Origin of the sequence: Fusicatenibacter saccharivorans (assembly GCF_027667425.1) — a bacterium.
GTDB classification, from domain to species: Bacteria; Bacillota; Clostridia; order Lachnospirales; family Lachnospiraceae; genus Fusicatenibacter; species Fusicatenibacter saccharivorans.
This window is the reverse complement of record NZ_JAQEGR010000006.1, coordinates 115,344-173,014: the sequence shown is the minus strand read 5'-3', so window position 1 is coordinate 173,014 and position 57,671 is coordinate 115,344. Positions and strand designations below refer to the sequence as shown.

Below are 57,671 nucleotides of genomic sequence, written 5' to 3'. Positions count from 1 at the left end.
CGATGTAGCTGTACTCTCCCGTCAGCACATCGTTGGACGGATCTCCGTTGCAGAAGCGGTCCACAAAAATCTGATACATGACAGCGCCCTTCGCCCAGTCCGGCGTATGGAAACCTGGAATAATACCAAACGAATACATCTCCTGAAGCTCTCTTGTCACGCCGAGCTTGTTGTAATAACAGACAACACGGCCTGCCTGAATCTCAAAGAAATAGCGGATCGGCTCATTTCCGACCGGAATCTCGATCTCGTAATAATCAAAACCGTTCCGGACCAAACCGACCTGCATCTGTGCACGGATGGAACCGCTGATGAAATAAACCGCATCTACATTATTTTTCAGGGTACGGAACCGGATCTTCACCGTGTCGCCCGGGTTCGGCTCAAACGGAATCTGATACTGCGGGGATTCATCGCTGTAGAGCGCATGCTTGTTGAACATCGCCCGCATCTGTGACATATACTGCTGCATTCTTGTTTTATCCATGAACTAACGCCTCTGTCTTTCTCAATCATTCATTCCTTATATTTTACCCCACACCGCCATGTAATACAACCTTTTTCTGAACACATGTAACGATTGTGTTTATTGGATTTTTATATAGTAAAAGAGCCAGCGGGGTACGCTGGCTCTTTTGGAGAAGGTATTTCTCTTATGGGGTGTAGCAAAAACTATATAATGTATTGGGGGGTTTTTACAGTTATTATAGTACCATACGTCCCTCGAAAAGTCTGCACAAATCGCGATTTTTTTTCATTTGATTCTTATTCAAAATAACGATGAATTTTTCCGGCGTTTCGGATTTTCTGTTTTAATTTGCACAAACGCCCGTAAAATCGCAGAAAAAAACCTGCAAAAAATTTTTTTTGTTTTCTGCAGGTTTTCTATTGCAAATAAAAAGATATCAGATTTCTCCAGAAACTTCCGGTGCTGTTCCTGTCATCTGTGCTTCCTGCTCAAAAATGGCTTCGAATTCAGCACGGCTCAGCTTCTCTTTTTCCATCAGCTGCTTTGCACACTCATGCAGCACATAGGAATGCTCCAGAATAATCTGTTTCGCCTGATCGTGGCATTTCTCGATCATCTGGCGGACTTCCTCGTCGATGGCTGCGGCTACATTCTCGCTGTAGCTCTTCGTATGGCCCCAGTCACGACCGATAAATACCTCGTCCGAGTCGGAATCGTATGCAACAAGACCGAGGTTCTCAGACATACCGTACTTCGTAATCATGGAACGGGCGGTTGCCGTCGCCTGTTTGATATCCTGGGACGCACCCGTTGTGATATCGTCGAAGATCAGCTCCTCTGCCACACGGCCGCCGAGGCATACGGTGATGTACTGCATCATTTTGCCTCTCGTCTGGAACATATCGTCATTCTCCGGCTGCGGCATCGTGTAGCCCGCTGCGCCAGGACCTGTCGGGATAATGGAGATCGTATAGACCGCCTCCATATCCGGCAGCATATGGAACAGGATCGCATGGCCTGTCTCATGGTATGCGGTGATCCGTTTTTCTTTATCCGAAATGACTTTACTGCGCTTCTCCGCACCGATGCCCACTTTGATGAAAGCAGACTTGATATCGGCCTGGCGCACAAATCTTCTGCGGTCCTTTGCCGCCATGATTGCTGCCTCGTTCAGCAGGTTCTCCAGCTCTGCGCCGGTGAAGCCTGCGGTCGTCTGCGCGATCTGTTTCAGATCCACATCCTCGGCCAGCGGTTTGTTCTTTGCATGGACTTTCAGGATTTCCTCACGGCCCATGACATCCGGCGGTCCTACAACCACGCGGCGGTCAAAACGGCCCGGACGGAGAATCGCCGGATCCAGGATATCGACACGGTTCGTCGCTGCCATCACGATGATGCCCTCATTGACGCCGAAACCATCCATCTCAACGAGAAGCTGGTTTAATGTCTGCTCTCTCTCATCGTGGCCGCCGCCCATGCCGGTGCCTCTTCGTCTTGCCACGGCGTCGATCTCATCGATGAAGATGATGCACGGCGCATGTTTTTTTCCTTCCTCAAACAGGTCGCGGACACGGGAAGCGCCGACGCCGACGAACATTTCCACGAAATCGGATCCGGAAATGCTGAAGAACGGCACGCCTGCCTCTCCTGCAACAGCTTTCGCCAGAAGGGTTTTACCGGTTCCAGGAGGGCCCACAAGAAGAACTCCTTTCGGGATTCTCGCACCGACCTGTGTATATTTCTCCGGTGCTTTCAGGAAATCGACCACCTCAACAAGGTCTTCTTTTTCCTCTTTTAAGCCCGCAACATCGCGGAACAGGACTTTTTTGTCTTTGTCGGTGGACATATGGGCGTTGCTTTTTCCAAAATTCATCATTTTGTTTCCGCCGCCTCCACCGCCGCCCATGGAGCGGTTCATCATCGACATGCCGAAAAGAAGGATCATACCGAGCAGCAGGGCCGGCAGGACAGACGTCATGAAAATGCTGTCTCTCTGGACATTCTGTACGGTGTACGTTACATCAGCATCCTCCAGAAGGCTGATAGCTGCGTTTACGTCGGTCACATTGACCGTATAACTGTCACCGCCCTGCTCCCGTACCACAACGGAGCCGGTCGGCACTTCTTTGTTCTGGACAATCTGCGCGGATGTCACTTTGCCGTCTTTTACGGCGGTTTCAAATTTCTGCTGACTTGGGCTGCTGCCTGCGCTGATTTTTCCGGTGATATAGAACATGGCAAGCACGATAATCACCATAAACGCCGCGTAGAGTCCAAATCCACTGCGCTGTCTGTTCATATTTTCTTTTTACTCCTCGTCTTCGTGAAACTCCACTACTCCGATGTATGGAAGATTCCGATATTTCTGTGCGTAATCCAGACCGTAGCCTACGACGAACTCGTCCGGGATATCAAAGCAGGTATAATCTACTTTGACATCGCGCACTCTGCGCTCCGGCTTGTCGAGCAGAGTACACAGGTGTACGGATTTCGGATTTCTCTTTTTCAGGATGTCGATCAGATAGTAAAGCGTTCTTCCGGAATCGATGATATCCTCCACAATCAGAACGTCTTTTCCTTCCAGCGGCTGATCCAGGTCTTTTACAATACGGACAACTCCGCTGGACTTGGTGTCATCGCCGTAACTTGATACGGACATAAAGTCAAGGCTTACCGGCACTGTGATGCGTTTTGCCAGCTCGCACATAAAGAATACGCCGCCTTTTAAAACGCAGATCAGGTGCACTTCCTTTCCTGCGTAATCGCGGTTGATCTGGTCTGCTACTTCTTTAATTCGTCTGTCTACTTCTTCTTCGCTTAATAATACTCTGATTGTCTCTTTCATCTGTTTTCCTCCTTACCAACGCCAATCTGTATCTGCAGAACTGCTTTCGTGTCTTCCCCGACACGGCCGCTCTCTCCTCTGCGATACCCCACGACCCACCAGATCTCCGGTCCGTCGGCGAGCAGCAGAATGGAATCCCGCTCCTCTTTCGGTATCTTGGCATCAATCATATAATCTTTTAGTTTCTTTTTCCCGCCTTTTGCGGTTACTCTCAGATAATCTCCGCTTCTTCTCGTGCGGAGGACAAGACCGTCTTTTATTTTATCACAGTCAAAGCATTTCGTATACTTTTTTTCTTCAATTCTTTCGGGAAAAATCGATGTTTTTTTCACAATCGTGACTGGATTTTCTGCAAATGCGAGACTTTTTTCCTCTTCCCACCCGGCCGGAACCGGAATTGGAACTTCTTCGCCGCTTTTCCTTTTCCGTTCTTCTTTTAAATGCACTCCCTGCTTTTCCAGGCGGAGCGTCTCGTATCCGCGCACGGCGGTGATTCCATACGGCAGGCAGACACTTTTTCCGACCTGCTTTTCAAAAAGTTCCCGCACAGATTCCAGATGCTCCCTGGTAAGATCCTTCCGTTTTCCCGCCAGCTGTTCCAGAACGCGCCGGATCACGTAGCGCTGCAGAAGAGGCGCTTCGCTGCTCACCGCATCACGCAGCACAACCGCATTTTTCTCTGCGGATGCATACCGCTCCATCAGCTGATCCGTCTGCTGCTCCAGATATTCCTCCGTTTCCAGCAGGTCCAGCGATGTCTGTGCCATATGCGCGGCGGCACGCGGATTGACCTCTTCGGTCAGATACGGCAGCACATGGTGGCGGATTCCGTTCCTCGTGTAGGCATCCTCTGCATTCGTGCTGTCCTCACACCAGGAACACTTACGGCTTTCCAGTTCCTGCCGGATCTCTTTTCGTCCGACGCAGAGAAGCGGACGGATCACATTCCCCCGCACGGGGCGTAAGGAGGCAAGTCCGGCCAGCGACGTTCCCCGTGCCAGGTGATGCAGCATCGTCTCCGCAACGTCATCCTGGTGATGGGCGAGCGCAATTTTCACTGCCCTCTGCTCCTTTGCGCACGCTGCAAAAACTTCCTGCCGCGCCGCGCGTCCCGCCTCCTCCGTCGAGAGATGCTTTTCTTTTGCGATCTTCTCCACGGGACAGGAATAGAGATAGAACGGAACATCATATTCCCGGCACAGATTTTCTGCAAATGCCGCATCCCGCCCGGCTTCCGCGCCGCGCAGATTATGGTTGACGTGGACAGCCAGCAGCGAAAAGCCAAGCGGCTCCTGCAGTTCCCGCAGCAGATGAAACAGGCAGACGGAATCCGCGCCGCCGGAAAGGCCGAGCAGCACGCGTTCGCCTGCCGTTACCATATGATACTGTTCCATAAAGGCTCTTACTTTCTCTCGCATCCTTCGTTTTTACTCCTATTTTTTCCAGATTCTGGCGACCAGAACCGTCATATCATCCCGTGCGCGGCAGCCGCCGAGGCGCAGCACGCGTTCCAAAAGCTCCCGGGCAAATTCCCGCGGCTCGCTGTTTTTCACTTCGAGAAGAAGCTGCTTCATCTGCTCCGTCCTGTCCCCGGGCAGCGCGTCCAGCACTCCGTCCGTCATCATCACAAGGTAATCACCGTCGTACAGCTTTTTCGTTGTGGTATCAAAATCCGTCTGGGAAACGAGACCTGCGGCAAGACTGGTCGACTCCACAACCTCCACCCACGTATCCCGCCTAAGGAACGTCGGCGATGCACCTCCTTTCAAAAAGCTGCAGACGCCTGTGTAGAGATTAATCGAAGCAACATCAAACGTGGAAAACATCCCTTCCTTTGGCTGCAGCAGAAGCATCGAATTGATCATCCGTGCCGCCATGATCCGCGGGAATCCGGCGCGCAGGAACTGTTCAAACAGCTCCACCACCGTCTCGCTCTCCCTGTTTGCCTCGATCCCGGAACCCATGCCGTCCGACAGGCAGAGGACAAACTGGCCGTTTTCGCAGAGCACACTGTAATTGTCCCCGGAGATACTCTCCTGCTCCTTGGTGATGCGTCCCACACCGTAGAGAACCTGGAATTTCACATCCTCCTGAAACAGCACCGTCTGGTATTCTCCGCTTAAGACCTGTGCCCCGTCGCGTACCGCAACCATCGGGATTCCGCACAGGGAACCGATCAGTTCCGCCGTCTGGCGAAGCGTGATCCGGCAGTGACGGCCCGCTTTGACCGTCATATAGATCTGTAAATGCTCTTTCGGCCGCTCCTGGAGCCAGATTTTCTGGACGAAAGCCCCGTTTTTCTTCATCTGGCGGCAGATTTTTTCCGAGAGCTCGTCCGGCAGACTATTGAGGCTGTACAGATCACACGCGGCGCGGTCCATAATCCCGGCGACTTCACTTAACTGTTCTGCCACCACGCGGCGGCTCTCCGCCACACGCCCCGACCAGAGCGCCGTCTGGCGTTCCTGCTGGTAGCGGTTCCAGAACATTTCCAGAAAGCGGGAGCCGTTCAGGCAGGAGGCGTTCCATTCGCCTTTTGCACGGCTGATCTCGTCCTCATCCCCGTCGGCGATTGTCTGAAGAAGTTCCTGGCACCGCTCGCGCGTCAGGTTTCCGTACTGCTCCCAGCACCACGACGCCTTCGCACAGCGGCTACAGACTTCCTGCTGTTCTTTTTCCAGAATCTTGTCCACCCGGCCCGTCTCCGGCATCACACTTTTTGACGGCATCTGGTAAAAGCTCTCTGCCAGAACGCGGAACGAATCGGCGTAGTGCTCCATCTGCAGTTTCTGCGGATGATTGTCATAGACGGCCGCTTCCCGGCGGCTTCTTCTGGCTTCCAAAAAAATTTTAGCCATGTCCCCTGCTGACAGCAATGCGCCGATCAGGAACATGGCAATGATCCACTCCGGCATGTTCCGCTCCTCCTCTCTTTGTTCTGGACTTCAAAGGGGACTGCGAAATCATGCCCTTTCTTTATCTGTTTTGTTTATTTCGACTGGGATTCTTTAAATAAAATCTCATTATCCTTTACCATGCCAAGTTTTTCTCTTGCCGTTTTTTCTATGTACTCATCGGTCTGCATGTATTCTTTCAAGGCGGTAATATCATCGGTGCGCTGCTTCTCCTCTTCAATCTGGCTGTCCAGACTGGAAAGACGGGATGCATTTGCATTGACCTTCTGCTGAAGGCTGATTCCCTTTACGGTAAGGACTGCAACCAGGCAGCACAGGACTACGGTAATTGAGAACTCTGTTGTACGGCTCTTCTTTCTGACTTTTTTCTTTCGGCCAGAATTCTTTTCTTCCCTTTCTTTCATTCTTTTCTTTACCCTTGCTTTCTATTTTCCAACCGTCTGCAGCCAAACTATCTGTTGTTTTTCGTCCGCAGACTTGTTTCTTTTGTTCTTACATGTGTAGTTACATCTTACCGTTCTTCCCATGAAATTTCAACCTTTTTCTCCGTTTTTTCATACTTTTTACCAGCCATTTTCCTGGAAAAGCGAGGATTCGCCCTGCTTTTTTGATTCCCTTTGCCAGAAGTTCCGGAAGAAAGCGTCCAAACGATGCGTGGTACAATGCAGCGCCCCCAAGGATGCCGCCAAACAGATACCCGCGGAGAATGCCGCTGTTCTCTCCGTAAATCCGTACAAACAGATACAGCGCTGCCGCAATCCAGTAGCAGAGGTCCTCTGCAGATACCGCCGCATGGCTGTGGCGGATCAGTTTCCGCGCTGTCTTGATCAGATCATACCAGAACCCCAGGACTGCCCCCTGCCAGATGGAACAGGCGAACAGAATCAGCTCCCGGGTGACATACGCACTCATTTTTACCGGAACAGCCGCGCAAGCGCAGACCCCTTCTTCTGCAGCGGCCCATGTTCCGTATAGACCAGGCTGTCGATGCTGCCTTCGATATCCGCCTCTCCCTTTTCCAGCTCCAGGCGGCCCACATGCAGCTCTTTTCCGCGGATGGTAAGAACACCGCAGACGGTCACGAGCAGAACTTCGTTCTCATCAAAGCTTTTCACATCCTGCACGCCGCCAAGAGAAAGTGTTTTCCGCTGTTCCAGCAAAAGGCGGTGCGCCTGTTCGTTCATCTCCCCCATACAAAAAACCTCCATACAATGGTCTATACACCCATTATATGAAGGTTTTCTCTTTTTATTCGCTGCACATGAATCCTGCCGCACTTCTTATAAGTAGCGGTAAAGCTCCTGTGCTTCTTCTTTTTTCACGGTTTCCTGCACATTCAGCACTTCTACCCTGACGGATTTACTTCCGAACTGAATTTCCAGTACATCTCCTGCCTTGACCTGTGCGGATGCTTTTGCCGGTCTGTCGTTGACGAGGACACGGCCTGCATCACAGGCTTCATTGGCTACGGTACGCCGCTTGATCAGTCTTGATACTTTTAAAAATTTATCTAAGCGCATAGATTTTTACTTAGTTCATCATGTCCTTTAAAGCTTTTCCTGCTTTGAATTTCGGAGTTTTGGAAGCTTTGATTTCCATGGTCTCGCCAGTCTGCGGATTTCTTCCTTCTCTTGCTGCTCTTTCGGATACTTCGAAGGTACCAAAGCCTACCAGCTGAACTTTCTCACCTTTCTTTAATTCTTCAGATACTACATCGATAAATGCTTTTAAAGCAGCCTCTGCATCTTTTTTGGATAAATTTGTCTGCTCAGCCATAGCTGCAACTAATTCTGTTTTGTTCATGAGTTTTACTCCTCCTGTATCTTACATTTGTTTTTTACATGGTACGCGGGCCCGCTGATACACACGACCTGCCCTGCCGGCTGTTTTTCTTCCGGATGATCAGTCTGTTACGTTGACCGGCTTTTTCGCGTAGCTGTATATATTTATATACTAATGCGTCTCTCTTGTCAAGAAAAAAGTCCCCCATACCAGCGGTTTTATGGCGATTTCTGCCCAAAACAGACTCTTTTCCACCGCACGGTTAAAAGAAGGATCCCTTAACAAACCGCAGCCAGTCTGCCTGCTGCGCATTGAGTGTTTTTAGTTTCTCCGTATTCCGCCCGGATATCCACGATTTTCTGCTTCCGTAGTAGCGGTTTGCCAGTTTCCAGTATTTCCACGGATAGGAAAGATAGAGGCGGAGTGTCTCGATTTCCCCCTCATCGAGCGGCCGTCTGGCGCTGTAGGCGTTTAAGATCCGTTCTGCCGCGCGCTCGCTCCAGCCGTGTTTTTCCAGAATTTTCCGCATAAAATAGCCAAGATCTGCCACCTGGAGATCGAAGTTCCACTTGTCGAAATTGACCGCCGTTTCGCCTCTGCCGTTTTCCAGCAGAATATTGTGCTGGCTGAATTCCCCGTGGCAGACGGCGCCTTCTTCGTCCGCCCGCTGCCGCAGTTTTTCATAGGAAGAAGCTTTCATTTCCGCGGCCGCCCGCTCTCCCTGTTCCAGATACGGACCGGCGCTTGCCAGCAGCAGTTTTTCGAACTCATTTTTCTTCTTTTTTGTCTGCAAATACTTTCGGATCTTTCGAATTTCCACATTGTGGCGGATGCACTCCTCCACGATGGATTCCCTCCGGTATTCCATTTTCACCGGCAGATGAGCTGCCGTATGTAGCCGCGCCAGCGCGTCCGAGGCGCGGATAAGATCCTCACTGTTTCCCGTCTCACATTCCCGGCCCGGGTACCAGTTCCGCACAATGTACGTTCCTCCGTCGTCCCCGCGCGTTGCAAGCGCTCCCTCTTCGTTCCGCAGAATCTGATCGCACCGCAGGAGCCCCGACTCCGTGATGCGGCACTGTAGAAGATACCGCTGCTCCAGTTTTTCCGCCGCCGTCCCGAACTCGCTGATCAGCTTATCCCCCTGTTCGGTGTGGCACAATAAAGCGCCCCGCACCCGCATTGTGCCGGAAGCCGTAAGACCGTAATGGGACAGCACACTCAATCCATAATCATACAAGAGCCTGACTCCTTTCCCTGTTGTGATCGTTTTTGGGGTCACGATTCAATGTATGCGTATCCGCCCTGTGCCATGCATACTGGTTTCTGTTTTTTCTTTCATCCCAAAAGCTATGTTGAAAGTGTTTTCTTTTTCTCTTATTTTATTGTTTTTAATTTCACCGCATGGTAAAATATTCCAAACTTGACAGGATGAAAAACACCTGTTATGGGGTTCTCTAAAATCATTTTATTTTAAGGAGGGTTTTTATGATTTTCTTACCACAGCCATCTTCCCTTTCCTACGGAGAGGGCACCTTTACAATTCACTATGACAGCCGCATTTTTCTCGATTCCGAGAGCCCGGCTGAGCTTTTTTCTGCAGCACAGCTTCTGCAGCAGGAGATTGAGACACAGACGGGATTCCGTCCTGCCATCTGCCGCCGTCATCAGCCGGTGGGATCACACTTGATCTATCTGACTGCCTCTCCGGAATTATCCCGTGAGGCTTATACCCTCGCTGTCACACCGGAAAACATCACGATCTGCGGATCTCTGGAAAGCGGCGTTCTCTACGGCGTGCAGACACTCCGTCAGATGATCCGCCAGGCAGGTGCTGTTCTTCCAACCGTCCTGATCTCCGACAAACCGGCCATGGAAAACCGCGGCTTCTACCACGATGCGACCCGCGGACGTGTTCCGACGCTTTCCTATCTGAAACAGCTTGCCGACACCTTGAGCTTCTATAAAATCAATCAGCTTCAGCTCTACATCGAGCACAGCTATCTCTTCGACGATCTGACCGAGATGTGGCGCGACGATACGCCGCTCACTGCAGAGGACATCCTCGAGCTGGACCGCTACTGCAAGGGACTTGGCATTGATCTCGTTCCGTCACTTGCAAGCTTCGGCCATCTGTACAAGCTGCTCTGCACGAAATCGTATGCACATCTGTGCGAACTGGAAGGCTCTGCTTCGGCTCCGTTCTCCTTCTATGACCGCCAGGCGCACCATACGCTCGATATCACAAACCCGGAGAGCCTCTCCCTTGCCAAACACATTCTTTCCGAATATATGCAGCTCTTCTCCTCGAAGTATTTCAATCTCTGCGCGGATGAAACGTTTGACCTCGGAAAAGGGGCTTCCCGCGCACTCGCCGAGGAAAAGGGAACCACCGTCATCTACACCGAGTTTGTGACAGAGCTTGCCAACTATATCACTGAATCCGGCCGCACGCCGATGTTCTGGAGTGATGTCATCAGCCAGGAGCCGGAAGTTTATCATCTCCTGCCGAAGAACCTGATCTGCCTCCACTGGGATTATGCGTCAAATGTTTCATCGGAGCGTCTGACCCGCCTTGCCAATTCCGGTGCCGAGCATCTGTATGTGTGCCCGGGCGTACAGGGATGGAACCAGCTCATCAACAAGTATCATGAGGCGTATGAAAACATTTCCAGAATGGCGCGCTACGGCCACGAATGCCATGCGATGGGACTTCTGAACACTGACTGGGGCGATTACGGCCACATCAATCACCCGGACTTCTCCCGCATCGGCATGATCTACGGCGCGGCGTTCTCCTGGAATGCAGACATTCTGCCGGAGGAGGAAATCAACCGCCAGATTTCCGTGCTGGAATTTGGTGATGCTTCCGGAAAACTCGTTTCCGTGCTCGATCTTCTCTGCCATCAGGATGCGTATCCGTGGCGCACTGCCGTTATGGTACAGGAAGCACTCGAACTGCATCAGGACAAAGAAGAGGCTGCCGAACTGCTCCGCTCCTGCGCGGAAGGCGATGCGGATGCAGCAAATGCTTCAATCGACGCGCTCTGCGCCGTTCTGTACGAGAAAGCCGGCACCGTCCGCCCGGAGAACCGTCCGATGATCTATGCGTACCTGCTCGCCGCAGACGGCCTGAAAGTGCTGAACCGCCTGCTGCCGTTCCTGCGCGCTTCCCTTCTTTCCGAGGGCACTCTGCCGGAGAAAGAAGACTGTTTTGCACTCGCCGGAGATCTCGAACGGTGGCTGCACAGCTATAAAGAGCTGTGGCGCACCGTCTCCAAGGAGAGCGAACTGTACCGCATTGCCCATGTGTTCTGCTGGTATGCGGATCTGCTGCGTGATCTGAACGCATAAAACCAGTAAAAAACAAAAGAGAGCCGGGGACGGATTGTTCTGTCCCCGGCTCTCTTTTGTTTGCCGTTTTGGCTTTACAGCAGTGTTTTTACGTACTCTGTCAGGTATTCTTTTGTATTCTTCGCCGGATCTTTCATCACTTCTTCCAGCGCCGCGTTCAGGCATTCGCCGATTTTCGGGCCTTTTGGGACACCGAGTTCCATCAGATCTTTGCCGGAAACGGCCAGCATTTTCAACGTAAAGCAGTCGCCGTTATCGAGAATTTCTCTGACGCACTCCCTTACCTTTCCGATCCGTTCCAGGGTTTTCTCCCGCTGGTACAGGCTTTTGGCCATCGTATCGGCTTCCTGCACGATCATCAGTTTTTCAAACAGCTCCGGGCCGAGTTTGTTCAGAATAAGGCGGATCACCGGTTTCTCCGGAGCCATGCGGCAGTCATGCCAGCGGATCAATGCTGCGACCTGGCGGATGGTTTCGTTGTCGAATTTCAGACGGCGCAGAATCGCTTTCGCCATTTTCTCCCCCGCCGGTGCGTGGCCTTTAAAATGATCGATGCCGGCCTCATCCGTTGTGCGGCACGCCGGTTTTGCAATGTCGTGGAGCAGCATCGTCCAGCGCAGAATCGGATCTGCCGGAACGTGCTGCAGAGCGGCAATCGTGTGCTCACCGACATTATAGCAGTGGTGCGGATTGTTCTGCGGCGTTTTCATCAGTTCATCAAACTCCGGCAGCACAATTTTTGTAATACCCGCCTCATAGACGGCCTCCATGTACTCCGGCCGCTTCGAGATCAGCAGTTTATTCAGTTCCACACGGATCCGCTCGGCGCTGATTTTTTCAAGCGTCGGCGCGAGTGCTATGATGGCATCCAGTGTTGCCGGATCGAGTTTGAAGCCGAGCTGTGCGGAAAAGCGGAGGGCACGCAGGATCCGCAGTGCATCCTCACTGAACCGCTCGGTCGGATTTCCGACACAGCGGATGACTTTGCGCTGTAAATCCCTGATTCCATCGAACAGATCCACAAGCCCCTCTTCGTTGTTGTATGCCATCGCATTGATCGTAAAATCACGGCGGCGCAGATCCTCGGCGAGGCTGGAGGTAAAGACCACTTCTTTCGGATGGCGGCCGTCCTCATACTCTCCGTCGATGCGGTACGTCGTGACCTCGTGCGCGCCGCTTCCGGCCAGAACTGTTACCGTTCCGTGCTCCAGTCCCGTATCCACGGTGCGGTCAAAAATTTCTTTTACCTGCTGTGGGGAAGCAGAGGTTGTAATATCCCAGTCGTCCGGCTCCCGCGCAAGAATCGTATCGCGCACACAGCCTCCGACCGCGTACGCCTCGAAGCCTTTCGCATGCAGGGAATCGATTACCATATTTACGCTTGGCGGCATTTTTATCTTCAAATTTGTTATCTCCTTTTTCTAAATCTGCTTTTCCAGTATAGCAGTTTCCTTTTTTTCCCGCAAGTGTGGTTGCGGTTGTATTTTGGGAATTGCATGTGTATAATAGAGGTTAATAAAATTCGAAAGGGGATTTACATTTTTATGAAACTGGATCGTTACCGAAAATATGTCCGGACCGGCGTTACTGCCTTTCTGGTACTTGCAGCGTCCATGATTTTTTACTACCTGCTCTTCCACCAGACTTCTGTGCGGACCGCCTTTCACAATGTCCTCGACATTCTCTCCCCCCTGATTGCAGCCCTGATTCTCGCCTATGTGATCAGCCCGATCATTAACTTCATAGAACAGCGGATCATCGCCAGACTCTTTGCCCGGCACGGAAAAACACAGTCGGTACGCTGCAAAAAGCTTGTACGGGCGCTTTTGATTCTTCTGACGTACGTCGCCATGCTTTTCGCGCTGTACGGACTCATTGCGACCCTGATCCCGGAGCTGTTCTCAAGTATCACAAACATTGTCTCCAACTTCTCCAACTACGCAAACAACATTCAGGATTTTGCCACAAAAGTGCTGGCGAATTACCCGGAGATGCAGCAGACGGCAGACCAGTACATCTCCATGTTCTCCGCAAAGCTTTCCAACTGGCTGACCAATGACCTGATGCCGATGCTCCGTACGTTCCTTCTGAACCTCTCCGGACAGCTCGTCAACATGGTTACGTTTTTCAAAAATATTCTGCTTGGCGCGATCGTTGCGATCTACATGCTGTACAACAAGGAAAGCTACATTGCCAAGCTGAAAAAAGCAGTCTACGCGCTGCTCGGTCTGGATCACGGAAATGCCGTGATCCGCGACTGCCAGTATGTGAACCAGGAATTCAGCGGATTCCTCGTTGGAAAAGTCATCGATTCGATCATCATCGGTGCCATCTGCTATCTTGTGACGAGCCTGATCGGCACCCCGTACGCACTGCTGGTCAGCGTAATCATCGGTGTGACGAATATCATTCCGTTTTTCGGCCCGTTCCTCGGCGCCGTTCCGTGTCTTCTGCTGATCCTTCTGATCGACCCTCTGCAGGCACTGTATTTCCTGATTTTCGTCGTTCTCCTGCAGCAGTTTGACGGAAACTTCTTAGGACCGAAAATCCTCGGCGAGACGACCGGCGTGTCCAGCTTCCTTATCATCATCTCGATTCTGATCGGCGGCGGCTTCTGGGGTGTCTTTGGCATGATCATCGCCGTTCCGGTCTGTGCCATTATCTGCACGGTCTGCCGCAACTTCGCCAACCGTCGTCTTGAAAAACATCACCTGCCGGATGACGATGCGTTTTACTTCCACATGGACCACATTGATCCGGAAACGAGACAGGCGATCCCATATCAGAAAAAGAAGATCGACGAGGCCGAAGTCTTCCACTTCCCGGGCTACCGGCTGCGCAAAGCGCTGACAAAGCTGGCCACGGAAGAGTCTCCGGTTGATGCGCCGTATACACCGGCAAAGCCTTCGACCGAAGAGAAAAACTCAGATTCTTCCGATTCCGATCAAAAATAAATCGTATCTTACAAAAATGCCTTCTGTGCAGACTGTTTCCATTCTGCACAGAAGGCATTTTTTTATTTTTGCTTTTTATTTCTCGATTACAACCGTGCTGAGTGTCTCTGCTGGAAGATCGACACGCATGATATGTCCGTTGACACGCAGGAAGCAGCCGGAATCCTCTTTTGTGCGGTTCAGCAGGATCACAACGTAGCTTCCGTCTGGATTGACTGCGGCCGTTACATCCAGGTTTGCTCCGTATTTGCTCCAGCCGATGCGTTTTGCACCCGGAGCAATATATTTGGAAATATGGCCGATGTAGTGGTACATGATCGGTTTGCGGTAATGGAAATCATCATCCACAATCAGACCTGAGGTGAATCCCATCGGTACGTGGCGCGGGCCGCCGTCTTTGTCTACGAGGAAGTTCCAGTCGATCCAGCGGTTCATGCCGGCGTTCAGGTTTCCGATCATATCGTGTGCATAATCTGCGGCGTCAAGGTAATCGACGTACTCTGGTGTCTGGAAGTTCACCGGTCCGAAACCACCGCCGCCAAAACCTATTCTGCCCGGCATGTGAAGGGCACAGCACTCGGAAAGCATGAAGGTTTTGTCCGGGTATTTCTGTTTCATCAGCTCAACAGCCTCGAAGTGGTCGCCGGAATACCAGTGGAATGCGATACCGGCTACCATGTCCATGGTCTCCTCGTCAAGGACGGTCAGAACGTGCTCGATCATACGCTCTTTGTTGTGATCCCAGATGAAGATGCCGATCTTGTCCGTCAGGCCTGCTTTTTTCATCTCCGGATACAGATAATCTTTCAGGTAGGTTTTGGACTCTTCCGGTGTCCATACGCAGCTGTCCCAGGTGGTAGCCGCTACGGTCTCGTTCTGCAGGCTCAGCATCGTCACCGGGATTCCCTCATCGAGGTATGCCTGCAGATATTTTACGACGTATTTTGCCCAGCTTCCGTAATACTCCGGTTTCAGGCTGCCGCCGTGGTTTCTCTGCGGAATCTCTTCCGGAACCGGCATTCCCATTGCACCGTAAACAGCAGCATCATTCTTTGCGATCTTCGGTGCAGTTTTCCACTGATACGGCGGAGACCACGGGCTCATCAGAACACTGATCGGCTCTGCGGAGATTTCGATGGCTTTTTTCAGCATCGGAAGGACATATTTGCGGTCGCGGTCGATCGAGAAGGTTGCCAGATCCGGGTCTGCGATCGGGTCTGCGACTGCCTGATACTCCTCAAGGGAATAGTCACAGCTGTCGATCGGCACGCGGACAAATCTTGCATGAAGGCCGTCCGGTCCGAAAATATCCTGTAATGCCTGATTCTGTGTTTCCTCATCCATACGGGACAGCAGGTATGCGCTGCTCTCGGTCATGGCGCCGCCGAAGCCCTCGATGGTCTGGAACGCAAAGTCCGGATACAGGTTGATGACGTTCGACTCAATCATTTTTACGCTCTTGGACTCGTCTTCCGGTGCCAGCGCTTTTTCCCAGGTTTTTGCTTCCCCTTTTACATGGTACGTTGTAATCTGTTTTGCTTTCATTTTCCACACTCCATTTTTCACATGTTTTGCGGCATTTACTGAAAATCCGCTGTTTCATGCTTCCACTATACCATGCTCTCTTCTTCTTGTTTAGTGCCTTTTTCGGCAGAAAATTAGGGCATTTCCGCTTTTCTGATTCTTACCCACTGGCCCATCGGGCGGTCTCCTTTTTCCTTTTCATACCGCTTCTGCATTTCCTTCATGCTGCAGCCGTACCGCTCCTTAAACAGACGCGACACCGACTTGTAGTTTTCGCAGCCGTGTTTCGGCAGAAGTTCCATGATCCGCGCCTCGGGATGCTGCAGGTCGCGGCAGATCCGGTCGAGCCGGATTTCATACAGATACTGGTAGACCGTCAGACCGAGGTACCGTTTCAGAAGCTTCGACAGATAATTCGGCGTATAACCAAAGTGCTCCGCGACCTGCGCCACCGTCAGCTTTTTGGCGTAATGCTCCTCAATATACCGCATGACCTCGCGGATCTGCTGTACGGCCTTCTGATTCTGCGGAATGTGTTCTTTTCCGATCCGCACCGCATAGTCCACCAGTAAGCGGTACAGCGCTTCAAGAAGAAGGCTGTCGAATTTTAACTGATACCCTTCTTTCTGCGCACCGTACACCTCGTCCATCTCCCGGAGAACTGCTTTGAATTCTGCGAGTTTTTGTTTTTCCGCCTCACTGGCCGGTCTTTCATCCACAACAAAGTAAAGCTGATCGTAATGCTCCATGTACTGCAGCAGCATCTCGTACGGAACCTGCAGGACGATGGCCTGATTCGGATAGGCTGTCACGGCGTGGATCGTGCCGGAGTTGATGACGAGAAGTTCATCTGCCCCGATCTGCCGCTCGCCGCCGTCACCGAAACGCACTTTCAGACGGCCTTCCAGAAGATAAATGATCTCCAGATCGTTGTGCCAGTGCGGCGGGTTGCTGTAGCCGCCGTCGTCGATGCTGTGGAAAAAGCGGATGCCGATATCGCCGTTTGCCGTAATCCATTCGAAATTGCTCTCCATGGTGCCCTCCCGTTTCTTGTCTTTTCGTGTATACAGACGAAGCGCGTCTGAACTTTCTGTTCGTTCAGGCGCGCTCCTTCTATTATCTTTTCTGCTACAGGGACATGGTAATTTCCCGCCCTGTGCGGTGGTATTTCTGAAAAGTGACTCCGGACGCCTTCATCATCCGTTTCGATGCGATCACGGACGGGGTGTCCGCGTACTTGTCGCAGTCGTAGATCACCGTTTTGATTCCCGCCTGGATAATCGCCTTGCAGCACTCGTTGCATGGGAACAATGTCACATACAGCTTGGCTCCCTCGAGGCTTCCGCCGCGGTAATTCAGGATGGCGTTCAGTTCACTGTGCGTTGTGTAAAGATACTTGTTTTCCAGCGGATTTTCACTTGTCTTTCCCCACGGGAACTCGTCGTCCGAGCAGCCTCTCGGGAAACCGTTGTATCCCATGGACAGAATCTTGTTGTCCTCGCTCACAATGCAGGCTCCCACCTGTGTGTGCGGATCCTTCGAGCGCATACCGGCAAGCTGGGCAACTGCCATGAAATATTCATCCCAGGAAATATAATCCTCTCGTTTATCGCTCATACCCATTTCCCCTGTGTTTTCTTAACGTACTTTGCTTCCGCTCTTATTTCGTACCGAAGATACGGTCTCCGGCATCGCCGAGGCCTGGTACAATGTAGCCGTGCTCGTTCAGATGGTCATCCAGTGCTCCGACGAAAACATCGACATCCGGGTGAATCTCATGCATTTTCTCGATTCCTTCCGGAGATGCGATGATGCACATGAAGTGGATCTTCTTTGCGCCTTTTTCTTTCAGCATGGTGATGGCTGCCGTTGCAGAACCGCCGGTTGCCAGCATCGGGTCGGTTACAAATACTTCACGGCTTGCGATGTCTGACGGAAGTTTGCAGTAATACTCAACCGGTGCCAGGGTTTCCGGATCACGGTACAGACCGATGTGTCCGATTTTTGCTGCCGGAATCATAGCCAGCATACCTTCTACCATACCAAGACCGGCACGGAGGATCGGCACAACTGCCATTTTCTTTCCTTCGAGCTCTTTTACGGTTGTTTTGCAGATCGGGGTTTCAATTTCAACGTCTGTGAGCGGCAGCTCTCTGGTTGCCTCGTAGCACATCAGCATTGCAATCTCGCTGATCATCTCGCGGAACTCCTTGGAGCTTGTGTCTTTCTTTCTGATAATACCGATTTTGTGCTGGATCAGCGGGTGATCCATGATGACTGTTCTTGCCATTTTCCCTTCTCCTTTGTTTTGTTTAAAATTTATTCATTTTCTCCTTCATGCTCAATCAAATGAATCCGGCGTTCGTGACGCTCTTCTCCGGAAAATGGAGTGTTCAGGAAGGTTTCTACGATTTTGATTGCAAGGCCAGGGCCTACAACGCGTCCTCCCATCGCCAGTACGTTGGCATCGTTGTGCAGGCGGGTTGCCTCTGCGCAGAAGCAGTCGGTGCAGAGTGCTGCACGGATTCCTTCCATTTTGTTTGCCGTGATAGAAATGCCGATTCCGGTTCCGCAGATCAGGATTCCCTTATCACACGTTCCGTTCTGGATCGCATGGCCTACTTTTCTGGCGTAAACCGGATAATCAACTGCCTCGTTGCTGTAGCATCCGAAGTCCTGATATTCCAGTCCCTGTTTGTCCAGATATGCTTTTACCTCCTGCATCAGCTCATATCCGCCGTGGTCGCATCCTAAAGCTATCATTGTTCTTCCTCCTCTTTCAGCCGCGCAAGAACACCTTCAATCAGGAATTCCAGCGCTTCATAACATTTTCCGTATTCGGTAAGCGGTTCCCCGTAAAGGGCGGGGATGTCTCCTGCCAGCCGCAGAAATCCGGCGATCGTCTGCAGATGGGGCGCATCCGGGAAGTCCTCACGGATCTTTTCCCTCTGACTGTCCTCCATCACAAGAAGCAGCGTGTCGTCGTTGATGTCCTCCGCGGTAAGCGGTGTGGTGGTGTGGTCTTTGGCCGAAAGCCCGTTGCGCGCAAGCACTGCCTCTACCTTCTGGTTGACCGGCTGCGGAAACAGAACGACAAGCCCGCGGGAACCAATTTCCATCGGCCACGGAAGCTCTTTGCTCTGCAGAATCGCCTTCGCCATCGGTGCGCGCGCGGTATCGTCCGCGTCCACAAATAAAATCCTGCTGTAATGTTTCACTGTTATACCTCTGCTACTTTGTGGCCTGCGGCTTTTAACAGGCGGTTCATGATCGCCTGCCCCATACGCGGGGTGTCGAAAGCCTCGGAATAAATCACTTCCACGCCGTCCTCATCGAAGTCGCGCAGAATCGCAAACAGGTGATGCGCGATCGTCTCATCTTCGGCGCGCAGCCCGATGCTCTTGATATCTCCTGTGGTGTACTGCTCCCGCGTCTCATCGGTGCAGATTACGCCCACTTTCTTTCCTGCCTTTTCCTGTTCTGCGGCAAGGCGGTTGATTTCCGGAATCACCCGTTCCATCTCGCCCTGGATAATCGTAAGGTCTGCCTTCGGCGCATAATGTTTGTAGCGCATGCCCGGTGCCTTCGGACGCACATGGCTGTCCTCCGCAAGGATTCCCGGATCGACACGCACGGTTCCAAGCACTTTTTCCAGCATCTCTTTGTTGTAATAGCCCGGGCGGAGAATCGTCGGAATCTCCTCTGTAAAATCGACGATGGTGGATTCGAGGCCGATCTCGGCGTCTCCTCCGTCGATGATACAGTCAATTTTGTCCCCCAGGTCCTCGATCACATGCTCGGCTTTCGTCGGGCTCGGCCGGCCTGATGTATTGGCGCTCGGCGCTGCGATGAAGCCGCCTCCGGCTAAGATCAGTGCGTTTGCCACTTTGTTGCTCGGGTAGCGCACGGCTACGGAGGTAAGGCCTCCCGTCGTCTCGAGCGGAACGGCATTTGTTTTCTCAAAAATCATCGTCAGCGGTCCCGGCCAGCATGCAGCTGCCAGTTTGCGTGCACTCTCCGGCACGTTTGCCGCTACGGTTTCGAGGTCCTCCATTCTTCCGATGTGGACGATCAGCGGGTTGTCCGACGGACGGCCCTTTGCCGCATAAATTTTCTCGGAAGCTTTGGCATCCAGCGCATTTCCGCCAAGACCATATACGGTCTCGGTCGGGAATGCCGCCAGACCGCCGTTTTTCAGAATCTCTCCTGCTTTTTCGATCGCGCTCTGATCTATGTTATCTTCTGTCATCCTGGCAATCCATGCCCTCATATGTTTCTTCCTTCTTTCCATCTGTTCCAGCGCACAGTGTTTCCATCTGCGCACACTGTTTTGATTATACCATTTTCCGGCGCAGTTGAAAACCCTTGATTTAAAGAAGCTCTTTTAACTGAGCCGTGCGGTACGCCTCGATCAGTTCCTTTAATTCACGGATGCGCTGCCGGATCTGCCGTCCCTGATCCGTATCGCCGACTAACTGGCGCTTCATGTTGTACCGCACCGCCACCTGGCGGGAGACAATATCCTTCTCCTCCTGGATTGCTTTTTCTGTCGATTCAAACGGCTCGTGCGCGGTGAGGCTGAGGCCGTACGAGTTGTAAATCAGCGTGTAACCCGCGATGCCGGTTTCTTTGTGGTACGCCCTGCAGAAGCCGCCGTCGATGATCAGCACCTTGCCGCCGCATTTGACCGGGCTTTCACCAGCACTCTGGTGTACCGGGACGTGGCCGTTGATAATATGTACATTTTCACCGGCAAGCCCGAACTCCTGTAAGATCCGGTCCGCCGTCTCCTCTTTCTCGATCAGGCGGTAATACGCGTTTTTCACCTCGGTCCAGGTCTCTTTTTCTGCGAGGAAATACCGCTCAAATGTTGTCATCTTGTCGCGGCCGTACAGCGGGGAATTCGGCGCAGTCCACAGATACCACAGCGTATTGCGGCCCTGCTCCCGTTTTTTCGGATCGCGGCTTACAAATGCGCGGCGCACGTTGTGCTCGAGGATATCGTACAGTGCTTTTCCCTTGTATTTCTTTCCGTCGACCTGTACCTCTTTTAAGGTGCCGTCCTCATTCATCGGCATGCAGCCGTGGTACAGCAGATTTCCATTGTAGACGCGGTAGAGGCTTCCTTTTTTGAGCAGGAAATCGACGTGCGCCTGCAGTTTTTCGCTGTTTCGGAAGGCGAAGATCAGCTTATCGAGCACTTCTGCCTCTTTTTCTGTCAGCTCGTCCGGATGCGCCGGGTCGATCGTCGGAAAGCTCTTGTCGCGCAGAGCATATGTTTTCTCCCCAATCGTCACCGTTCCGTTCTGGTAATCGATCTTTTCCAGCAGACGGCGGTTTTCCATGCCGTACTCCGGGTTCTCACGGATCAGACGGTTCTCGAGCTTTAACTGCATTACGGTGATGGCCTTGTGCATGCGGCGCTCCAGCATCTGCTGGGAATTTCCGCTGTCCTCGCCGCCTTTTGCGGCAAAGCATTCGCACGGATCATCGCCGTACGTCTCGAGAGCAAAGGTGGCAAGCGGAAGCATATTGATGCCGTAGCCGTCCTCCAGCACATCGAGATTGCCGTAGTGGAGGCAGATGCGGATCGTGCTGGCCACGCACGCCGGCTGGCCGGTCGCAGCGCCCATCCAGAGCACATCGTGGTTGCCCCACTGGATATCGAGGGAATGGTAATTCATCAGGCAGTCCATGATTTTATACGGCTCCGGACCGCGGTCAAAGATGTCGCCGATGATGTGGAGATGATCAACAACGAGCCGCTGAATCAGCTCTGCCACGGCAATGATGAAGTTCTCGGCGCTTCCGATTTCGAGGATAGTCTGGATGATCGCCTCGTAGTATGCTTCTTTGTCGAGCACCTCCGGCTTTTCGGTGATCAGCTCCTCGATGATATAGCCATAATCCGCCGGCAGGGCTTTCCGCACTTTGGCACGGGTGTATTTGGAAGAAACGATTTTGCAGACGTCGATCAGGCGGTACAGCATGACCTTGTACCAGTCATCGATGTCCTCCTGCTGCTTTTTCTCCATCTCCAGGCGCTCTCTCGGGTAATAGATAAGGGTTGCAAGCGCACGTTTTTCCGAAATGCCGAGCGTGTGGCCGAAGACATCGTCAATCTTCTTTCGCACGGCACCGGAACCGTTGCGGAGTACATGAGAAAAGGCTTCGTATTCGCCATGAATATCCGAAAGGAAATGCTCCGTGCCTTTGGGAAGGTTGATAACGGACTGCAGATTGATGATTTCGGTCGCTGCTTTTTCGATGGTCGGGTACAATTCTGCGAGATATTCCAGATAATTTTTTTCGTTTTCCATGAGGACCTCCTGCCTGGGTTGTTTTTTCTTATTTTATAACGAACTCCCCTTCGGCACAACCCTTTTTCTTCTTTCGATACACCGGGTGCGTCCCCTCATGGAAGATATAATAGCTCACATAGTCCGTAAGAAAAATCCCAACCGCCGAGAGCAGATACCAGATCCCGAAAAAACACGGGCAGATTAATCCTTCGCAGATGGAAAACGGCAGCGTACCATAGTCCCACATGCGGTAATGCAGCACCCTCAGGGAAAACATCCCCGAATACAGTTCAATGGCCGTAATCAGGACGGCGGATACCATCATCTGAAACGCCAGCGGAAAGCGGCGCAGCCCGGCGTCTTCCAGCATTCCGATTCCTGCAAGGGACATTCCTCCGGCAATGCCCATCAGGCGGAAGCTGTAACCCCGGTAGGTGACTTCGATGGCAATATAAATACAGTAGCCCAAAAGAAAAAACAGCAGATACTTCTTCGCTTTCATTCGTTTTTCTCCCATTCTAATTGAGAATCTTTTCTCTTATTCCCAGTATCTCTGTCTTTTCTCTTTTTATCCGCTTGCATTTTTTCTTTTCCATGTTACAATACTTTCATGTTTCGAAAGAAGTTTCGAATAGAAAGGACAGAAAAAAGAATGGCATTTAACCCAATAAAGTTAATGGAATTAAAAAATCTGAGAAACCGTTTCGCCCAAAACCACCCGAAGTTCGTAAAATTCATGAGCGATCTCGCATCCTCGCAGATCGAGGAGGGAACGATTCTCGAAGTCACGGTGAAAAAACCGGACGGCCGAACGATGGTTTCCAATATCAAGGTGACTGCTTCGGATCTTGAAATGCTGCAGGCAATCAAACAGATGTAACATATTTTTCGTGGCAAAAAGCCGCTTTCGACGAGCGGCAGGCTTTTGGACACACGATATTCCTCGAGATACTGCGTCACCGTCTTTCCCGTCATTTTCCGGAAGCGGCGGCAGCAGACCTCGCGGGACAGATGCACCTGCTCACCAAGCTTTTCGAGCGAAATCACGGATTCTTACCATTACTCCGATGCATTCCTGACGATCGAAGCGCCGTTCTACTTCCTGCTCGGCCTTCTCGCCGTCTACCGCACCTCGATTCAGAGTATGCAGAACGGACGCACACCGTTTGCCTGGTTCGGTGCGGTTGCACTGCTGATTCCAGTCTACTATCGGATGATGATGAAGCCTGTAAAAACAGTGTAATCAAAATTGGTCCACCGGATATTGATATGCCTGGCAACGCAAAACCCGGAATCCTTTCGCTCCTCTTCTGAGGTCTTGAAAAGATTCCGGGTTTTTTATTTTGCTGTTTTCTCTTCCCAGATTGTCTCCAGATTTTTTCCATCAATCCAGATACAGCGGTACACCCGCTTCATCTGCTCATCCAGTTCCGCTTCCCGGTCCGTCTTTACAATCACATGGCCGATCCGGTCAGTTCCATCTGCCATGGCAGAAACTTCATGCCCCTCCGGATAATCCAGGACAAGCTCCAGCCCTTCCTGACGCAGACGTTCGACCTGATCCCGGTCGATTTGTGTGATGGTTCCGCTTACCGGACTCAGCAGCAGTTTTGCCATGCACGGGCAGCTTTCCGTCTGCTGAAAATCCGTTTCTTCCCCGAGGGCGCTTTTGATCATCTGCTCATAAAAATCAAATCCGTAATACGTTGAAATCAGTTCCGGAATGCAGGTTGCCCCGGTTCTTCCGCCCATTTCAATGATCCAGACCTTCTCTCCGTCCACAAAGACATCCGCATTGACGGAGCACTGATCGGCACCGGATGCGGTGACGGCCAGCTGCATCTGGCGGGCAATTTCTTCCCGCAGTGCCCCGCTGCATCCATACGGAAATGCGTGGCCGACCGGAACGGTCGTGTGTGCACCGCGGTATACAAATTTCGTGTGCGGTGCCAGAAAGACCAGTTTGTGGTTCTGCACAAATCCATCCACGCCGATTTCCGTTCCGCGGAGGAATTTTTCAACCAGCACATAATCTCTTGCCGAACCGTTTCTCGCATTTTCATACGCTTCTTCGATCTGTCCGGAATGCTCCACCACGGTAATTCCGCGGCTTCCTGAACTGTCCACCCGTTTTACGACAACCGGGTATCCAAGCTGTTCTGCGGCTTTTTGTGCCTCCTCTGCGCTTCTTACCCGCATCCCGTCTGCCGCGGAAACGCCGCCCTGCCGGAATGCGTCTTTCATCTTTGCCTTATCGGTCAGAATTTCCGCCGCCTCATACGGAATGCCGGACAGATGCATCTTTTCACAGACATAGCCGATTGTGCTGACGGCCACATCGGTTCCCGATGTACAGATTCCGTCGATCTGTTCTTTTTCCGCCGCCGCAAGAATCGCTTCTTTATCCCGCGTATTCAGTTCATAAATTTTATCTGCAAGTGCAAAACCCGGATAATCGCCGGGAATACTCACTACGATCGTGTAAAGACCCATTCTGCGTGCAGTCCGGATCAGCGGCACCTGGTAAATACCGGCACCTAAAATCATGATTTTTTTCACTTTTTTTCTTCCTCATCAGATACGTTAATGGTTTCCCGCACAATATACTGCGGCGTGCGGTTCAGAATCAGAATCATCTTTCCGAGGTATTCTCCGATGATGCCGAGCACCATCAGAATCAATCCGGAAAAAACAACGATGGCGCAGATCGTCGAAGACCAGCCAACCATCACGGTCGGATTGATGAGCTTTCGGATGGCAATCATGATGGCTGCCAGAAAACCGCCGGCTGCAGAAACTCCGCCGAGAACGGACGATATGCGAAGCGGAATTACAGAATAGTTCCAGTAGGCAAGCCACAATTTGATCAATTTCTTTAACGTATAGTTGGAAGTTCCCACTGCACGTTTGAAATGCTCCACCTCTACATTTCCGATTTTGTGTGTCGTGCGGTAGAAAATGCCGTCAATATAGGGATTGAAGCTGTCGTATTTTACCACCTCGTCCTTGATCTGGCGGGTAATCATCCAGAAATTGCTGGAAACGATGTCTTTTGGCCGTCCGAGAAGAATCCGGGAGGAAACTTCGTTCAGTTTGCTGGTGACATTTTTCAGGAACGAATTTTTCCGTTTCGGATAGCAGCCGTAAACCAGATCGTATCCTTCTTCCATCTTGTGGATCAGTTTGCTGATCTGGGACGGATGTGTCTGCATGTCATCGTCCATGCCGAGAATAAAATCTCCTTCGGTGTAGTGGAGTGCCGCCATCAGCGCATTGTGCTGGCCGAAATTGCGCAGCAGGTTGATGCCCTTGACATTCTGATACTGCTCACCGAGCTTCTTGATCTCCCCATACGTATTGTCTTTCGGGGAACCGTCGTTCACCAGGACAAATTCGCAGTCATATCCGTCCATTTTCTTGAATTCTTCCATCACCATCTCTACAACTTTCCGGATCGTTGCCTCGGAATTGTAGCATGGGATGACTATTGAAATCAGTTTCATTTTTTTCCTCCATCGGTATCGTTCAGAATGCAGTCATAGAACAGCGGCGTGCCTCCGGTATGGATAAAAAGCACATCGCAGTCCTGTAACTGATGTTCTTCTATGTACTGCTTCATTCCCCAGAATGCCTTTCCGGTGTACGTCGGATCCAGCGGAAGGCCGTTCCGGCAGAACTCTTCCCGGATCACCTGTAAAATCCGCTCATCGTACTGGCCGTATCCGCCCTGGCGGTATCCCATTTCCAGATGAAGTTCACTCTCCCATCCTTCCGGCAGCACGAGATGATTCTTCGCAAAATAATCGGAAATGCCGCTCTCCATGATGCGGATGGCTCGGTCGTACTCGCGGGATGAAATCGAAAGGCCGATGATCTGCTCCGTTCCCTGCTCGAGCAGTTTTCCGCTTACCAGGCCGCACTGGGTCGAGCCGGTTCCGGATGCTGCAAAGATATGAGAAAAAGAAATGTTCTGTTCTTTCTCCCACGCAAGAATCTCGCGGTAGCCGTCCACGTAGGCCTGTACCGGTGTGCCTTCATTGCCCGTTCCGAATTTATCCCCGAAAATATAATATGGGTGATATCCCTCTTCTGTCAAACGGTTCATCGTCTTCTCGACGGTCTGTGCAATCTCTGTTTTTCTGCACGGAATGACTTCGGCTCCGAGCCATTTCATCAGACGGCTGTTGTTGGTTTCGATCGGGTGTTCTTCGTTTTCTTCAGAAGAACAGATCATATAGCATGGAATTTTCTCGGCACAGCACAGATTGGCCAGCACGCGGCAGAGGTTGGATCTGCTGTTTCCGTAGATGATCATGCAGTCTTTGTTTTTCTCCTGCATATCCTGGAAAAAAGCACGTCCGATGCGGACTTTGTTTCCGCCTAAGGAAAACGGAAGAAGATCCTCCCGCTTGCAGTACAGGCGGACGCCTCTGTCGTTTGGAAATTCCAGTTTCTGAATTGGTGTCTGTATCATTGTTTCTCCTCTTTTATTCTTGTTTCAACTCACAGTCGGTATTTTCACGGAGTCTGACATGCCGAAAATAGTTCGACTGTGACTTACCTCATGTCAGTGGAGGATACCGATTTCTCTCCGCCCGCCACTGCTGTTATGTTTCTTTTAACAATTCATCCCACCGCTTTAGAAGCTGGGGACTTCTTGTCTACTGGTGTTAAATTCCGGCATGTACCGGAAGCTTTTCCCTATTATAGACTATTTTTCTCTGCGTGGCAAGCCGTGCCGGAAACAGGAAAAGCCCGCCGGTTTTTGTTTTCACATCTGCCGGCGGGCTTTGGGGATTTTTTACGTATTCTGTTTTTTCGTCCGGGACCTGTTCAGGCTTCCTGCGGTGCGGCAAGATTGGCCACAATCCGCGCCACCTGGGCTATCTCCGGGATTTTTGTGTACTCGGCGCAGCTGTGTACCTGATTCATCGAGGTTGCGATGACAAGCCCTTCGATGCCGTGCTGTGCAAAGACGTTGTTGTCGCTGCCGCCGAAAGTTTTTTCGAATGCAGCGGTCAGGCCTTCTTCTGCAACGGCGCTCTCGTAATGCCTTGCGGCATCGCTTGTCAGCGGCGTCTCATACGCATGGATATTCAGCTTTTCTTCCCAGACCAGCTTCGCACCAATCTTCTCTGCTTCCTGCTGGAAGGTTCTGTGATATGTTTCCAGAAGCTCCATGGCCGTCTCGTGGTTCAGGCTTCGAATTTCGCCTTCGATCACGCAGCTTTCCGAAACGATGTTGGTACCGGAGCCGCCGCCGATTTTTCCGATGTTGGCAGTGGTGCTTTCATCCACGTGGCCCTGCGGAAGCTGTGCGATTGCGCGGGCGGCCGCCTGGATGCTGTTGATGCCGTCCTCCGGGTGGAAACCGGCGTGGGCGGCTTTTCCCTGGATTTTCGCCGCGAAGGAAACGAGTGTCGGTGCCGCGTAGGCGGCTGCACCGATCGCGCCGCTTAAATCCAGAACGTATGCTTCTTTTGCCTGCACCTGGCTGTAGTTGAAGGCATTTGCGCCTTTGCAGTACAGCTCCTCACCAGTCGAGATCAGGATTTCGATCGGGCGGTGCGGTGTTTTGGTCTCGATGATGTGGCGGACAACTTCATAGATGGCTGTCACACCGGCGAGGTCGTCGGCGCCAAGAACCGTCGTGCCATCGCTCGTTACGGTTCCATCCTCATGGGAGACGGCTTTTTTGCCTTTTGCAGGCTCAACAGTGTCCATGTGGGCCGCAAAGAGAACCGGGGCTCCTGCAAGGCTGCCCGGAATGCGCGCGAACAGATTGCCCGCATTGGAGCCGGTCTGCTCCTGCGTATGATCTTCTGTAAGCGTAACCCCGATTTCGGCGAATTTTATTTTTAAGGTGTCCGCCATCTCGCGCTCCTCTAAGGACGGCGAATTGATAGATACCAGCTCCGCAAAAAAATCAGCAATTCTTTTCTCATCTATCATAATCTTTTCTCCTACTCTTTGGCTGTGTCCGCAATTTAAATAACATACTCAGGCTGCGCCATAATATGCATCTTGCTGAAGAACTCCCGTGTTCTCTGATTCTGCGGATGCTCGAATACTTCTTTCGGTGTTCCGTCTTCTACTACGTGTCCTTTATCAAGGAAGATCACACGGTTCGACACATGGCGGATAAAGTTCATCTCATGGGAAACCAGAAGCATTGTATATCCCTGTGCCGCAACTTTTTTAATAACATCCAGAACCTCTCCAACCAGCTCCGGGTCAAGGGCTGAAGTCGGCTCGTCGAGCAGCAGAATCTGCGGTTTCATGGCGAGGGCTCTTGCGAGCGCCACCCTCTGCTGCTGTCCGCCGGACATATGTTTCGGATAATGGTTTGCCCATTTCTCCATGCCGACCAGTTTCAGTTCTTCTAATGCAATGGCTCTGGCCTCGTCTTTTTTCATCTTCTTGACAACAATCAGGCCTTCCATCACATTTTCCAGTGCGGTTTTCTTCTCAAACAGATTGAACCGCTGGAACACCATTCCTGTGTTCTGTCTTAAATACAGAAGCTCTTTCGGTTTCCGCTCGGAAAGGCCGATCACCTTGTCCCCGATCGTCACCGTTCCCTTCTCCGGTGTCTCAAGGCGGTTGACGCAGCGCAGAAGCGTTGATTTTCCGGTTCCGGAAGGACCGATGATTCCCACAACATCGCCCTGTTTGATCTCGAGGCTGATGTCGTCGAGCACCACGTTGTCGTTATATTTTTTTGATAAATGATCAATTTTTATCATTTTTCTTACCCTCCCCGTTTGCGGACGCCAGCTCTACCTGGTCCGGAATCCGGATTTTATTTTCAATTACGCGGATGATCTGCTCGATCACCAGCGTTACCAGCCAGTAAATGATAGCCAGTGAAACGTAAACTTCAAAGTAGCGATACGTTCTTCCTCCAATAATCTGGCCCTGTGCGGTAATCTCGACAACGGCGCAGGTAAAAGCAAGAGACGTTCCTTTGATGATACTGATAAAAGAGTTTCCAAGGGTCGGAAGCGCAACCTCAAAGGCCTCCGGCAGAATGATGCGGCGCAGTGTCTGCGGATACGTCATGCCAAGTGCATGTGCTGCTTCGATCTGGCCCGGGTCAACGGACTGCAGGGCCGAACGGATAATCTCAGCCATAAAGCCCGACTGGTTCAGTCCCAGAGCGATCATCGCATAGACGAAACCGGAAATATTGGCAACCGCCAGATTCGTTCCGAACTGCTGGTTGATTGTCTTGAACATCATGGGAATACCAAAGAACGCAACGTACAGCTGTACGATGACCGGCGTGCCGCGGAGCAGTGAAATCAGAAGATTCGTAATCTGCGTCAGCACTCTGATTTTTTTCATTTTGATGATCGCCATCACAAGTCCCAGTCCCAGTCCGATCAGCATAGAAACCACGGCCAGTTCCAGCGTGATCGGCAGCTTTGTCAGCAATTCTGGTATGGATGAAAATACCAGTGAAACGTCAAATAATTTTCCCATGATTTTTGTCCTCTCTTACACGTATTTTTCTACCAGTACACAGGTAAAGCCAAGATTTTTCTTCGGCTTTTTCGGCTCTTCGTCTTTCTTCAGTGCATGGTGGTCGTATACCGACAGGTCAGCGTCCGGATTCAGTTTGTAGCCTAATTTCTCATAAAAGCCTGCGGCGCGGTCCTGGCTCGTGATGACGATGTGATCAACACCGTATTCTTTCAGCCATTTCTCAGCGGCTTCGACCAGCACGCGGCCGTATCCGCTTTTCTGTTTTTCTCTGACAACACAGACACGCTCGATTTTTCCTGTCTTTTCCGCCGGAAATGCGATGCGGCAGCCGGCTACCGGCTTGTGATCTTCTGTCACCAGAATCGCCTGCAGATCATCTTTGCTCTCGTCCTGTCCGAATTCCAGTTCAATCGGAATGTTCTGTCCGCAGCAGAACGCATCGGTTCTGACGTAATCATATGCTTTGTATTTCCACTCTTCGCTTCCCTTTTCTACCCGGTAAATTTCTGCCATGTTTTTCGCTCCTTTTAGAATCGGGAAACGGATGTTCTCGATCCGCTTCCCGTCTGTTTTGTAATCTCTTCTGTTTTTATTTCGAAAACGATATTCTAGTTTGGTGTCTCATCAAAGTATTTCTCGTCCGGGCTGGTGTCCACGCCGAGATACTCGGTTGTGATCTTGGAAAGAGTTCCGTCTTCTTTCATCTCTTTTAAGGCTTTGTCAACATCCTCGCGGAGTGCTGCGCCCTCTTCGTTCTTTCCAAACAGGAAGTAGGTATTGTTCTGCGGGAACAGGAAATCTTCGGTCTCCTCGTCGATCTCGTTTGCTTCCAGCTGACCTTCCAGTCCGAACTGCGGAAGCAGGTTGTCGATGATCGGTCCGTCGTCGATTGCCACATCAGCGGTTCCATCTACGATATGCTGGTAGCGGACCTGGAAGTTTGCATTGGAATATACGATATTGATCTGGTGATCCGGGTTGTCTGTATTCCATTTTTCCAGTGCATTTGCGGTAAGGCTTCCTGCACTCAGCTCAATTTTGTATCCGCGGTCTGCCAGATCGGTAAGAGAAGTCAGCGGCTCATCGCCGGTTCTCTGAATGTATTCGTTGAAGCTGGTTTTATATGGTAAAGAGAAGTAGTAGGATTCTGCTCTCTCATCGGTATATCCATAGTTGTTGACTGCGATGTCGTACTGACCGCTCAGCACACCCTGCAGTGCATCTGCCTGCTCAATTTTCAGTTCATACTGCGGAAGGCGGTTGAACACTTCTTTTACGATATCGATATCGACACCGGTCAGCTCGTTGTCATCATTTACGTAAAAGTACGGTGCCAGTGTGCCGCTTGTTACAGCTTTAATCACTTTTTTCTCACCGGAATCCGATGCGGAGCTGCCTTCTGCGGAAGATGATGCTGCGGAACCGCTGCTGCTTCCTGCATTTGCTGATGCATTGCTTCCGCATCCTGCAAAGCTTGCTGCCAAAAGGCCCGCCGCTGCCAATACTGCCCAGAATTTCTTTGTCTTTTTCATAATAAAATCCTCCTCATTTCCTCGTTCTTTTCAGTTCCGGCCGCACCCCGGCTGCCTGAGAGTGTTCCACCAGAGCGCTCCGGATTCTTCTGTCTTATCTCTTTATAAAAGTCCTTTCAGCGGATTAATCGATGCATCCACGGAAAGTACGCCGTTCTTCGGGTTTCTGTCTTCCCATTTCGGGCTGTTCCAGATGGTTTTTGAGATTTCTCCTGCGTAATCCTCGTAGGTCTCTCCCTCCGGATGGCGAAGGAATACTTCATCCGGTGTTTTGCTGAGTGTTCTTCTCGATCCATCGTCTGCCATCAGCTTCTCGAAATCTACTTTTGCAAGGATTCGTTCGTTGTATCCGCGGAAGAGAACCTCGCCTAATTTCTTTCCAGGTCTCGAAAGTGCCAGCACCTGCGGATCGCTTCCGTGACGGAAGGCCGGGATCGCATACAGCTCTTTTAAGTAGCCCCAGATATTTTTGTAATCACGAATCGGTTTCTTCACCGGTCCTACGTTGTGGAAGTAGCTGACATCCCAACGGATCAGAGTGACGTAAGCGCGGACATCGCTGTCGGTGATGTAGTCGCCGAACAGGAAACGGTTCGTCTCCAGCCGTTTGTCCAGCTTATCGAGGGATTCATAGAAATCTTCGTATGCCTCATCGTATGCTTCCGGTGACTGGCAGAATGCCATGCGGTAATGGCCGTTGTTGATATGCGGGAAGAGCCAGTCGTTAAACTCATCGATCTCTTTCCGGAATTTTTTCGGGTACAGATCCGGCGCATCTTTTGGCTGGAATGGACGGAACTGCACTTCGAGATAGTTCGTAAGGCGGTGATAATCGTTGTTCACAGCCTTTTTCTCTTTGACATCCACCAGGGTCGGTGTCGTTGCTCTTCCTTTGAAGTCCGGGTTTGCTCTTTTATAGAACTCACTTAAGAAGTAAGCGCCTGTCGCCGGATCCTTGAAATCCGGATACTGTCCGAATGCATGTCCGTAACGGTTTGTCTCGCCGGATGGAGAAACTCTCGTCTCCGAGATCACATCCTGCAGTCCTAAAAGCTCCCGCACGATGATCGGACGGTTGGACCAGTTGCATCCGGTTGCCCAGTAGATCCCGAAGCGGTTTGCTTCTGCTTTCAGGCCGCCTTCTTTATCGCCGAATGGCTGGATAAATGCATTTGGCTGACGGATGAAAGCGCCGCGCTCATCGATCTCTACAAGGGTTTCATTTGGTCTTGGGTCTACTCCGACTTCTGCTGCAAACTGTTCTGCCAGCGCATCTGTGTATTTGATTTCTTCGGTTTCTTTATTTTCAACTGGGGTGAAGCTGCATCCGCATCCGCTCATGTTTTTGTCCTCCGTTTTCTATGTCTGTTTATTATCTATTCTTATGTTGTTCATTTGCATTTCTTTTAAAAAAGGTTAAAAAAATAGCAGGCATTCGTTCCGGCCTGCCCGCACATGCAATTTCTGCTATGCTTTTTCTGCCTGCGAATGTTTCTTATTTTTCTTTATTCTGATTGGAGCTGCAGCAACAGCAACAACACATCTCCATCATTCTGTTCTCCTGCATTCGTCTGTTGTCTGTTTTTTTCATTTGCTGTTCTCCTTTCCTACTAAGTCGATATGTTTAATGCGTTTCTCGATTACATGGCATATTATAATGCATATTTTTTCTATGTGCAACCCCTAAAACGCCTTTTGGTAATTGTTATTTCGATGAATCGATTATAGGTTTTTCCTATTGGTTAGTCATACCAAAAAGATATTACTTATCACACCTGTAGGCTGATTTTGCTTTTTCCCGGCCAACCGCCGCAACTTTTGCAATGTGCTCAACAATTCTTGCCATGGCTTTTTTCTTAAGAAACGATACAATAAAAAGCAAAGAACACCACTTGCAAAATACAATGTACTCTCGGAATCTTTCTGTGCTTGTTTTTGTGAGATGATTTTTTGTCAGTTGTGCCCAAATTTCTGAGGCATACGCGGTGCGTACGTTGATGAAATTCGGGTGCAGCTGGCGGAAAATCAGCCGCAAAGGCAAGTGCAGAAAGATTCCGAGAGTACATTACAAAATAAAGGAGAGTTTTTCTTATGGAAATGACATTTCGCTGGTATGGTTCCAAATTTGATACCGTTACCTTAGAGCAGATCCGCCAGATTCCGGGCGTAACCGGAGTCATCACAACCCTGTACGACACTACCCCGGGCGAGGTGTGGACACGCGAAGCGATTCACGCGTTAAAAGAAGAGGTTGAGGCCTCTGGACTTCACATCTCCGGCATCGAGAGCGTCAACATCCACGACGCCATCAAAATCGGCAGCCCGGACCGTGAGCAGTACATCGATAATTATATTGAAACGTTAAAGCACCTCGGCAAGGAAGACATTCACCTTGTCTGCTATAACTTCATGCCGGTCTTCGACTGGACCAGAACAGAACTCGCACGCGTCCGTCCGGACGGCTCAACCGTACTTGCCTACAAACAGTCCGCCGTAGACGCACTTGTTCCGGAAAAAATGTTTGAATCTATCGCAGGTGATGCAAACGGCGCAATTCTTCCTGGCTGGGAGCCGGAGCGCATGGCAAAAGTGAAAGAGCTCTTTGACGCTTACCGCGATGTGGATGATGAGAAACTGTTTGCCAACCTCAAATACTTCCTCGAACGCATCATGCCGGTCTGCAACGAGTACGACATTAGAATGGCCATTCACCCGGACGACCCGGCATGGAGTGTCTTCGGTCTTCCGAGAATCATCATTAATAAAGAAAACATTCTGCGCATGATGAAGATGGTCGATGACCCGCACAACGGCGTGACCTTCTGCTCAGGTTCCTACGGAACAAACCTGGAGAACGATCTGCCGGATATGATCCGTTCCTTAAAGGGCCGCATCCACTTCGCTCACGTCCGCAATCTGAAATTCCACAGCCAGCAGGATTTCGAAGAGGCCGCACACCTTTCCTCTGACGGCAGCTTCGATATGTATGAGATCATGAAAGCGCTGTACGACATCGGCTTCGACGGCCCGATCCGCCCGGACCACGGACGTATGATCTGGGGCGAGAAGGCAATGCCGGGCTATGGACTGTATGACCGCGCACTCGGCGCGACTTATTTAAACGGACTCTGGGAAGCTATTGACAAGAGTCACAAACGTGGAATTTAAAGGAGGTTTTTACTGATGTCTCTTAACTTAACAGCTGCCGGACTGGCAGATCAAAAAGCGTGGGAAGCCGCAGGCTATGCGCTTCCATCCTATGACCGCGAAGCAATGATCACCCGCACGAAAGAATCTCCGTGCTGGGTGCATTTCGGAGCCGGAAATATTTTCCGTGCCTTCCAGGCAAATACAGCACAGGAACTGCTGAACAACGGTACCTTTGACCGCGGTGTCATCGTTGCGGAGGGCTTCGATACAGAAATCATCCGTGATATGTACCAGCCGCACGATAATTTAAGCATTCTGGTGACCTTAAAAGCCGATGGTTCTGTCGAGAAAACCGTTGTTGGAAGCATCGCAGAATCGCTGGCTGCCGATACGGCGGATTCTCCGGATTTTGCCCGGTTAAAAGAAATCTTTACCAAGGATTCCCTGCAGATGGCGACGTTTACGATCACCGAAAAGGGATATTCTCTGAAAAACGGTGCGGGCGAACTGCTGCCGTCTGTTGCTGCCGATTTTGCTGCCGGACCTTCTTCCGTTACCAGCTATATGGGAAAAGTTGCTTCTCTTTTATATGAAAGATTTCTTGCAGGCGAAAAACCGTTTGCGATGGTCAGCACCGACAACTGCTCCCACAATGGCGAAAAACTTTCCCTTGCCCTGACAGCCTACGCTTCTGCATGGGAAGAAAACAAGCTGGTACAGCCAGGCTTCCTCTCCTATCTGCAGAACCCGGAAAAAGTCAGCTTCCCGTGGACCATGATCGACAAGATCACCCCGCGGCCGGATGGTTCCATCGAAAAGATACTCGAGGAGAACGGCCTCGCTGATGCACAGTCGATCGTCACCTCCCGCCACACCTACGTTGCTCCGTTCGTCAATGCAGAGGAATGCCAGTACCTCGTAGTCGAAGATCATTTTCCGAACGGACGGCCGCCGATGGAAAAGAGCGGATGGATCTTTACCGACCGGGAAACTGTCAACAAAACAGAGCGCATGAAGGTCTGCACCTGCCTGAACCCGCTGCACACCGCACTCGCTGTGTTCGGCTGCCTGCTGGACTACGAACTGATCAGTGAGGAGATGAAAAATCCGGTACTGAAAAAGCTCGTGGAGCGCATCGGATATATCGAAGGACTTCCGGTTGTCACCGATCCTGGTATTCTCTCTCCGAAGCAGTTTATCGATGAAGTGCTGAACATCCGCATCCCGAATCCGTTTATGCCGGATACGCCGCAGCGAATTGCAACCGATACGTCACAGAAGCTGTCGATCCGGTTCGGTGAGACGATCAAATCGTATCTTGCTTCTCCGGAGCTGTCACTCTCGGATCTTCAGGCAATTCCGGCTGTATTTGCGGGATGGCTGCGGTATCTGATGGGCGTGGATGACAACGGTGATGCATTTGATCTGAGCCCGGATCCGCTGCTTGCCACGGTCCGCCCGTATGTGCAGGATCTGAAACTCGGCGCACCGGCTGACCGCGAGACCCTTTCCAAAACTCTGGCTCCGCTGCTCTCCGATGCTTCGATTTTCGGTGTGGATCTAATTTTCGCCGGACTTTCTGACCGTGTGCTGAATGCTTTTGTCTCGATGCTTCAGGGACCTGGCGCTGTGGCAGATACGCTTGCTGCGCTGACTGCTCAATTCTAAAAGGGAGGTATTTCCATATGAAACCTTTTATGGACGCTGACTTTCTGCTGCAGACCGATACGGCGAAAACACTGTACCACGAGGCAGCTGAAAAAATGCCCATTTTTGACTATCACAACCATCTGAATCCGCAGGAGATTCTCGAAGACCGCCAGATGGAGAATCTGACACGCGTCTGGCTCGGCGGGGATCATTATAAATGGCGTGCCATGCGTGCGATGGGCTTTTCGGAGGATCTGATCACCGGAAACGCCGATGATTACGACAAATATCTGGCGTTTGCCGAGACGATTGAGAACGCGATCGGCAATCCTTTATACCACTGGACACATCTGGAGCTGCAGCGGTACTTCGGCATCACGACACCGCTCTCCCGCGCAACAGCGAAGGAGCTCTGGGATGAGGCGAATGCAAAACTGCAGACGAAGGAGTTTACCGTGCGCAATCTGATTCTGAACCAGCATGTGTCGCATCTGTGCACCACCGACGATCCTGCAGATGATCTGCACTGCCATCTGGCATTACAGAAGGAAGACTTTGCCTGCCGCGTTCTGCCGTCCTTCCGCCCGGACCGCGCCGTTCATCTCGAGAAGCCTGATTTCCCGGAATATGTGGAAAAGCTTGCCGCTGCCGCCAGCAGGACGATTGCATCCGCGGAGGATATGGTGCATGCCCTCTCCTGCCGCCTCGACTTCTTCCTCTCCGCCGGCTGCGTTGTCAGCGACCACAGCCTTGAGGGCTGCTTCTATGTGCCATGCACGGCTGCTGAGGCGAATGATGTATTTGAAAAGCGCATAAACGGCGGTGTTCTCACCGAAAAAGAGCTCGGCATGTACAAGGGTTTCCTTCTGACGAACCTCGGACGGCTGTATCATAAGCACAATATCGCCATGCAGCTTCATATCAAAGCACTCCGTAACAACTCGAAGCGGATGTTCCGTGCGCTCGGTGCCGATACCGGCTTTGACAGCATGAACGATTTCGCCTTTGCCCCGATGCTCGGTGCTTTCTTAAACGATATGGACGAGGATGACGCACTGCCGAAAACCGTGCTCTACTCCCTGAACCCGGGCGACAACCCGATGCTTGCAAGCATGGCCGGAAACTTTGCTGCGCCTGGCATCCGCTCAAAAGTGCAGTTCGGTACCGCATGGTGGTTCAACGATCACAAATACGGCATGGAATCCCAGCTTGCGACGCTTTCCAGCATCGGCATGCTCTCCACCTTCATTGGCATGCTGACCGACTCCCGCAGCTTCCTCTCCTTCCCGCGCCACGAATATTTCCGCCGGATTCTCTGCAATCAAATCGGAAACTGGGTGGAAAACGGGGAGTACCCGGCGAACCTGGAGTTTCTGAAAGAGATGGTGGAAAATATCAGCTACAACAATGCGGTTTCGTATTTCCTGTGATTTTCGCATGCCTTATTGACAATTATTCCCACATACCGTACAATAAAAGGGATTACTGATCAACGAAAGGATTACAGAAACATGGACGACTCAGGCAGTATGCCTCGACGATGCTTTATTTTCATCATTTGATAAACGGAGACATAATCTATCTTTGATTCCGCCAGATTCAAGATAGGTTATGTCTTTTTGTACATTTTTTGCATCGTGTCCCGGTTTCCTAAGAAAGGAAAAACAAATGAACAGCGACATTGTGTCACTCATCATCATTCTTATCTGCGTCATGCTCTCAGCCTACTTTTCGGCGACGGAGACTTCCTTCACCTCGCTGAACCGCATCCGCATGAAAAATATGGCAGAAAAAGGCGACAAGCGGGCGGAACTGGTGTTAAAGTTGCTGGAGAACTTTGACAAGCTGCTCTCCACGATTCTCGTCGGCAACAACATCGTCAACATCGGACTCAGCTCCCTTGCCACGGTGCTTTTTATCAAGCTTCTCGGCGGCGACTCCGGTGCGACGGTTTCCACGATCGTAACCACTATCGTGGTCCTGATCTTCGGCGAAGTTTCCCCGAAAAGCATTGCAAAAGAATCTCCGGAGACGATCGCCAAATTTTCCGCACCGTTTCTCCACATTCTGATGATCGTGCTGACCCCGGTGACGTTTTTCTTTTCCCAGTGGAAGAAGCTGCTCTCCCGCATCTTCAAATCCTCGGAAAACCACGGCATCACCGATGAGGAACTGATGACCATCGTCGAGGAGGCGACCCAGGAGGGCGACATCGACGACCAGGAAGGCGATCTGATTCAGAATGCAATCGGCTTCATGGAGATGGAGGCCGCAGAGATCTTTACTCCGCGTGTCAACGTCATCGGCATTCCGCTCGATGCGACGAAATCCGAGATCGCTAAGACTTTCTCCGACACCGGATTTTCCCGGCTGCCGGTGTATGATGATGATATCGACCACATTGTGGGAATTGTGTATCAGAAGGATTTCCACAACCACATTTACCACACCAACAAACCGCTAAGCAGCATCATCCGCCCGGCGCTCTTTGTAACCGAGAATACGAAGGTCGGCCCGCTGCTGAAAAAAATGCAGGCGAAGAAATCGCATATTGCCATTATCATTGATGAATTCGGCGGCACCGACGGTATCATCACCATGGAAGATATCCTCGAAGAGCTCGTCGGCGAAATCTGGGATGAGCATGATGCGGTTGTACAGGAAATCCAGAAAGTTTCCGAAAACGAATACCTCGTGACCGGAACGGCAAGCATCGACAAGGTGTATGAAGAGCTCGATATTGACAAAGAATTTGACGTCTTTACGGTCAGCGGATGGATCATGGGGATCCTCGAGCGCGTGCCAAAGGAAGGCGATCATTTCGTCTCGGATGGCCTCGACGTAACCGTACTGAAAATGGCAGACCGGAGAGTCGACAAGGTACGGATCGTGCGGCTGCCGAAGGATGAAAATGAACAGTAAGTAATTGATACGATTTACACGCAAAAAACGGATCGAACATCTGATTTTAAAGTCAGATACTCGATCCGTTTTTTTGTATCCTCTATTCTTCTTTCAGACCGTCCGCAAGTCCATACACATCATTTTCCCGTCCTTTGCAGCCCTCCCATACAATCGGTTCTGCAAAGGTAAGTTTCAGAATGGTATCAATGCTGTCGCGCTCCGGAATCGGGACGGAGATCGAAAAGGTTCCGTTTTCTTCCGTCAGTTCTGCTTTTCCGCCGGAAATCACTTCCCATTTTTCCATTGTATTCCCCGGAATTTCAAACGTGATCTGATCTTTTTCCCATTCCAGAATATGCACATAAACAATATTGTCGCGGTACGTCGTTCCGCCCCAGCGGTCCGCAATCACAGGGCCGCCGCGCAGGCCGTACAGCGTTTCGCCGTATTTCGAAAGCCATTCTCCGGCCTGGCGCAGGCGTTCTACCTGCTCCTCATCCATTTTTCCCGTTCCGTCCGGGCCGATATTCAGCAGATAATTGCCGTCCCGCACAGCGATTGAAACCAGATTCTGAATCAGCTGGCGCAGCGGCAGCACTGGTCTGCCCGGGATATAGCCCCAGGAATCCGCAATACAGTCGTTGCTGTCCCACGGCTTGTCCGTCCGCATCCCGTCGATTCTGCGTTCCCGCACATGGAAATCGCCTTCCCAGCCGCCGCGGTTATTGATCATAATATCCGGCTGCAGCTGTCGAATTTCATTTATCAGTTTCTCCGACTCCCAGAAATAATTGACCCTCATATATTCACTGGTCTGCCAGTCATCTTTCCTGTACCAGCCTCTTTCTCCATTCCAGTCCATTCCTCCAAGTGCAAGCCACTCACCGTCGAACCAGAGCAGATCAATCTTTCCATAATTACTCATCAGCTCCATCAGCTGATCATGGCACTGTTTTTTCAGTGCCTCTGCACTCTCCCAGTAAAGATCCGGCATGAAATATCCTGGAAAGCGCCAGTCGAGAGGAGAATAATAAAAGCCAACTTTCATTCCTTCTTTCCGGCACGCCTCCACATATTCTTTAACAAAATCCCGATGTGCAGCTCCTTTCATTGCGGTAAAATCACTGCATTTCGAATCGAACAGGCAAAAGCCATCGTGGTGGCGTGTTGTCAGCACCATGTACTTCATCCCCGCTGCCTTTGCATTTTTGGCCCACTGTTCCGCATCAAAATTTTCTGCAAGAAAGTCATCCTTCAGTGTCTCATACTTCCGTACATCCAGATGCTCATTCATCAGCACCCATTCCCCTTTTCCGAGCATCGAATATACTCCCCAGTGAATAAACATGCCAAACTTCGCATCCCGGAACCATTTCATCTGTTCTTCCGACAGTTTTTCTACCTTTTCCGGTCTGTAATTTTTTCTTGCCGCCGGAAAGGATTTCATTTCTTCTATTGTTTTCATTTTTTCTCCAAACTCCGCATCTTTTCCCGGTAGTCATGATACAGTTCTTGATTTACCTTTTCCAATATAGCAATTAATTCTGAATCTGTCATCTCATTCCAGATCATCAGGTGAACGATACGAATGGGCTGAGAAAGAAGCATTTCTCTTACATTTTTCTCTTCTTTCAGACGCTGCGCGAAGATTCCTCCTGCTTTTTCTGTAATTTTACGATACAGCTCTTCAAAAATCTGTTCCCCAGCCTTCGTTTCCAGCAGACGCTCCGTTTTATCCCATCCCTGGATCTGTTTTGGTACTGGAAAAACCGGTGTTACTTCGATCTTCTGTGCTGCACGGATATCCTGTACTGAAAATCCAAGCTCAAGTCCATACATTCCCTGCGGTACCGTCCGCTCATCAACGCGTTCATCGTAGAGTTCAAACAGTTCACGTGAAATGGAAAATACAAACTCTTTTTCTTCTCCCGCCTCCAGTATGATTTTCTGAAAATCGCGAAGTTCCCTGGCTGGCCTTGCTTTCCATGCTCTTGGATTTTTCACATAGAGCTGAACGACCTGAGCCCCTTTTCTGTTGCCCGTATTTTTAATTTTTCCACGCAGAACTGTTTTCTCACAATCTGTGATTTTCTCCTGCTCCACGCTGCACTCCGTAATTTCAAATGTTGTATACGAAAGTCCGAATCCAAACGGAAACTGCACCGGAATTTTTTTCGTCTCGTATCCTCGGTAGCCCATAAACATACCCTCGCGGTACGTCACCTGCTCCGTCTGCTCTGCAAAATTTTCATCCGAGATAATCTGTTCCCGGAACGCTGGAACTGACACAGGCATATGTCCGGACGGATTCACCTCTCCGCTTATCACTTTCACAATCGCTCTTCCAATCCCCTGACCGCCGTAGAAGCATTCCAGAATCGCCTTTACTTCGTCGGCCCACGGCATGGCAACGGCTCCGCCGTTCATCACAACCGCAATTACATTCGAATTAACTGCAGCAATTTCTTTTAAAAGAGCCACCTGGTATTCCGGCAGTTCATACTGCACACGGTCATTTCCTTCTCCTTCAAAACCAAAATCCATAGCAAGGAAAAACAGAACCGCATCTGCATCCGCTGCTGTTTTCACCGCCTCATCCCGGAGTTTTTGCTGCTCCGCTTCACTTCCCGCATTGTTCCTGCGATATCCCATCGCAAACGGTGTATTATCTGCTCCGTTCCATTTTTCTGCACATTCCCAGGCGTCTTCTTTTCCTGCTCCTTCTACTTTTCCGGAGCCCTCCGCCTGAAACAGAGGTTCTCTCGCATATTCTCCAATAACCGCCAGCTTTCTGCCCTGCTGCAGCGGCAGAATATCCTCTTTATTTTTCAGCAGAACAATGGCTTCTTCTGCTGCTGCGCAGACCTTTTCATGATTTTCTTTTAAAATCAGCTCTCGTTCTTCCTCTGTCTTTTTCGTTTTCGGAATCTTCCACTTTCTCGCATTTCGTATGATGCATTCTGCCCGCTCACGGATCACGTGTTCGTCCAGTCTGCCCTGTTTCCACTGCTCCACCATATAAGCAGTGCTTTTTCCATCCGTTCCCGGCATTTCAAGATCCAGTCCTGCCTCTGCCGATTTCACCCGATCGTCCAGTCCGAACCAGTCCGTCATGACCAGTCCGTCAAATCCCCATTCTTTTCGAAGAATATCGAACAGCCAGCGGTTTTCTGCACAGTATGTTCCATTGATCTTCGAAAGGCTCGTCATGACCGCTGCCGGTTTTCCCTCACGGATTGCAATTTCAAATGCTTTTAAATACAGATCCCGCAGGACATCTTCCTCACAGATTACATTCAGATATTCCCGTTCGGTCTCCTGATTATTTGCAGCAAAGTGCTTGATACATGCGCCGACCTGCTGTGACTGCACGCCGCGGATATAGGCACCTCCCAGTCTTCCTGCAAGAAGCGGATCCTCGGAAAGATATTCCACATTTCTTCCGCAGAGGGGATTCCGTTCCAAATTAACCGCCGGTCCAAGCACCAGATCCACTCCGTACGCAGCCGCCTCTGATCCAATGATTGTTCCTACCTGCTCTGCTACATCCGGGTTCCAGGATGCCGCTACTGCTACTCCCGCCGGCAGACAGGTCGCCGGTTCACTTCGATTAATGCCAAGAGAATCCTTATCCTTTTTCTGATAGCGAAGCCCCATCGGTCCATCGCTCATTTCCAGGGATAGAATATCGTATTCCGGCAGTGCTTTTGTATTCATAAACTGATCGCCGCAGAGAAGCGAAATCAGTTTTTCTGTTTCCATCTCTTTTATTTTCATTTGCTTTCCCCCAATTTTTTCTCAGCCTTTTACAGCTCCAATAGAAATTCCTTTTACAAAATATTTCTGTACGAATGGGAATACGATCAGAATCGGAAGCAGTCCGACGATGGCGATTGCCATACGCACGGTCTCCTGCGGGATTCCCCCTCCTACGCTGGCCAGGTTGATATTACTGTTCGCATTTTTGGAAAGAAATTCGATGTTTTTAATCATATTATTCAAAAGCTGCTGAATGCTGAATTTGTTAGTATCTGTAATATAGTATAATCCATTCGTCCAGTCATTCCAATAACCAAGTCCGGCAAATAATCCGACCGTTGCAATGATCGGTTTACACATAGGAAGAACTACTTTGCGGAATACCTGAAACTCTGTTGCACCATCAATTTTGGCAGCCTCACTTAATGCCGCCGGTACATTTGACTGAATATACGTTCTTGTCAGAATCACATTAAAAGCACTCATCAGCAGACCCGGTATAATTAATGCCGGAATCGTATTTTTCATGTGCAGGTAGCGGGTATACATAATATAGGTCGGTACCAGTCCACCATTAAACAGCATCGTGAAAAACAGATAAAATGCAAGAAATGTTTTTCCAGGAAATTTCTCATGTGCCAGTACATACGCATACAAAAGTGTCATCATCACGCCAATCGTTGTTCCAATCGCGGTTACCAGAATGGTGATTCCATATGCATGGAAAACCTGTGCCCTCTCGTTCCAAATGTACCTGTATGCTTCCAGACTCAGTTCTTTTGGGAAGAAAGAATATCCATGCAGCACAATCTCATTGTTGCTTGTAAACGATGCAACCACCAGAAGCACCAGCGGAATCACCATAATCAGTGAAATCAATGCCAGAACTACCGTGATCATTCTCTGATAACGCCGTTCCTGTTTTCCTACCATAATTTTGTCCTCTTTTCTGTCAGAACAGTGCATTCTCACTGCTGTAACGTTTTGTAAGCCAGTTTGCAATCATGACAAGTGCAAATCCCATCAGCGACTGATATACACAGGCTGCCGATGACATACTGATGTCACCCAGCTCAATCAGTCCTCGATATACGTAAGTATCAATCGTGTTGGTTGCATTGATCAGCGCTCCCGAGTTCATTGGTACCTGATAAAACAGACCAAAATCAGAATAGAAAATTCTTCCGATGGACAGCAGTGTCATTGTGACTACTGTAGATTTCAGCAGCGGAAGGGTAATACATTTGATTTTATGCCATCTTGTTGCTCCGTCAATCTCAGCTGCCTCATACATTTCCTGGTCAATTCCAAGAATCGCTGCCAGATAAATAATGGATGAATATCCGGCTCCCTTCCAGCAGTTTACAAAAATCAGGATGAATGGCCAGTATTTTGACTCGGTGTAAAATGAGATATTTTCTTTTCCAAGAGAAGTCAGCAGTCCATTAACAAAGCCAGTACGTCCGCTTAAGAACGCATATACCAGATAGCTGACAATGATAATCGAAATCAAAGATGGAATCAGAACAGCAGACTGAAAAATTTTCACTTTTGTCTTGCTTCTTAATTCACTCAGTAAAATTGCAATCAGAATAGATACCGTCGTATTAACGACAATAAATGCAAAATTGTATAATAATGTGTTTCTTGTAATCAGTGCTGCATCCGGTGTTTTAAACAGATATTCAAAGTTGGAAAGCCCCGCCCAGTCACTGTGCAAAATTCCTTTTGCAAAATTCAAATGTTTAAAAGCAATGATGATACCGGTCATCGGCACATAGTTATTAATTAAAAGATATAAAAATCCCGGCGCTACCATTATATATAATGGAAATGCTCTTTTTATATTTTTCCATGTTTTCTTTTTTCCCATAGAAATCCCTCTTTTTCTGTCTCAAAAGCCAGGGCCGGCCGATTCTCATCGTCCGACCCTGTCTGCCTTGTTTATTTATTTGCAAGCCATTCGTCTACCTGTTTCTGCATATCTTCGATAATATTGTCGATACCTGCTGATTTCAGTTCTTCATTGAACTGCGGCAGTGTCGTACTTGGATCTGCATCGCCGTTTTCGATGATTGCTTTATATTTATCTGTTACGTTTGTAATTGCTGTAATTTCATTTTTTACATTTGTCGTGTCATAAATGAATCCATACAGCGGAGATTCCTGTGCAGTATCATTGTATTCCGTAAATTTCTCGTATACATTTTCCGGATCAGTTTCCCATGCATAGCCAACAGAACCATTACCACATAGCCACAGCTCGTTGCCCCAGCCTACCGAATCAGAAGTTACTCCATCTGGATAAGATGCAATTCCATCCGATACAACATAATCTTTGCCTTCAATTCCATATCGGAACAGATTCTGGAAGTCGGAGTCTGAGTACAGCAGATTCAGGACTGCAAGAGCTTTTTTCGGGTTCTCGCACTGTGCCGGAATTGCCCACTGGCAGAAGTTAACAGAGGAAGTACTGATAGTGCTTCTTCCAATCGGAATCGAAACGATTTCTTTACCGGAGTTCATTGTTTCCTGTGTTGCAGTTCCCGGATGCTGGCTTCCATAATAGCTGAACGCTGTATTAGCACGGAACAGATCCTGACGGGTTGTTGTATTCGTTGTAGAATCTGGCATAAAATAGCCTTTCTGGTTCCAGTCATATGCTTTTTCAGCCATCTCTTTGTACTTTTCTGTGTCATACGTATTAATAACGGTGATTCCATCGGATGCATCATCATCGATATCAACGCCGACACCTGAAGTTACAACATCAAACTCTCCTTTTACATAGTTCGCGAAACATCCATTGTTCAGATCCGACGGAATCATCGGATAAAGTTCCGGATGTACTTCCTGGCATTTTTTCAGTACTTCCTCGATATCATCAAAGTTTTTGATATCTTCCGCTTTATATCCAAGCTCTTCCAGAATGTCTGCTCGGCACATAAATCCTGCCTGGGATGCAAGGTCACGATACGTCGGCAGTCCATACAGATTACCGTCGAAATAGCATGCTTCAATATAACGCTCCATTGCACTGTATGCATCCGGTGCATACGTCTCTATCAGATCATTGATTGGATAGAGCTGTCCTCTCTGTCCATCTTCACGAATATTGGACATCAGAAATACCATATCCAGTTTTTCACCGCTCGAAAGCATCAGGTTCGTCTGGTCGTTATAAGCACCCCATTCAATAATCTGAAGTTTTACTTTTGCATCTACCTTTTCTCCGATGATCTCATTCATTTCATCCTCTACGGCCTGCATATCTGCCGGTGATGCATTAGATCCTGGCCATACCATCAGAAGTTCTTCTGTTTTTCCATCCTTCAGATCGGATGTACTATCTCCTGCTTCACTTTGGTTCGATGCTGTTGTCTGCGCAGAATCTGCCTTTGTGCTGTCCGAACTCTTGCTGTCCCCACATCCTGCAAGAAGTGATGCGGTCATTGCCGCCATCAAAACTGCTGCTGCCATTTTCTTTCTCATTTGTGTTACCTCCCGTGTTTTTTGATGGTTTTATCTTACCGCACTTCCACTTCTCTCTCAATTTCAATCCCGACCCGTTTTATAACAAAAACGACTTATCCTTTTGCTTTTGCCGCACGATATTCCAATGGTGTACGTTCGGTCTGTTTTTTAAATATTTTAGAAAAATAGGCCGGAGAATCATAGCCTGTACGAATACTGATTTCAGAAATCGACAGCGTCGTCTCCCGCAGCATTTTCTTTGCCATCAAAATTCGATAATGCTGTACATACTCCATCAGTGTATATCCTGTCTGTTTCTTAAACTCCCGGTTGATATGATCCTGGTTCAGATGCACCAATTCTTCAATCTTCTTTCGTGTAATCACTTCACTGTAATGGCTTTCCAGATACTTTTTAATCGTATTGACCGCATCTGCTATCTCCGGATCTGCTTCCGGTTTGTTTTTTGTTTTATACTCCTCCAGCTTTTCCACTGCTGAAGCAATTGTTTCTTCCAGTTCATCAAATGCAATCGGTTTCAGTAAATACCGGTAAACCCCAAGGGAAATTGCACTTCTCGCATAATTAAAATCCGGGTACCCAGTCAGAATAATATTGATAATTTCAGGATACATATCCTGAATCCATTGAATCAGACTCAGACCATTCTCTTTTGGCATTTCAATATCGCAGATCACAAGATCAATTTTGGAACTACTGATAATGTCCCGTGCAAGATCCGTATTGTAGGCCGTAAAAACCTTTTGAATTCCCTTCTTTTTCCAGTCAATTGCCTTCTCCATAATATGCAGCATGGCAATTTCATCATCTACCAGCAGCAGATTCATTTTTGCTCCCTTCTTTCTACTGTTTTTCTATTCTCGGCAGTAAAATGCGAATTTCACTATATCCCGGCTGACTTGTAATTTTTAATTCATACGCCTCCCCATAAAATTCACGGATACGTTCCTTCACATTCTGTATTCCGATATGTTCTCCTTCTTCTTCAATTGACTCATTCCGATTAATTTTATCAAGAATTTCTTTCTTAAATCCTAAACCATTATCTTCGATCAGAATCAGCAGATCATGCTCGCCTTCTCTTTTTACTGTCAGCTCGATTTCCAGATGCGGAACCAGCATAATATTATGTTTTACACTGTTTCCAACAAAAGTCTGAATCACCAGTGGAAGAATCATTTCATCCTCCATTTCCGGTTCTACGTTTACCTGAATTTCCAGCATATCTTTATAACGGCAGTGCTGAATTTCAACATAGCTTATCAGACATCGAAGTTCTTCTTTCAATGGTACAAAGGTTCCTTTCTGCCCCATCAGATAACGGAAATATGCAGCTGATACCCGGCAGAGTTTCTGAATTTCTTCAAAATCCTGAATCTGTGCCATTCCATGAATCAGATTTAAAATATTGGTATAAAAATGCGGCTGAATCTGCACCTGCAGGAAACGGCTTCGCGCCCTCTGCCGCTCCAGCTCTTTTTCATAAACATCAATTCTTAAAATCTGAATCTGATCTGCCATATGATTAAAGGTCTGATAGAGCTGTCCGATCTGAGATACATTTTCCCGCTCCGGCAGACGTACGTCCAAATCCCCGGTACTGTACTGCTCCATGGCTCTTCGAAGCTGTTCTAATGGCGCAAAGACTGTTTTTCCCTGCAGACCAATTGCCATCAGAATGCTGGCAATTGCAAGCATCATGACTCCCATTAGCAGAAGCGTTCCGAACGTTCCTCCCGGGTCCAGCATTCCTTCATCCATACTGACATAAATCTGTGCATTTGTATATTTCAGTGGATAAACACAAGTTGTACTAATTCCGCTTTTTCTTGTCCCCTGGTGTATTTTTACTTCTCCTGTCTCATTATCCCGCACTTCTACGCAAAGATCTTTTCGTTCTCCGACAAAACCAGATACAATTCTTTCCAAAGAAAATGCAGCTCCAATGTATCCATTTTCAGCCGAATAAATACGCGCCAGGTACTGATGTCCATCAAATTCCATAAAAATCCAGTTTTTCTCTGGTTCCTGATATTGGTTCGCGATATAAGAAATGATTTTCTCTTTAAACGCTCTCTGATAGGCATAAGTTGTCCCTTCCTCTGTGCTTACAAAATAAATATTTCGTTCCGGCACATAGACAAACAGCATCATTTCCCTTCCATACCGTTCTCCCATTTCGATCATGATTTTCTGCTGCTGTACTTTAGCAGTTTCCACCGTTAGCGGATCTTTCGAAATACACAGCTGCTGATAATATGGTGTTGAATCCGTTCCGCTCATCAGCAGAAGCGCTTTTGAAGTTGATGCAAATTTATCCTCCCAGAACTGGCCGTAGCTCTCTATCGTATTAGAAAATAGCCTCTCCGTCTTTCTTCTGTCTCTCTGAATCAGAAAAATACTTACAAGCTCAATAATGAGGACAGCTAAAATCATAACTGTCCCCATGATCCAGAGTGACTTGTAAATAACTGACTTGTCCTCTGTTTTTTTCATTTTCTTTTCCTCATGCAATCTTCTTTAACAAATCACCAGTTCACCATCAAACGCCTGCAGCGTGCAGGTATCTTCCATCTTTTTCTCCTGCAGCACCCCATATCCATTCTCTGGAAGCTCTATTTTCTGCTCCTTTCCCGTCAGATTCACATAAAAATACTGGTTTTCCGCTATTTTTCTTCCAATTACTCCCTGCGGTGTAACCACGGACTGCATACTTTTTTCCCTGCAGCATTCATCAAGAACCTCGCCTAAAAGTTCCGGCTCTGTTTCACAAAACAAATAATACGCCGCTCCTTTTCCATACCGATTTCTGGTTATAGCTGGAATCTGATGTGTCTCCTCACGCTGCAGGACTTCTGCATCTGTTGCTTCGATCTGCTCATAATAATCCACATCAATCCATTTTTCTCTCACTTTCAGAAGTTCTCTTCCGTTTGCCGGATTTCTGCGAAGCTTCTGCTCTTCTTTTTCAGAAACTTCCATACCTGCGGTTCTCTGATATCCAACAATTTCTATTCCAAATACATCAGTCAGGTTTCCTGGTCTCGACGTGTCAAATACCTGACCGGTTTCTTTTACCCATGCAGAATACCCTGTCATAATTGCCGTACCGCCATTTTTTACAAATTCCCGCACCGTGTTTTCCTGCTCGTGATCCATTACAATTTCACCCGGAATAATCAGAATCTGATATTGTTCTGTCATTTGATGCAAATCTACAACATTATAATCCAGGTTTCTCTCTTCCAGAATCCGATGCGCGATGGCAAGGTTGTTGCTGTATGGCATTCGATACTGCATTTTTGCATACGCAGCCATAAGCTCACTGTCATAACTGTAAGAAACAGCAATCTCTGGCTGCGGCAGATATGGAAATCCGTATTTTTCCAGCTTCCGAAAATCCGATGCAATCCACTGGTATTCCCGATAATTTTCATTCGGTCTTCCATCATGATTCAGCATACCGGTCAGATATTGTTCTTCGCCATTCAGCATGCTTCGCCAGGTCCATCCCAGCATCATCTGCATCCGATGCAGCAGACACCAGAACGCATACATTCTGTTCATCCCCATTGCCGCATGATGAATCCCGAAACCACCTGTCACAAATTCAATGCACCACATTGGTTTTCCAGTTTCAGCAATCCGTTTCATGTACCAGGAACCCGTTTTCCAGAATCCCATACTCTCCCTGTTTCCATAGCCAGGATAAAAACCGATGCCAGGATAGTCAACAAATCCAGATGCTGCCTTCAAATAATCAAATCCAAGCGTCTCATATTCTGCAAAATGGTTCGATGTATGAGCCTTTCCCGGCGCATTTTGTTCTACCGTTTCTGCCAGTTCCGTAATAAAATCTGCGATACCATCGGAAAAGAAGCGCCGCATATCCAGCCATGCCTCCGGTGCCCCGATTTCGTATTCATTTACCTGCATTGCAACGTCTTCGAAAGATGAAAGCTTTCGGCTCCAGCGCTGGGTTGCCCAGGCATGATTTAGTGCTTTTATTGTTTTATATTTCTTTTCCAGCCATTTCTGAAATCTCTTCTTCGACGCTTCAGAATAGGATGGATAGCCTGCTCCCAGCTCATTGCACAGTCCAAACGCAAACAGCGCCGGATGATTTTTATAACGGGAAACGATTTTTTCAGCAAACCGCAGTGCATACTTCTGATACTCTGGATCAGAAACATCGTCCATATATCGGCGCAGCGGTGCCTGTGGAGCTCCATTTTTTCCTCCTACATTGCATCCCGGGCAAAGTTTATGAACCCAGATCGGTGCCGGATGCATCGACACATCCAGTATTACATTCAATTTGTATTTTACGCATAACTCCATAACCTGATCAAACCATTCGAAGGTATAAACGCCATCCTCCGGCTCATAGCTGTCCCAGCACAGATGTCCCAGCCGTACCGTATCAAATCCAGCCTCTTTCATCAATTGAAAATCCTTTTCCCACCGCTCCTTCGGCCAATCATGCGGATGATAATTTGTCCCGATATATAAACTCATTTTATTCACTCCGTTTCTGTTTTTTCTTACCTCCATTTTGCAGCAAAATCATTAAAATTCCTATGACAATTACGACGTAAAATATAATTTTATCGAGTTTTTCCTGTTTTTCCATTTTTTCTTAGTCAATTATATTCTAAAGTTGTCTATTTTTCCACTCTTTCTCTGCTTTTTCTTTTTCGAATGCCCAACATCTTACTATGCTGGACAAATCTATTATAAAAGCAGAATTATCTTTATGAGGATTTGTTTTCCGCTAAAATAGGATAACAGCAAAAAAATCCACAGAGCCCTTATCCCCCTGTGGATTTTTCTATTTCTATTCTATTTTCTTCTCCACCCGGTACTTCTTCGGCGATATTCCATAGCGCTCTTTAAAAATCCGATGAAAATAACTCATGTTCTCATACCCGACCCGCTCGCCGATGTCTGCCACGGAAAGTCCTGTCGTTTCCAGCAGATACGCGGCCTGGGTGAGGCGTTTGTTCTGGACAAGTTCAGTGTAGTTTTTCCCGGTCAGGCGGCGGATCATGCGGCTTAAGGTGTAAAAATCGTAGTGCAGTTCTTCCGCCAGTTCCGAAAGACTGCCCTCCCGGTAATGTTCCTCGATATAGCGGTATACGCCGAGCAGCATCTCCTGTTCAAAATACTGCTCTCCCACCTGCACGCGTTCGGTGTAGTTCATGAGTTGCAGGAATAAAAGGCCCATCGTAATCTGATTGATGCTCCGCTTATTGCTCTGGTGATGTAAGAGCGTCCAGACGAGATTTTCGATCAGATTCTGCACCGGAAGGACATCCGCGATTCTGTAATGCAGATAACAGAGCGGTACCTCCCCGCTTTTCAGACAGCCGACGATAAAATCCTTTAACTGATTCTCCTCTGCCCCGATCATTCGCAGCGTCTGGTCAAAAAACTCCGGCAGAATCAGAAAGTTGACCGCGATATCGTCACGCCCTGCCGGTTCAATTTCCTGCACTGCATTCTGATTCAGAATCAGCAGCTCACCCGTTTTCAGCTCGATCCGGTCCCCGTTGATGGTGTGCACGGTGCTTCCCTGGCACATGTAGATCATCTCGACATAATTGTGGCTGTGCGCCGGAAAACGAATAAACCGCGTGTGCGGCCGAATATCAATCAATTTTCCCCGCTTCAGCAGCTTTCCCGCATCCATTACAAACTTCTGTCCGCTCGAATACCGCTCCTTTTCCACTTCCGTCTTGCCGTCCAGAATTGCCTGTTCCTCCTCGGTGATCCTGGACAGGTCTGCTATAATTTCCTGTTTCACGATGATTCCTCACATTTTTTCGTTTTTTCTGTCTTCTATTATATTCCATTCTGATACAGATAAGCAATGCACTTTTTATCCCCTGCCATGAAAAAAGACTCCGATGGATTTTCACTCCATCAGAGCCTTGTCACTCTTTTTTCTTATTCTTTTACAGCTCCCAGCATAATACCGTTGATAAAGTATTTCTGCAGGAACGGATATACCACCAGCATTGGGATCATCGCGATGAATACCTTTGCCGCATCCAAAGACTGATTGGACAGCTTGTCCATTTTTTCGATCTGATCCATCGAAAGATTTGTCGTCTGGATATTAACGACCATCTGCTTAATATAAGTCTGTAACGGATAATGCTGCTCGCCACTTGAAAGTACCAGCCCCTGAAAATATTCATTCCAGTAACCGACACTGGTAAAGAGAATTAGCGTCGCAAAAATCGGAATTGCACACGGAACAACAATACGGAACAAAACTGTCCAGACACCGGCACCGTCAATTTCTGCTGCTTCCATCAGTTCTTTTGGCAGGCTTCGATAAAAGTTAATCAACAAAATCAGATTAAAAACCGGAAGGCCTCCACAGAGAATCAGACCGATCATACTGTCGATCATACCGTAATTTACCATCGTAATATACCATGGAATCGTTCCACCGTTGAACAGCATGCAAAAAATAACGATCCACATAATCACATTTTTCGGATGATACTCATTTGCTGATTTAGACAACGGATAGGCAAAGATAGCAAGCACTACAATGGTAAAGACTGTTCCAAAAATCGTCCGCTCTGCAGAAATCAGGAAGGAACGAAAAAATTGCGTGTCTCCCATGATCTGCTGATAGGAAGCCAGGGAGAATCCAACCGGATAAAAACTTACCTTGCCCGAATTTGCCGCGGCCTTGTCGGAAACAGAAAGACAGAGTGTATACCACAGGGGATACAGACAGCTTAAGGAGAGCAGACTCATTAAAATGATGTTAAACACATTAAATATTTTACTTCCAAGACTTTTGCTTTGAATCATGATTTTGTCCCTCCTTAGAAAATCTTATAGTCTGCGGCTTTATATGCAATGATGTAGGAAATGACAATCAGGGTAAAGCTGATGACCGACTTAAACAGGCCTGCTGCTGTTGCCAGCGAGAACTGTACATTTAAAAGACCCATGCGGTAAACCCATGTATCAAGGATATCTCCTGTGGAGTAAACCAACGGACTGTACAGGTTGAATATCTGATCGAAGCCTGCGTTTAGTACATTTCCAAGTCCGAGAATACTTAATACAACGATCGTACTTGCAATACCTGGAATAGTGATATTCCATACCGCTTTCCAACGACTGCAGCCGTCAATTGCCGCTGCCTCATAGAGTTCCGGGCTGATCCCGGTGAGAGCTGCTAAATAAATAACGGCATTAAATCCAAACTCTTTCCATACATCCGAACCGATGACTAACTGGCGAAAGCAGCTCTCCTCTGAGAACCATATCTTTCCCCGGATTCCAAATACACCAAGGATGGAATTGATAACACCTTTATAGCCGAACATTTCCAGCAGAACACTTGCCAGAATAACCCAGGAAAGAAAGTGCGGCAGATAAACAATTGTCTGTACTGCTTTTTTAAATTTCACCTGACGGATTTCATTTAATAAAAGTGCAAATGCCAGTGGCACAATAATATTTAGAATCAATTTGGCAACTGCGATAACCAGCGTATTAAAAATGACTCGTTTACAGTCACTCATGGAAAATAAATATGTAAAATTTTCCATTCCTACAAAGTCTGAATGCCACAGTCCGGACATCGGACTGTAATCCTCAAATGCAATGACAATTCCGAACATTGGAACAATATTAAAGAAGAACAGCCAGACCATTCCTATCAGAATCATAATATGATAGTTCCAGATGGTTCTGGAATTTCTTGTTTTTTTCAGAACTCCCTTTTTCTTTGACGCAGAAGCTGCTTTCATACAGATCCTCCCTCCTGTCATTTCCGTATTTTCCTTTTGTTTCCGATGGACAGAACGTATTCTGTGAAAAAGGGGAAAGCTGACTGCTCTCCCCTTTTCGCAAAGCAGGTGATCTTTCAGTATCTGAAAATCACATTGAAACGGTCTGCCTTTTTCCTGTTTTAGTATTCTTCTACTTCTTCCAGAATTGTATCGCCGCCTTCAGACTTCCAGTTCTTCACGAACTCATCGTATGCGCTGATATCCGATTTTCCGGTGATGACTTTCATAACCATCTCATTTTCCATGGACTGCAGGTTTGCCCATTTTTTCTCCATGGTAGCTGTCTGGCTGAAGATGCAGCTTCTGACTTTGTTGTTTACTTCTGTCGTAGCGTACGGACGGTCGCCGACCAGCAAAGAATACATTCTCTGGAAGTTACCGAAGTTTTCAGTGCTGAAATCTTCGATAGAGAGCTGTTTGTCTTTTTCGTATCCAGGAACGGTATCCTTAATAACCGAAACATCGTTTGCCAGCAGTTTGTATGCACTGGATACACCTGCATAATCTTCCGGCTTGGTTTCGCCGTTTAATACTTTGATCAGTTCATGATAAGTGTATTCACACTCATCAGCCGGAGCCATCAGTGTTCTGACTGGCCAGAAGCTGAGCGGCTGCTCGGAAACATCAAATTTGCTCTCATCTCTCAACAGAACGTTGGCCATGATGATAACTGCTTTGGCAACATCTTCGGAAACATTTTTGTTGATGACACAGTAACCTGTTGTTGCAGATCCAAGTCTTACATTCCATTCACCGTCATCGGTGTAGATCGGATAGGTCTGCCAGTTTGCATCCGGCTCGTTACGGTATGCATCACCGATTCCATAACCGGAAACCCACCATGCGCCGAAGAACATACCAACTTTTCCGGCATTGATCTGCTCGATTGTGGAATCTCTTGTTCCCATCTCAGGATCAATATAGCCTTTTGCGTACCAGTCCGCCAGACGCTCCAGTGTACTTCTGGTTGCATCGGAGTCGGTTCCATATGTTACGTTTCCGTCATCATCTTTCAGGAACAGTCCCGGATATGCGCCGTTTGCGGTAAATACTGCGTCAAATCCGCCTGTTGTTGTGCCGGTATCCAGAAAACTGGTATAGCATTTTGTATTTTTATCCGGACCAGCCAGCGGAATGGTATCTTCGCCTGCCGGTTTTTTCTCCGCAAATACTTTGGCAATATTTTCTACATCGTCCAGAGTTTTCGGTGCATCGAGACCATACTCATCGAGCCAGTCCTGACGAACGTTTAATACCTGAACGCTTCCTGTTTCTACCTCAACTGCCGGGATTGCATACTGTCTGCCGTCCACGCTCGCTTCTGCGATAGCCTGTCCATCGGTCGAATCCATAACTTCTTTTACCTGATCAGACTGTACTTTCTGGAACAGATCGGTCAGATCGTATAACTGACCTGCTTTTGCGGCTTTCAGCATATACTCTCTCGATACCGTCATCGCATCCGGAAGGGTATTGCTTGCGATACAGAGCGCTACTTTCTGTGTGTAATCATTTCCAGATGCTGCGGTCCAGTCTACAACGATTTTGATGTTGAAGTTTTCCAGAAGATAGTCGGTGTACTGGTTATTATCCACGCTTAGTCCGTCCGGCAGAGTATCGGTTGCGCTGACACCCTGTCCTACGTGTACCTCGACAACTTCCGGGAATTTTTTGAACGCCAGATCCTCTCCATCTTCCTCAGAAGAATTATCAGCCGTTCTGGAAGATGCTGTGCTCTCAGATGATGCTTTACTGTCCGATGTGCCTCCTGTGCTGCCGCCGCTGCTTCCACATCCGGCCAGCATGCCTGCGGTCATCGCTGCTGTGAGTAAGATTGCAACAAGTTTTTTCCTTTTCATGTGTTTTCCCCTTTCCTCGTTCGTCATTTTGTTTCTTTCGTTTTCTTGTAAGTCTATTTTATGATACATTTTGACGAATTAAAACAGCCTTGTGTTCTATTTTTTACGAACATTTATACAAAACCAGGATCCATTTCATCCAAAAAGCAGACATTTGTTCTCTGTCCTTCAAACAAATGTCTGCTTTTTCGTTCCCACACTCCGGCATTCTGCTAAAACTCCTGCCGTTTTAACTGTTTTTTATATTCGGCAAAGCCAATACCCATACTCTGCTGAAACAGTTTTACAAAATATTTTTCATCATGATACCCGACAGCATCCGCCATCTGTTCTGCTGAAATCTGCGGATTTTCCCGCAGCAGACGGCAGGCCAGTGCAATCCGTTCTTTTCGGATATAACTGTTGACCGAATAGCCTGTGCATTTCTTGAAACAGACGGAAAAATAACTTCTCGACATTCCAACAGCATCTGCAATCTGCTCCGCTTTCACTTCAAAATCCACCAGATGATCTTCGATAAAAAGTACCGCTTTTAAAATCAATATCTCCGTAACAGCCTGTCCTTCTCCGTTCTGTACCCGCTGCCACAGATCCTGTCGTATTTTTTCTGTCAGTTTTTCCGGCTCCTGCAGATTTTCATATTCCTGCTCCTCCATGAAAATGCCAAAGGCATTCTGAATTTCCTGCAGCGTCTGCATTGTGTACCGGTATTCCTGTTTCTGACTGGTCGGAATTGCCTTCCTGAGATTACAGAGTTTCTGTGTTTCCTCTATATTATAAATCCAGGTCAGCGAAGCCGTCTCCTCCCAGAGTTTTCTCCATTGTTCCTTCTCTTCCTGATCTGCCACAGTCTCTGTCTTTTTCCGATTTATTCTTCCCCCCGCCTGCATCTGCTGCTCTTTTTCTTTCCGTTTTCGAATATGCTCCGCCGCACGCAGGAACACCTCACCGCATTCTTCCGGTTCAAGCTGAAGCTTCGAAATATAATCAATTACCCCGAGCCGCAATGCTTTCTGCACATACGTAAAATCCTCATGTGCGGAAAGCACAATATAGTCCATGGAAATTTCCCGCGCCCTGCACTCGCAGATAAACTCCAACCCGGAGAGCACCGGCATCGTCAGATCCACCACAGCCAGATCCACCGGATGTGTTTCAATAAACTGCAGTGCTAACGCTCCGTTCGCCACATCTCCGGCGACCTCCATTCCGTATTTTTCCCACGGAATCAGTGAAATCAGTCCCTTTCTTGCCAGCTTATCATCGTCAATCACCAATACCTGATACATTTGTTCCACCCCATTTTATCTTTTTCTCTTTTCCCTCTCGTAGTTCTTTTTTTATGCCGGAAGCACCGGAAAATGCAGGGTAACCTCCGTTCCTTTTCCCAGTTCACTCTCTATTTTGATCTCTGCTTCTTCTCCATAGAATGATTTCAGTGTCATCTGCACATAACGCAGACCGATCCCCTTTCGTTCGTCTTTTGCATTCTGCTCCATCTTCTCCGATATTTCAAAGCCCTTTCCATCGTCCCGGATTCGAATGGTAATTATCCCATCCTGTTCCGACGCTTCTACCCACAGGGTTCCAAATTCGTCCATATTATGGCAGACCGCATTTTCTGCAATCGGCTGCAGCAGAAAGCGGGCACACCGCGTATTCAGATACTCTCCCTCCGCAATATCAAATTCACTGGAAAAATCATGCGTCATCCGCTGTAGTTCCAGATAATACTGCAGGTATTTCAATTCGGTACGCAGTGTCGTGTTCTGCTCCGCCTTCCCAAGGGAATAACTCAAAATAAAGCCGAGATGCTTCACGTAATCATCGATCTCTTTCTGATGATTTGTCAGCGCCATCCAA

The 57,671-nt window shown here is 48.9% G+C and carries 52 protein-coding genes (2 of these 52 cut by a window edge); 8 read left to right on the top strand and 44 right to left on the bottom strand.

What is annotated here, in order from left to right:
* The 11 genes from PGS38_RS07580 to PGS38_RS07530 form a co-directional block, all read right to left on the bottom strand.
* Window positions 1–487: the 5' portion of an alpha-glycosidase gene (locus tag PGS38_RS07580; protein WP_118595111.1), read on the bottom strand. Its footprint begins 1,604 nt before the window's first position; only the first 487 of its 2,091 coding nucleotides appear in the window; its start codon is at window positions 485–487; the stop codon falls past the left edge of the window.
* A gap of 418 nt (window positions 488–905) precedes the next feature.
* On the bottom strand, window positions 906–2,768 hold the full coding sequence (gene ftsH / locus PGS38_RS07575) for an ATP-dependent zinc metalloprotease FtsH (protein ID WP_117801455.1): 1,863 nt from the start codon (window positions 2,766–2,768) through the stop codon (window positions 906–908).
* 9 nt (window positions 2,769–2,777) lie between these two features.
* Window positions 2,778–3,314 carry a hypoxanthine phosphoribosyltransferase gene (gene hpt, locus PGS38_RS07570; protein ID WP_117801456.1) on the bottom strand — a complete coding sequence of 179 codons (537 nt, stop codon included), beginning with the start codon at window positions 3,312–3,314 and terminating at the stop codon, window positions 2,778–2,780.
* Entirely contained in the window at window positions 3,311–4,732 is a 1,422-nt protein-coding gene (gene tilS / locus PGS38_RS07565; protein ID WP_119188515.1) for a tRNA lysidine(34) synthetase TilS, read from the bottom strand. Before tilS ends, hpt begins: the two co-directional genes overlap by 4 nt.
* 15 nt (window positions 4,733–4,747) lie before the next feature.
* Window positions 4,748–6,229, bottom strand: a complete 1,482-nt coding sequence (locus PGS38_RS07560) for a SpoIIE family protein phosphatase (RefSeq protein ID WP_173859212.1) — start codon at window positions 6,227–6,229, stop codon at window positions 4,748–4,750.
* Window positions 6,230–6,303: 74 nt separating this feature from the next.
* Window positions 6,304–6,633 carry an FtsB family cell division protein gene (locus tag PGS38_RS07555; protein ID WP_022462107.1) on the bottom strand — a complete coding sequence of 110 codons (330 nt, stop codon included), beginning with the start codon at window positions 6,631–6,633 and terminating at the stop codon, window positions 6,304–6,306.
* A gap of 100 nt (window positions 6,634–6,733) precedes the next feature.
* Entirely contained in the window at window positions 6,734–7,141 is a 408-nt protein-coding gene (gene yabQ, locus PGS38_RS07550; protein ID WP_117509465.1) for a spore cortex biosynthesis protein YabQ, read from the bottom strand.
* 2 nt (window positions 7,142–7,143) lie between these two features.
* A complete protein-coding gene (yabP, locus tag PGS38_RS07545; protein ID WP_330410109.1) occupies window positions 7,144–7,422 on the bottom strand; it encodes a sporulation protein YabP in 279 nt (92 codons plus the stop codon).
* A gap of 87 nt (window positions 7,423–7,509) precedes the next feature.
* A complete protein-coding gene (locus PGS38_RS07540; RefSeq protein WP_022462104.1) occupies window positions 7,510–7,749 on the bottom strand; it encodes an RNA-binding S4 domain-containing protein in 240 nt (79 codons plus the stop codon).
* A gap of 10 nt (window positions 7,750–7,759) precedes the next feature.
* Window positions 7,760–8,032, bottom strand: a complete 273-nt coding sequence (locus tag PGS38_RS07535) for an HU family DNA-binding protein (RefSeq protein ID WP_022462103.1) — start codon at window positions 8,030–8,032, stop codon at window positions 7,760–7,762.
* Between the two features lie 241 nt (window positions 8,033–8,273).
* Window positions 8,274–9,251, bottom strand: coding sequence for a phosphotransferase (locus PGS38_RS07530; protein WP_117509466.1), 978 nt, complete (start codon window positions 9,249–9,251; stop codon window positions 8,274–8,276).
* Between the two features lie 248 nt (window positions 9,252–9,499).
* Between PGS38_RS07530 and PGS38_RS07525 the strand changes: the two genes are divergently transcribed.
* Complete coding sequence (locus tag PGS38_RS07525; protein WP_055218699.1) at window positions 9,500–11,365, top strand: beta-N-acetylhexosaminidase; 1,866 nt, start codon at window positions 9,500–9,502, stop codon at window positions 11,363–11,365.
* Window positions 11,366–11,439: 74 nt separating this feature from the next.
* Here PGS38_RS07525 and PGS38_RS07520 read toward each other — a convergent pair whose 3' ends face one another.
* Entirely contained in the window at window positions 11,440–12,768 is a 1,329-nt protein-coding gene (locus PGS38_RS07520; RefSeq protein WP_118700139.1) for a CCA tRNA nucleotidyltransferase, read from the bottom strand.
* Window positions 12,769–12,909: 141 nt separating this feature from the next.
* Between PGS38_RS07520 and PGS38_RS07515 the strand changes: the two genes are divergently transcribed.
* Window positions 12,910–14,319 (top strand): AI-2E family transporter, encoded by a 1,410-nt coding sequence (locus PGS38_RS07515; RefSeq protein WP_158568320.1) that lies wholly within the window; start codon window positions 12,910–12,912, stop codon window positions 14,317–14,319.
* Window positions 14,320–14,394: 75 nt separating this feature from the next.
* Here PGS38_RS07515 and PGS38_RS07510 read toward each other — a convergent pair whose 3' ends face one another.
* The 9 genes from PGS38_RS07510 to PGS38_RS07470 form a co-directional block, all read right to left on the bottom strand.
* Window positions 14,395–15,864 carry a glycoside hydrolase family 30 protein gene (locus PGS38_RS07510; RefSeq protein ID WP_117801463.1) on the bottom strand — a complete coding sequence of 490 codons (1,470 nt, stop codon included), beginning with the start codon at window positions 15,862–15,864 and terminating at the stop codon, window positions 14,395–14,397.
* 113 nt (window positions 15,865–15,977) lie between these two features.
* Complete coding sequence (locus tag PGS38_RS07505) at window positions 15,978–16,877, bottom strand: AraC family transcriptional regulator (protein ID WP_055227269.1); 900 nt, start codon at window positions 16,875–16,877, stop codon at window positions 15,978–15,980.
* Between the two features lie 94 nt (window positions 16,878–16,971).
* Window positions 16,972–17,460, bottom strand: coding sequence for a deoxycytidylate deaminase (locus PGS38_RS07500; protein ID WP_022462096.1), 489 nt, complete (start codon window positions 17,458–17,460; stop codon window positions 16,972–16,974).
* Window positions 17,461–17,503: 43 nt separating this feature from the next.
* Window positions 17,504–18,133 (bottom strand): uracil phosphoribosyltransferase, encoded by a 630-nt coding sequence (upp, locus tag PGS38_RS07495; protein ID WP_117509471.1) that lies wholly within the window; start codon window positions 18,131–18,133, stop codon window positions 17,504–17,506.
* Between the two features lie 29 nt (window positions 18,134–18,162).
* A complete protein-coding gene (gene rpiB, locus PGS38_RS07490) occupies window positions 18,163–18,606 on the bottom strand; it encodes a ribose 5-phosphate isomerase B (RefSeq protein WP_055218692.1) in 444 nt (147 codons plus the stop codon).
* A complete protein-coding gene (locus PGS38_RS07485; protein ID WP_055218690.1) occupies window positions 18,603–19,061 on the bottom strand; it encodes an arsenate reductase/protein-tyrosine-phosphatase family protein in 459 nt (152 codons plus the stop codon). The genes rpiB and PGS38_RS07485 overlap by 4 nt, the downstream gene beginning before the upstream one ends.
* A 2-nt stretch (window positions 19,062–19,063) precedes the next feature.
* On the bottom strand, window positions 19,064–20,113 hold the full coding sequence (locus tag PGS38_RS07480; RefSeq protein WP_022462093.1) for an L-threonylcarbamoyladenylate synthase: 1,050 nt from the start codon (window positions 20,111–20,113) through the stop codon (window positions 19,064–19,066).
* A gap of 100 nt (window positions 20,114–20,213) precedes the next feature.
* Window positions 20,214–22,163: a fructose-1,6-bisphosphatase gene (locus tag PGS38_RS07475; RefSeq protein WP_117509472.1), complete on the bottom strand. Its 1,950-nt coding sequence runs from the start codon at window positions 22,161–22,163 to the stop codon at window positions 20,214–20,216.
* A 28-nt stretch (window positions 22,164–22,191) separates the two neighbouring features.
* Entirely contained in the window at window positions 22,192–22,647 is a 456-nt protein-coding gene (locus PGS38_RS07470) for a putative ABC transporter permease (RefSeq protein ID WP_158554976.1), read from the bottom strand.
* 150 nt (window positions 22,648–22,797) lie between these two features.
* On the opposite strand from PGS38_RS07470, the gene PGS38_RS07465 reads away from it, so the two are divergent.
* Window positions 22,798–23,025 carry a hypothetical protein gene (locus PGS38_RS07465; RefSeq protein WP_117509474.1) on the top strand — a complete coding sequence of 76 codons (228 nt, stop codon included), beginning with the start codon at window positions 22,798–22,800 and terminating at the stop codon, window positions 23,023–23,025.
* A 45-nt stretch (window positions 23,026–23,070) separates the two neighbouring features.
* Window positions 23,071–23,388 (top strand): hypothetical protein, encoded by a 318-nt coding sequence (locus PGS38_RS07460; RefSeq protein ID WP_226906320.1) that lies wholly within the window; start codon window positions 23,071–23,073, stop codon window positions 23,386–23,388.
* 95 nt (window positions 23,389–23,483) lie between these two features.
* Here PGS38_RS07460 and PGS38_RS07455 read toward each other — a convergent pair whose 3' ends face one another.
* The 9 genes from PGS38_RS07455 to PGS38_RS07415 form a co-directional block, all read right to left on the bottom strand.
* Window positions 23,484–24,704, bottom strand: a complete 1,221-nt coding sequence (locus tag PGS38_RS07455; RefSeq protein WP_117509475.1) for an ATP-binding protein — start codon at window positions 24,702–24,704, stop codon at window positions 23,484–23,486.
* Window positions 24,701–25,648: a glycosyltransferase family 2 protein gene (locus PGS38_RS07450; protein WP_117509476.1), complete on the bottom strand. Its 948-nt coding sequence runs from the start codon at window positions 25,646–25,648 to the stop codon at window positions 24,701–24,703. The genes PGS38_RS07455 and PGS38_RS07450 overlap by 4 nt, the downstream gene beginning before the upstream one ends.
* Complete coding sequence (locus PGS38_RS07445; RefSeq protein WP_055218684.1) at window positions 25,645–26,619, bottom strand: 1-aminocyclopropane-1-carboxylate deaminase/D-cysteine desulfhydrase; 975 nt, start codon at window positions 26,617–26,619, stop codon at window positions 25,645–25,647. Before PGS38_RS07445 ends, PGS38_RS07450 begins: the two co-directional genes overlap by 4 nt.
* Before the next feature lie 359 nt (window positions 26,620–26,978).
* Window positions 26,979–28,097, bottom strand: coding sequence for a M20/M25/M40 family metallo-hydrolase (locus PGS38_RS07440; protein WP_179964632.1), 1,119 nt, complete (start codon window positions 28,095–28,097; stop codon window positions 26,979–26,981).
* 35 nt (window positions 28,098–28,132) lie between these two features.
* Window positions 28,133–28,891, bottom strand: coding sequence for an amino acid ABC transporter ATP-binding protein (locus tag PGS38_RS07435; protein WP_022462084.1), 759 nt, complete (start codon window positions 28,889–28,891; stop codon window positions 28,133–28,135).
* The gene (locus PGS38_RS07430; RefSeq protein ID WP_118595100.1) at window positions 28,878–29,630 is read right to left on the bottom strand and encodes an amino acid ABC transporter permease; all 753 of its coding nucleotides are present in this window, start codon (window positions 29,628–29,630) and stop codon (window positions 28,878–28,880) included. The genes PGS38_RS07435 and PGS38_RS07430 overlap by 14 nt, the downstream gene beginning before the upstream one ends.
* A gap of 15 nt (window positions 29,631–29,645) precedes the next feature.
* Window positions 29,646–30,146: a GNAT family N-acetyltransferase gene (locus tag PGS38_RS07425; RefSeq protein ID WP_118697464.1), complete on the bottom strand. Its 501-nt coding sequence runs from the start codon at window positions 30,144–30,146 to the stop codon at window positions 29,646–29,648.
* A 95-nt stretch (window positions 30,147–30,241) separates the two neighbouring features.
* Window positions 30,242–31,165, bottom strand: a complete 924-nt coding sequence (locus PGS38_RS07420) for a transporter substrate-binding domain-containing protein (RefSeq protein WP_055264864.1) — start codon at window positions 31,163–31,165, stop codon at window positions 30,242–30,244.
* Between the two features lie 102 nt (window positions 31,166–31,267).
* A complete protein-coding gene (locus PGS38_RS07415) occupies window positions 31,268–32,506 on the bottom strand; it encodes a glutathione S-transferase C-terminal domain-containing protein (RefSeq protein WP_117761082.1) in 1,239 nt (412 codons plus the stop codon).
* Between the two features lie 750 nt (window positions 32,507–33,256).
* Here PGS38_RS07415 and uxuA point away from each other — a divergent pair.
* From uxuA to PGS38_RS07395, 4 genes are all read left to right on the top strand, one after another.
* Entirely contained in the window at window positions 33,257–34,333 is a 1,077-nt protein-coding gene (gene uxuA, locus PGS38_RS07410; RefSeq protein ID WP_119207803.1) for a mannonate dehydratase, read from the top strand.
* Window positions 34,334–34,348: 15 nt separating this feature from the next.
* Complete coding sequence (locus PGS38_RS07405) at window positions 34,349–35,983, top strand: mannitol dehydrogenase family protein (protein ID WP_117804133.1); 1,635 nt, start codon at window positions 34,349–34,351, stop codon at window positions 35,981–35,983.
* Between the two features lie 17 nt (window positions 35,984–36,000).
* Window positions 36,001–37,395, top strand: coding sequence for a glucuronate isomerase (uxaC, locus tag PGS38_RS07400; RefSeq protein ID WP_119188523.1), 1,395 nt, complete (start codon window positions 36,001–36,003; stop codon window positions 37,393–37,395).
* Window positions 37,396–37,633: 238 nt separating this feature from the next.
* Window positions 37,634–38,887: an HlyC/CorC family transporter gene (locus PGS38_RS07395; protein WP_117509487.1), complete on the top strand. Its 1,254-nt coding sequence runs from the start codon at window positions 37,634–37,636 to the stop codon at window positions 38,885–38,887.
* A gap of 82 nt (window positions 38,888–38,969) precedes the next feature.
* Here the strand turns inward: PGS38_RS07395 and PGS38_RS07390 are convergent, their stop codons facing one another.
* The 14 genes from PGS38_RS07390 to PGS38_RS07325 form a co-directional block, all read right to left on the bottom strand.
* Window positions 38,970–40,334: an alpha-L-fucosidase gene (locus PGS38_RS07390; RefSeq protein WP_022462075.1), complete on the bottom strand. Its 1,365-nt coding sequence runs from the start codon at window positions 40,332–40,334 to the stop codon at window positions 38,970–38,972.
* Window positions 40,331–42,646: a beta-glucosidase family protein gene (locus PGS38_RS07385; RefSeq protein ID WP_119188524.1), complete on the bottom strand. Its 2,316-nt coding sequence runs from the start codon at window positions 42,644–42,646 to the stop codon at window positions 40,331–40,333. Before PGS38_RS07385 ends, PGS38_RS07390 begins: the two co-directional genes overlap by 4 nt.
* A 21-nt stretch (window positions 42,647–42,667) precedes the next feature.
* Window positions 42,668–43,561, bottom strand: a complete 894-nt coding sequence (locus tag PGS38_RS07380) for a carbohydrate ABC transporter permease (RefSeq protein ID WP_022462073.1) — start codon at window positions 43,559–43,561, stop codon at window positions 42,668–42,670.
* A 19-nt stretch (window positions 43,562–43,580) separates the two neighbouring features.
* Window positions 43,581–44,501: an ABC transporter permease gene (locus tag PGS38_RS07375; RefSeq protein WP_022462072.1), complete on the bottom strand. Its 921-nt coding sequence runs from the start codon at window positions 44,499–44,501 to the stop codon at window positions 43,581–43,583.
* 71 nt (window positions 44,502–44,572) lie between these two features.
* Entirely contained in the window at window positions 44,573–46,120 is a 1,548-nt protein-coding gene (locus PGS38_RS07370) for an ABC transporter substrate-binding protein (protein WP_118697457.1), read from the bottom strand.
* A gap of 95 nt (window positions 46,121–46,215) precedes the next feature.
* Complete coding sequence (locus PGS38_RS07365; protein WP_055218660.1) at window positions 46,216–46,950, bottom strand: response regulator transcription factor; 735 nt, start codon at window positions 46,948–46,950, stop codon at window positions 46,216–46,218.
* Between the two features lie 16 nt (window positions 46,951–46,966).
* Window positions 46,967–48,619, bottom strand: coding sequence for a sensor histidine kinase (locus PGS38_RS07360; protein ID WP_117509490.1), 1,653 nt, complete (start codon window positions 48,617–48,619; stop codon window positions 46,967–46,969).
* Window positions 48,620–48,643: 24 nt separating this feature from the next.
* A complete protein-coding gene (locus tag PGS38_RS07355; protein ID WP_270476108.1) occupies window positions 48,644–50,641 on the bottom strand; it encodes a beta-galactosidase in 1,998 nt (665 codons plus the stop codon).
* Between the two features lie 319 nt (window positions 50,642–50,960).
* Window positions 50,961–51,929, bottom strand: coding sequence for an AraC family transcriptional regulator (locus PGS38_RS07350; protein ID WP_119188527.1), 969 nt, complete (start codon window positions 51,927–51,929; stop codon window positions 50,961–50,963).
* A gap of 143 nt (window positions 51,930–52,072) precedes the next feature.
* On the bottom strand, window positions 52,073–52,957 hold the full coding sequence (locus PGS38_RS07345) for a carbohydrate ABC transporter permease (protein WP_118697455.1): 885 nt from the start codon (window positions 52,955–52,957) through the stop codon (window positions 52,073–52,075).
* A 14-nt stretch (window positions 52,958–52,971) separates the two neighbouring features.
* Complete coding sequence (locus tag PGS38_RS07340) at window positions 52,972–53,907, bottom strand: ABC transporter permease (protein WP_118697454.1); 936 nt, start codon at window positions 53,905–53,907, stop codon at window positions 52,972–52,974.
* Window positions 53,908–54,068: 161 nt separating this feature from the next.
* Window positions 54,069–55,808, bottom strand: a complete 1,740-nt coding sequence (locus tag PGS38_RS07335; protein WP_270476106.1) for a type 2 periplasmic-binding domain-containing protein — start codon at window positions 55,806–55,808, stop codon at window positions 54,069–54,071.
* A gap of 212 nt (window positions 55,809–56,020) precedes the next feature.
* Entirely contained in the window at window positions 56,021–57,097 is a 1,077-nt protein-coding gene (locus tag PGS38_RS07330) for a response regulator transcription factor (protein ID WP_119188528.1), read from the bottom strand.
* A 51-nt stretch (window positions 57,098–57,148) separates the two neighbouring features.
* Window positions 57,149–57,671, bottom strand: partial view of a sensor histidine kinase gene (locus PGS38_RS07325; RefSeq protein ID WP_158583750.1) — the end only. It continues 1,190 nt past the right edge of the window; the window shows 523 of its 1,713 coding nt (coding positions 1,191–1,713); its start codon lies beyond the right edge, outside the window; the stop codon is at window positions 57,149–57,151.

Bases quoted from the DNA above. Each gene is read 5' to 3' on its own strand.
- ftsH (WP_117801455.1), bottom strand. From the start codon at position 2,768: ATGAACAGACAGCGCAGTGGATTTGGACTCTACGCGGCGTTTATGGTG.
- hpt (WP_117801456.1), bottom strand. From the start codon at position 3,314: ATGAAAGAGACAATCAGAGTATTATTAAGCGAAGAAGAAGTAGACAGA.
- tilS (WP_119188515.1), bottom strand. From the start codon at position 4,732: ATGCGAGAGAAAGTAAGAGCCTTTATGGAACAGTATCATATGGTAACG.
- PGS38_RS07560 (WP_173859212.1), bottom strand. From the start codon at position 6,229: ATGCCGGAGTGGATCATTGCCATGTTCCTGATCGGCGCATTGCTGTCA.
- PGS38_RS07555 (WP_022462107.1), bottom strand. From the start codon at position 6,633: ATGAAAGAAAGGGAAGAAAAGAATTCTGGCCGAAAGAAAAAAGTCAGA.
- yabQ (WP_117509465.1), bottom strand. From the start codon at position 7,141: ATGAGTGCGTATGTCACCCGGGAGCTGATTCTGTTCGCCTGTTCCATC.
- yabP (WP_330410109.1), bottom strand. From the start codon at position 7,422: ATGGGGGAGATGAACGAACAGGCGCACCGCCTTTTGCTGGAACAGCGG.
- PGS38_RS07540 (WP_022462104.1), bottom strand. From the start codon at position 7,749: ATGCGCTTAGATAAATTTTTAAAAGTATCAAGACTGATCAAGCGGCGT.
- PGS38_RS07535 (WP_022462103.1), bottom strand. From the start codon at position 8,032: ATGAACAAAACAGAATTAGTTGCAGCTATGGCTGAGCAGACAAATTTA.
- PGS38_RS07525 (WP_055218699.1), top strand. From the start codon at position 9,500: ATGATTTTCTTACCACAGCCATCTTCCCTTTCCTACGGAGAGGGCACC.
- PGS38_RS07515 (WP_158568320.1), top strand. From the start codon at position 12,910: ATGAAACTGGATCGTTACCGAAAATATGTCCGGACCGGCGTTACTGCC.
- PGS38_RS07510 (WP_117801463.1), bottom strand. From the start codon at position 15,864: ATGAAAGCAAAACAGATTACAACGTACCATGTAAAAGGGGAAGCAAAA.
- PGS38_RS07505 (WP_055227269.1), bottom strand. From the start codon at position 16,877: ATGGAGAGCAATTTCGAATGGATTACGGCAAACGGCGATATCGGCATC.
- PGS38_RS07500 (WP_022462096.1), bottom strand. From the start codon at position 17,460: ATGAGCGATAAACGAGAGGATTATATTTCCTGGGATGAATATTTCATG.
- upp (WP_117509471.1), bottom strand. From the start codon at position 18,133: ATGGCAAGAACAGTCATCATGGATCACCCGCTGATCCAGCACAAAATC.
- rpiB (WP_055218692.1), bottom strand. From the start codon at position 18,606: ATGATAGCTTTAGGATGCGACCACGGCGGATATGAGCTGATGCAGGAG.
- PGS38_RS07480 (WP_022462093.1), bottom strand. From the start codon at position 20,113: ATGAGGGCATGGATTGCCAGGATGACAGAAGATAACATAGATCAGAGC.
- PGS38_RS07475 (WP_117509472.1), bottom strand. From the start codon at position 22,163: ATGGAAAACGAAAAAAATTATCTGGAATATCTCGCAGAATTGTACCCG.
- PGS38_RS07470 (WP_158554976.1), bottom strand. From the start codon at position 22,647: ATGAAAGCGAAGAAGTATCTGCTGTTTTTTCTTTTGGGCTACTGTATT.
- PGS38_RS07465 (WP_117509474.1), top strand. From the start codon at position 22,798: ATGGCATTTAACCCAATAAAGTTAATGGAATTAAAAAATCTGAGAAAC.
- PGS38_RS07450 (WP_117509476.1), bottom strand. From the start codon at position 25,648: ATGAAACTGATTTCAATAGTCATCCCATGCTACAATTCCGAGGCAACG.
- PGS38_RS07445 (WP_055218684.1), bottom strand. From the start codon at position 26,619: ATGATACAGACACCAATTCAGAAACTGGAATTTCCAAACGACAGAGGC.
- PGS38_RS07440 (WP_179964632.1), bottom strand. From the start codon at position 28,097: ATGATAGATGAGAAAAGAATTGCTGATTTTTTTGCGGAGCTGGTATCT.
- PGS38_RS07435 (WP_022462084.1), bottom strand. From the start codon at position 28,891: ATGATAAAAATTGATCATTTATCAAAAAAATATAACGACAACGTGGTG.
- PGS38_RS07430 (WP_118595100.1), bottom strand. From the start codon at position 29,630: ATGGGAAAATTATTTGACGTTTCACTGGTATTTTCATCCATACCAGAA.
- PGS38_RS07425 (WP_118697464.1), bottom strand. From the start codon at position 30,146: ATGGCAGAAATTTACCGGGTAGAAAAGGGAAGCGAAGAGTGGAAATAC.
- PGS38_RS07420 (WP_055264864.1), bottom strand. From the start codon at position 31,165: ATGAAAAAGACAAAGAAATTCTGGGCAGTATTGGCAGCGGCGGGCCTT.
- PGS38_RS07415 (WP_117761082.1), bottom strand. From the start codon at position 32,506: ATGAGCGGATGCGGATGCAGCTTCACCCCAGTTGAAAATAAAGAAACC.
- uxuA (WP_119207803.1), top strand. From the start codon at position 33,257: ATGGAAATGACATTTCGCTGGTATGGTTCCAAATTTGATACCGTTACC.
- PGS38_RS07405 (WP_117804133.1), top strand. From the start codon at position 34,349: ATGTCTCTTAACTTAACAGCTGCCGGACTGGCAGATCAAAAAGCGTGG.
- uxaC (WP_119188523.1), top strand. From the start codon at position 36,001: ATGAAACCTTTTATGGACGCTGACTTTCTGCTGCAGACCGATACGGCG.
- PGS38_RS07395 (WP_117509487.1), top strand. From the start codon at position 37,634: ATGAACAGCGACATTGTGTCACTCATCATCATTCTTATCTGCGTCATG.
- PGS38_RS07390 (WP_022462075.1), bottom strand. From the start codon at position 40,334: ATGAAAACAATAGAAGAAATGAAATCCTTTCCGGCGGCAAGAAAAAAT.
- PGS38_RS07385 (WP_119188524.1), bottom strand. From the start codon at position 42,646: ATGAAAATAAAAGAGATGGAAACAGAAAAACTGATTTCGCTTCTCTGC.
- PGS38_RS07380 (WP_022462073.1), bottom strand. From the start codon at position 43,561: ATGGTAGGAAAACAGGAACGGCGTTATCAGAGAATGATCACGGTAGTT.
- PGS38_RS07375 (WP_022462072.1), bottom strand. From the start codon at position 44,501: ATGGGAAAAAAGAAAACATGGAAAAATATAAAAAGAGCATTTCCATTA.
- PGS38_RS07370 (WP_118697457.1), bottom strand. From the start codon at position 46,120: ATGAGAAAGAAAATGGCAGCAGCAGTTTTGATGGCGGCAATGACCGCA.
- PGS38_RS07365 (WP_055218660.1), bottom strand. From the start codon at position 46,950: ATGAATCTGCTGCTGGTAGATGATGAAATTGCCATGCTGCATATTATG.
- PGS38_RS07360 (WP_117509490.1), bottom strand. From the start codon at position 48,619: ATGAAAAAAACAGAGGACAAGTCAGTTATTTACAAGTCACTCTGGATC.
- PGS38_RS07355 (WP_270476108.1), bottom strand. From the start codon at position 50,641: ATGAGTTTATATATCGGGACAAATTATCATCCGCATGATTGGCCGAAG.
- PGS38_RS07345 (WP_118697455.1), bottom strand. From the start codon at position 52,957: ATGATTCAAAGCAAAAGTCTTGGAAGTAAAATATTTAATGTGTTTAAC.
- PGS38_RS07340 (WP_118697454.1), bottom strand. From the start codon at position 53,907: ATGAAAGCAGCTTCTGCGTCAAAGAAAAAGGGAGTTCTGAAAAAAACA.
- PGS38_RS07335 (WP_270476106.1), bottom strand. From the start codon at position 55,808: ATGAAAAGGAAAAAACTTGTTGCAATCTTACTCACAGCAGCGATGACC.
- PGS38_RS07330 (WP_119188528.1), bottom strand. From the start codon at position 57,097: ATGTATCAGGTATTGGTGATTGACGATGATAAGCTGGCAAGAAAGGGA.